Source organism: Campylobacter sp. IFREMER_LSEM_CL2151 (assembly GCF_025771725.1).
Classification (GTDB): Bacteria; Campylobacterota; Campylobacteria; order Campylobacterales; family Campylobacteraceae; genus Campylobacter_D; species Campylobacter_D lari_C.
In genome coordinates this window covers 173,015-230,685 of record NZ_JAKMQT010000001.1, presented here as the reverse complement: position 1 = coordinate 230,685, position 57,671 = coordinate 173,015, and the positions used below count along the sequence as shown (strand labels likewise).

General features: G+C 28.6%; 59 protein-coding genes, 1 tRNA gene and 3 pseudogenes (2 of these 63 running past the window's edge). 27 read left to right on the top strand and 36 right to left on the bottom strand.

The features are described from left to right. Positions 1-1,892: the 5' portion of an AsmA-like C-terminal domain-containing protein gene (locus L8V82_RS01210; protein WP_263723717.1), read on the bottom strand. 610 nt of this gene lie to the left of the window's left edge; the window shows 1,892 of its 2,502 coding nt (coding positions 1-1,892); the start codon lies at positions 1,890-1,892; the stop codon falls past the left edge of the window. Here L8V82_RS01210 and mltG point away from each other — a divergent pair. After that, the gene (gene mltG, locus L8V82_RS01205; protein ID WP_047208315.1) at positions 1,879-2,832 is read left to right on the top strand and encodes an endolytic transglycosylase MltG; all 954 of its coding nucleotides are present in this window, start codon (positions 1,879-1,881) and stop codon (positions 2,830-2,832) included. The genes L8V82_RS01210 and mltG overlap by 14 nt on opposite strands. Here the strand turns inward: mltG and L8V82_RS01200 are convergent. Both L8V82_RS01200 and flgL read right to left on the bottom strand, forming a co-directional pair. Continuing rightward, a pseudogene (locus tag L8V82_RS01200) lies at positions 2,833-4,761 on the bottom strand (DNA translocase FtsK); the annotation flags it as partial. 953 nt (positions 4,762-5,714) lie between these two features. Further along, entirely contained in the window at positions 5,715-7,949 is a 2,235-nt protein-coding gene (flgL, locus tag L8V82_RS01195) for a flagellar hook-associated protein FlgL (protein WP_263723715.1), read from the bottom strand. Between the two features lie 153 nt (positions 7,950-8,102). On the opposite strand from flgL, the gene L8V82_RS01190 reads away from it, so the two are divergent. Further along, a tRNA-Leu gene (locus tag L8V82_RS01190) sits at positions 8,103-8,189 on the top strand. Between the two features lie 173 nt (positions 8,190-8,362). Beyond that, positions 8,363-9,541, top strand: coding sequence for a tyrosine-type recombinase/integrase (locus L8V82_RS01185; RefSeq protein ID WP_047208317.1), 1,179 nt, complete (start codon positions 8,363-8,365; stop codon positions 9,539-9,541). Here the strand turns inward: L8V82_RS01185 and L8V82_RS01180 are convergent. The 9 genes from L8V82_RS01180 to L8V82_RS01140 all read right to left on the bottom strand — a co-directional run bounded on the left by L8V82_RS01180 (position 9,534) and on the right by L8V82_RS01140 (position 12,735). Beyond that, on the bottom strand, positions 9,534-9,719 hold the full coding sequence (locus L8V82_RS01180; protein WP_066008122.1) for a helix-turn-helix transcriptional regulator: 186 nt from the start codon (positions 9,717-9,719) through the stop codon (positions 9,534-9,536). The two genes, L8V82_RS01185 and L8V82_RS01180, sit on opposite strands and share 8 nt — an antisense overlap. Position 9,720: 1 nt before the next feature. After that, a complete protein-coding gene (locus tag L8V82_RS01175; protein ID WP_214136032.1) occupies positions 9,721-10,077 on the bottom strand; it encodes a hypothetical protein in 357 nt (118 codons plus the stop codon). Positions 10,078-10,092: 15 nt separating this feature from the next. Next, positions 10,093-10,299, bottom strand: a complete 207-nt coding sequence (locus L8V82_RS01170; RefSeq protein ID WP_263672589.1) for a hypothetical protein — start codon at positions 10,297-10,299, stop codon at positions 10,093-10,095. Continuing rightward, positions 10,283-10,657, bottom strand: a complete 375-nt coding sequence (locus tag L8V82_RS01165; RefSeq protein ID WP_047208322.1) for a hypothetical protein — start codon at positions 10,655-10,657, stop codon at positions 10,283-10,285. The genes L8V82_RS01170 and L8V82_RS01165 overlap by 17 nt, the downstream gene beginning before the upstream one ends. Beyond that, the gene (locus L8V82_RS01160) at positions 10,654-11,520 is read right to left on the bottom strand and encodes a hypothetical protein (protein ID WP_250325072.1); all 867 of its coding nucleotides are present in this window, start codon (positions 11,518-11,520) and stop codon (positions 10,654-10,656) included. Before L8V82_RS01160 ends, L8V82_RS01165 begins: the two co-directional genes overlap by 4 nt. A gap of 19 nt (positions 11,521-11,539) precedes the next feature. Then, positions 11,540-11,698, bottom strand: a complete 159-nt coding sequence (locus L8V82_RS01155; RefSeq protein WP_263723714.1) for a hypothetical protein — start codon at positions 11,696-11,698, stop codon at positions 11,540-11,542. A gap of 2 nt (positions 11,699-11,700) precedes the next feature. Next, on the bottom strand, positions 11,701-11,880 hold the full coding sequence (locus L8V82_RS01150) for a hypothetical protein (RefSeq protein ID WP_263723713.1): 180 nt from the start codon (positions 11,878-11,880) through the stop codon (positions 11,701-11,703). Between the two features lie 348 nt (positions 11,881-12,228). Then, complete coding sequence (locus tag L8V82_RS01145) at positions 12,229-12,528, bottom strand: hypothetical protein (RefSeq protein WP_214098769.1); 300 nt, start codon at positions 12,526-12,528, stop codon at positions 12,229-12,231. Next, positions 12,529-12,735 (bottom strand): hypothetical protein, encoded by a 207-nt coding sequence (locus L8V82_RS01140; RefSeq protein WP_041570280.1) that lies wholly within the window; start codon positions 12,733-12,735, stop codon positions 12,529-12,531. Between the two features lie 230 nt (positions 12,736-12,965). Here L8V82_RS01140 and L8V82_RS01135 point away from each other — a divergent pair, with 230 nt between their 5' ends. The 4 genes and pseudogenes from L8V82_RS01135 to L8V82_RS01120 all read left to right on the top strand — a co-directional run bounded on the left by L8V82_RS01135 (position 12,966) and on the right by L8V82_RS01120 (position 15,351). After that, on the top strand, positions 12,966-13,340 hold the full coding sequence (locus tag L8V82_RS01135) for a helix-turn-helix domain containing protein (RefSeq protein WP_263723712.1): 375 nt from the start codon (positions 12,966-12,968) through the stop codon (positions 13,338-13,340). A gap of 12 nt (positions 13,341-13,352) precedes the next feature. Further along, positions 13,353-13,610 (top strand): annotated as a pseudogene (locus L8V82_RS01130) (S24 family peptidase); the annotation flags it as partial. 80 nt (positions 13,611-13,690) lie between these two features. After that, a complete protein-coding gene (locus L8V82_RS01125; protein WP_263723711.1) occupies positions 13,691-14,902 on the top strand; it encodes an ATP-binding protein in 1,212 nt (403 codons plus the stop codon). A 2-nt stretch (positions 14,903-14,904) separates the two neighbouring features. Beyond that, on the top strand, positions 14,905-15,351 hold the full coding sequence (locus L8V82_RS01120) for a hypothetical protein (RefSeq protein ID WP_263723710.1): 447 nt from the start codon (positions 14,905-14,907) through the stop codon (positions 15,349-15,351). A 137-nt stretch (positions 15,352-15,488) separates the two neighbouring features. On the opposite strand, the gene L8V82_RS01115 is transcribed toward L8V82_RS01120, so the two are convergent. Beyond that, on the bottom strand, positions 15,489-15,878 hold the full coding sequence (locus L8V82_RS01115; protein WP_263723709.1) for a hypothetical protein: 390 nt from the start codon (positions 15,876-15,878) through the stop codon (positions 15,489-15,491). A gap of 529 nt (positions 15,879-16,407) precedes the next feature. On the opposite strand from L8V82_RS01115, the gene L8V82_RS01110 reads away from it, so the two are divergent. Then, the gene (locus tag L8V82_RS01110) at positions 16,408-17,328 is read left to right on the top strand and encodes a helix-turn-helix transcriptional regulator (RefSeq protein ID WP_263723708.1); all 921 of its coding nucleotides are present in this window, start codon (positions 16,408-16,410) and stop codon (positions 17,326-17,328) included. A 66-nt stretch (positions 17,329-17,394) separates the two neighbouring features. Here L8V82_RS01110 and L8V82_RS01105 read toward each other — a convergent pair. After that, positions 17,395-17,838, bottom strand: a pseudogene (locus tag L8V82_RS01105) (PD-(D/E)XK nuclease family protein); the annotation flags it as partial. 106 nt (positions 17,839-17,944) lie between these two features. Between L8V82_RS01105 and L8V82_RS01100 the strand changes: the two are divergent. From L8V82_RS01100 to L8V82_RS01080, 5 genes are all read left to right on the top strand, one after another. Then, positions 17,945-18,493 (top strand): hypothetical protein, encoded by a 549-nt coding sequence (locus L8V82_RS01100; protein ID WP_257938780.1) that lies wholly within the window; start codon positions 17,945-17,947, stop codon positions 18,491-18,493. Continuing rightward, positions 18,490-19,257 carry an agmatine deiminase family protein gene (locus L8V82_RS01095; RefSeq protein WP_263723706.1) on the top strand — a complete coding sequence of 256 codons (768 nt, stop codon included), beginning with the start codon at positions 18,490-18,492 and terminating at the stop codon, positions 19,255-19,257. Before L8V82_RS01100 ends, L8V82_RS01095 begins: the two co-directional genes overlap by 4 nt. Before the next feature lie 24 nt (positions 19,258-19,281). After that, entirely contained in the window at positions 19,282-19,941 is a 660-nt protein-coding gene (locus L8V82_RS01090; RefSeq protein ID WP_263723705.1) for a hypothetical protein, read from the top strand. Between the two features lie 75 nt (positions 19,942-20,016). Continuing rightward, complete coding sequence (locus tag L8V82_RS01085; protein ID WP_263723703.1) at positions 20,017-21,939, top strand: AAA family ATPase; 1,923 nt, start codon at positions 20,017-20,019, stop codon at positions 21,937-21,939. 13 nt (positions 21,940-21,952) lie between these two features. Continuing rightward, positions 21,953-22,645: a hypothetical protein gene (locus L8V82_RS01080; protein ID WP_263723702.1), complete on the top strand. Its 693-nt coding sequence runs from the start codon at positions 21,953-21,955 to the stop codon at positions 22,643-22,645. Here L8V82_RS01080 and L8V82_RS01075 read toward each other — a convergent pair. Together L8V82_RS01075 and L8V82_RS01070 are read right to left on the bottom strand one after the other, a co-directional pair. Next, positions 22,637-23,977: an McrC family protein gene (locus tag L8V82_RS01075; protein ID WP_263723701.1), complete on the bottom strand. Its 1,341-nt coding sequence runs from the start codon at positions 23,975-23,977 to the stop codon at positions 22,637-22,639. The two genes, L8V82_RS01080 and L8V82_RS01075, sit on opposite strands and share 9 nt — an antisense overlap. Continuing rightward, positions 23,958-25,811: an McrB family protein gene (locus tag L8V82_RS01070; RefSeq protein ID WP_263723700.1), complete on the bottom strand. Its 1,854-nt coding sequence runs from the start codon at positions 25,809-25,811 to the stop codon at positions 23,958-23,960. Before L8V82_RS01070 ends, L8V82_RS01075 begins: the two co-directional genes overlap by 20 nt. A 218-nt stretch (positions 25,812-26,029) precedes the next feature. Between L8V82_RS01070 and L8V82_RS01065 the strand changes: the two genes are divergently transcribed. The 4 genes from L8V82_RS01065 (at position 26,030) to L8V82_RS07760 (ending at position 28,876) form a co-directional block, all read left to right on the top strand. Beyond that, positions 26,030-26,674: a hypothetical protein gene (locus tag L8V82_RS01065; protein WP_263723699.1), complete on the top strand. Its 645-nt coding sequence runs from the start codon at positions 26,030-26,032 to the stop codon at positions 26,672-26,674. Positions 26,675-26,737: 63 nt separating this feature from the next. Then, on the top strand, positions 26,738-28,207 hold the full coding sequence (locus L8V82_RS01060) for a DUF2779 domain-containing protein (RefSeq protein ID WP_263723698.1): 1,470 nt from the start codon (positions 26,738-26,740) through the stop codon (positions 28,205-28,207). A gap of 127 nt (positions 28,208-28,334) precedes the next feature. Beyond that, entirely contained in the window at positions 28,335-28,748 is a 414-nt protein-coding gene (locus L8V82_RS01055) for a WG repeat-containing protein (protein ID WP_263723697.1), read from the top strand. Positions 28,749-28,762: 14 nt separating this feature from the next. After that, positions 28,763-28,876 (top strand): DUF2779 domain-containing protein, encoded by a 114-nt coding sequence (locus L8V82_RS07760; RefSeq protein ID WP_263723696.1) that lies wholly within the window; start codon positions 28,763-28,765, stop codon positions 28,874-28,876. Positions 28,877-29,133: 257 nt separating this feature from the next. Here the strand turns inward: L8V82_RS07760 and L8V82_RS01045 are convergent, their stop codons facing one another. The 4 genes from L8V82_RS01045 to L8V82_RS01030 all read right to left on the bottom strand — a co-directional run bounded on the left by L8V82_RS01045 (position 29,134) and on the right by L8V82_RS01030 (position 32,667). After that, positions 29,134-29,466 (bottom strand): hypothetical protein, encoded by a 333-nt coding sequence (locus L8V82_RS01045; RefSeq protein ID WP_263723695.1) that lies wholly within the window; start codon positions 29,464-29,466, stop codon positions 29,134-29,136. Then, positions 29,453-30,655 (bottom strand): PD-(D/E)XK nuclease family protein, encoded by a 1,203-nt coding sequence (locus L8V82_RS01040; RefSeq protein WP_263723694.1) that lies wholly within the window; start codon positions 30,653-30,655, stop codon positions 29,453-29,455. Before L8V82_RS01040 ends, L8V82_RS01045 begins: the two co-directional genes overlap by 14 nt. 98 nt (positions 30,656-30,753) lie before the next feature. Next, complete coding sequence (locus L8V82_RS01035; protein ID WP_263723693.1) at positions 30,754-31,008, bottom strand: hypothetical protein; 255 nt, start codon at positions 31,006-31,008, stop codon at positions 30,754-30,756. A gap of 9 nt (positions 31,009-31,017) precedes the next feature. After that, complete coding sequence (locus L8V82_RS01030; protein ID WP_263723692.1) at positions 31,018-32,667, bottom strand: WG repeat-containing protein; 1,650 nt, start codon at positions 32,665-32,667, stop codon at positions 31,018-31,020. Between the two features lie 97 nt (positions 32,668-32,764). Here L8V82_RS01030 and L8V82_RS01025 point away from each other — a divergent pair, with 97 nt between their 5' ends. Next, positions 32,765-33,061, top strand: a complete 297-nt coding sequence (locus L8V82_RS01025) for a hypothetical protein (RefSeq protein WP_263723691.1) — start codon at positions 32,765-32,767, stop codon at positions 33,059-33,061. A gap of 42 nt (positions 33,062-33,103) precedes the next feature. On the opposite strand, the gene L8V82_RS01020 is transcribed toward L8V82_RS01025, so the two are convergent. The 4 genes from L8V82_RS01020 to dnaE form a co-directional block, all read right to left on the bottom strand. Continuing rightward, positions 33,104-33,280, bottom strand: coding sequence for a DUF262 domain-containing protein (locus tag L8V82_RS01020; RefSeq protein ID WP_263723690.1), 177 nt, complete (start codon positions 33,278-33,280; stop codon positions 33,104-33,106). Positions 33,281-33,307: 27 nt separating this feature from the next. After that, positions 33,308-34,135, bottom strand: a complete 828-nt coding sequence (locus tag L8V82_RS01015; RefSeq protein WP_263723689.1) for an SIR2 family NAD-dependent protein deacylase — start codon at positions 34,133-34,135, stop codon at positions 33,308-33,310. A gap of 9 nt (positions 34,136-34,144) precedes the next feature. Continuing rightward, positions 34,145-34,573 (bottom strand): hypothetical protein, encoded by a 429-nt coding sequence (locus tag L8V82_RS01010; RefSeq protein ID WP_263723688.1) that lies wholly within the window; start codon positions 34,571-34,573, stop codon positions 34,145-34,147. A gap of 67 nt (positions 34,574-34,640) precedes the next feature. Beyond that, positions 34,641-38,234, bottom strand: coding sequence for a DNA polymerase III subunit alpha (gene dnaE / locus L8V82_RS01005; RefSeq protein WP_263723687.1), 3,594 nt, complete (start codon positions 38,232-38,234; stop codon positions 34,641-34,643). 104 nt (positions 38,235-38,338) lie between these two features. On the opposite strand from dnaE, the gene L8V82_RS01000 reads away from it, so the two are divergent. Then, complete coding sequence (locus L8V82_RS01000) at positions 38,339-38,578, top strand: SelT/SelW/SelH family (seleno)protein (RefSeq protein ID WP_257396702.1); 240 nt, start codon at positions 38,339-38,341, stop codon at positions 38,576-38,578. A 23-nt stretch (positions 38,579-38,601) separates the two neighbouring features. Here L8V82_RS01000 and L8V82_RS00995 read toward each other — a convergent pair whose 3' ends face one another. From L8V82_RS00995 to L8V82_RS00980, 4 genes are read right to left on the bottom strand one after another with little or no spacing between them, the layout of a single operon-like run. After that, on the bottom strand, positions 38,602-39,168 hold the full coding sequence (locus L8V82_RS00995) for a DJ-1 family glyoxalase III (RefSeq protein ID WP_263723686.1): 567 nt from the start codon (positions 39,166-39,168) through the stop codon (positions 38,602-38,604). 11 nt (positions 39,169-39,179) lie between these two features. Beyond that, positions 39,180-40,052, bottom strand: coding sequence for an N-carbamoylputrescine amidohydrolase (locus L8V82_RS00990; protein WP_263723685.1), 873 nt, complete (start codon positions 40,050-40,052; stop codon positions 39,180-39,182). Further along, positions 40,021-40,935 (bottom strand): cation diffusion facilitator family transporter, encoded by a 915-nt coding sequence (locus L8V82_RS00985; RefSeq protein ID WP_263702029.1) that lies wholly within the window; start codon positions 40,933-40,935, stop codon positions 40,021-40,023. The genes L8V82_RS00990 and L8V82_RS00985 overlap by 32 nt, the downstream gene beginning before the upstream one ends. After that, complete coding sequence (locus L8V82_RS00980; protein WP_263723684.1) at positions 40,932-41,909, bottom strand: agmatine deiminase family protein; 978 nt, start codon at positions 41,907-41,909, stop codon at positions 40,932-40,934. The genes L8V82_RS00985 and L8V82_RS00980 overlap by 4 nt, the downstream gene beginning before the upstream one ends. Before the next feature lie 203 nt (positions 41,910-42,112). Here L8V82_RS00980 and L8V82_RS00975 point away from each other — a divergent pair, with 203 nt between their 5' ends. Next, positions 42,113-43,108 carry a c-type cytochrome gene (locus L8V82_RS00975; RefSeq protein ID WP_263723683.1) on the top strand — a complete coding sequence of 332 codons (996 nt, stop codon included), beginning with the start codon at positions 42,113-42,115 and terminating at the stop codon, positions 43,106-43,108. A gap of 23 nt (positions 43,109-43,131) precedes the next feature. On the opposite strand, the gene L8V82_RS00970 is transcribed toward L8V82_RS00975, so the two are convergent. Further along, a complete protein-coding gene (locus L8V82_RS00970) occupies positions 43,132-43,413 on the bottom strand; it encodes a hypothetical protein (RefSeq protein ID WP_133318838.1) in 282 nt (93 codons plus the stop codon). Further along, positions 43,413-44,012, bottom strand: coding sequence for an MBL fold metallo-hydrolase (locus L8V82_RS00965; protein WP_263723682.1), 600 nt, complete (start codon positions 44,010-44,012; stop codon positions 43,413-43,415). The genes L8V82_RS00970 and L8V82_RS00965 overlap by 1 nt, the downstream gene beginning before the upstream one ends. A 61-nt stretch (positions 44,013-44,073) precedes the next feature. Between L8V82_RS00965 and L8V82_RS00960 the strand changes: the two genes are divergently transcribed. Genes L8V82_RS00960 through L8V82_RS00940 form a run of 5 tightly spaced genes read left to right on the top strand, consistent with a single transcriptional unit; the run spans position 44,074 to position 48,606 of the window. Continuing rightward, positions 44,074-44,814, top strand: a complete 741-nt coding sequence (locus tag L8V82_RS00960) for an NAD+ synthase (RefSeq protein WP_263723681.1) — start codon at positions 44,074-44,076, stop codon at positions 44,812-44,814. Then, entirely contained in the window at positions 44,801-45,739 is a 939-nt protein-coding gene (locus tag L8V82_RS00955; RefSeq protein ID WP_263723680.1) for a tetraacyldisaccharide 4'-kinase, read from the top strand. The genes L8V82_RS00960 and L8V82_RS00955 overlap by 14 nt, the downstream gene beginning before the upstream one ends. Further along, positions 45,714-47,123 carry a threonine synthase gene (thrC, locus tag L8V82_RS00950; protein WP_263723679.1) on the top strand — a complete coding sequence of 470 codons (1,410 nt, stop codon included), beginning with the start codon at positions 45,714-45,716 and terminating at the stop codon, positions 47,121-47,123. The genes L8V82_RS00955 and thrC overlap by 26 nt, the downstream gene beginning before the upstream one ends. Beyond that, entirely contained in the window at positions 47,120-47,845 is a 726-nt protein-coding gene (kdsB, locus tag L8V82_RS00945) for a 3-deoxy-manno-octulosonate cytidylyltransferase (protein WP_263723678.1), read from the top strand. Before thrC ends, kdsB begins: the two co-directional genes overlap by 4 nt. After that, the gene (locus L8V82_RS00940) at positions 47,842-48,606 is read left to right on the top strand and encodes a transporter substrate-binding domain-containing protein (RefSeq protein WP_263723677.1); all 765 of its coding nucleotides are present in this window, start codon (positions 47,842-47,844) and stop codon (positions 48,604-48,606) included. The genes kdsB and L8V82_RS00940 overlap by 4 nt, the downstream gene beginning before the upstream one ends. Here L8V82_RS00940 and L8V82_RS00935 read toward each other — a convergent pair. Both L8V82_RS00935 and ppk2 read right to left on the bottom strand, forming a co-directional pair. Continuing rightward, positions 48,603-49,385 carry an amino acid ABC transporter permease gene (locus L8V82_RS00935; RefSeq protein ID WP_263723676.1) on the bottom strand — a complete coding sequence of 261 codons (783 nt, stop codon included), beginning with the start codon at positions 49,383-49,385 and terminating at the stop codon, positions 48,603-48,605. The genes L8V82_RS00940 and L8V82_RS00935 overlap by 4 nt on opposite strands. A gap of 9 nt (positions 49,386-49,394) precedes the next feature. Further along, positions 49,395-50,222 carry a polyphosphate kinase 2 gene (gene ppk2, locus L8V82_RS00930; RefSeq protein WP_263674532.1) on the bottom strand — a complete coding sequence of 276 codons (828 nt, stop codon included), beginning with the start codon at positions 50,220-50,222 and terminating at the stop codon, positions 49,395-49,397. Between the two features lie 92 nt (positions 50,223-50,314). On the opposite strand from ppk2, the gene dsbD reads away from it, so the two are divergent. Next, positions 50,315-52,006: a protein-disulfide reductase DsbD gene (gene dsbD / locus L8V82_RS00925; protein ID WP_263723675.1), complete on the top strand. Its 1,692-nt coding sequence runs from the start codon at positions 50,315-50,317 to the stop codon at positions 52,004-52,006. Positions 52,007-52,027: 21 nt separating this feature from the next. Here dsbD and L8V82_RS00920 read toward each other — a convergent pair whose 3' ends face one another. Next, a complete protein-coding gene (locus L8V82_RS00920) occupies positions 52,028-53,203 on the bottom strand; it encodes an NAD(P)/FAD-dependent oxidoreductase (protein WP_263723674.1) in 1,176 nt (391 codons plus the stop codon). A 102-nt stretch (positions 53,204-53,305) separates the two neighbouring features. Between L8V82_RS00920 and L8V82_RS00915 the strand changes: the two genes are divergently transcribed. Continuing rightward, the gene (locus L8V82_RS00915) at positions 53,306-54,670 is read left to right on the top strand and encodes a sodium-dependent transporter (RefSeq protein ID WP_263723673.1); all 1,365 of its coding nucleotides are present in this window, start codon (positions 53,306-53,308) and stop codon (positions 54,668-54,670) included. On the opposite strand, the gene L8V82_RS00910 is transcribed toward L8V82_RS00915, so the two are convergent. The 3 genes in view from L8V82_RS00910 to L8V82_RS00900 are tightly spaced (each overlapping or abutting the next) and all read right to left on the bottom strand, a layout consistent with a single transcriptional unit that may run on beyond the window. Beyond that, positions 54,641-55,525 carry a 1-aminocyclopropane-1-carboxylate deaminase/D-cysteine desulfhydrase gene (locus L8V82_RS00910; protein WP_263723672.1) on the bottom strand — a complete coding sequence of 295 codons (885 nt, stop codon included), beginning with the start codon at positions 55,523-55,525 and terminating at the stop codon, positions 54,641-54,643. The two genes, L8V82_RS00915 and L8V82_RS00910, sit on opposite strands and share 30 nt — an antisense overlap. Beyond that, positions 55,512-56,462 (bottom strand): OmpA family protein, encoded by a 951-nt coding sequence (locus L8V82_RS00905; protein WP_263672026.1) that lies wholly within the window; start codon positions 56,460-56,462, stop codon positions 55,512-55,514. Before L8V82_RS00905 ends, L8V82_RS00910 begins: the two co-directional genes overlap by 14 nt. Continuing rightward, positions 56,449-57,671, bottom strand: the 3' portion of a protein-coding gene (locus L8V82_RS00900; RefSeq protein ID WP_039626332.1) for a MotA/TolQ/ExbB proton channel family protein. It continues 109 nt past the right edge of the window; 1,223 of the gene's 1,332 nt are visible here — the last part of the coding sequence; the start codon falls outside the window, past its right edge; its stop codon occupies positions 56,449-56,451. The genes L8V82_RS00905 and L8V82_RS00900 overlap by 14 nt, the downstream gene beginning before the upstream one ends.

The window sequence follows — 57,671 nt, the reverse complement described above, 5'->3', positions numbered from 1 at the left end:
TTTTCTTTAAGCAAAAAATCAAATTTAGATTCATTTCTATTTGCCCAAGCTTTCACGTAATCTTTTTTAATTTTAGCGTCAAATTGATCAAAATCTAAGGTTTTATTAAAATCTTTCAAAATTAAATCTATATTTTTCCCGCTAATATTATAAGTTGAATTTTCAAGGGTATCTAAAGTATTTTCCGTATCTTGCTGAGAAATTAACAAATTAATATTATTTAAAGTAATATTCACATCATCATTATCTTTTTGTGCAAAAACACTACCACTTGCACTAGTTAAATTAAAATCATCACCTTTTATTTTTATGCTAAAACTATCATATTCATAAGGATTGTTATCTTTATAGAGTAAAAATGATTCAAAAGTAGTATTATTAATATCTACATTAAAATCTTGGAAATTTAAAGTGTTTAAAGATAATTCACCATCATGCACTTTATTTTTTTGCATTAATTTAGAATAATTTTTATATTTTGCAAGTTTTTCAACAAAAACAGACATACCTTTATCAAAATTTAAAGTTGTAGTAAATTCTTTATTATATAAACTAATATTTTTGTCAAAATCAAGGCTTAAATCAAGAATTTTATTTTCCATTTTTAAGCTCTCTTGTGGTAATTCTAAGTTTGTTATAAAGGTTTTAAAATCACCTTTTTTCTGTTTTAAATTAACACTTGCATTAAAATCACCGTTAATCATACTACTTTGCACACTTGCATTTTGTATATCTAGCTTATCTTTTTTTAAAGTAAGATTTGCTTGAGCTATCTTAAAATCACTTATATTTATATTTGAATTAATAATATTAAAACTACCATTATAAGTAGTTTTCTCAGGATGATCAAAAGGAATTTTCAGTGTTAAATCAGTCTTTGTGACACCATTATTTTGTAAAAATGGTAATTTTATATCGTATAAAAGCAAAATTTTATTAACCCTATAATCAGCTCTAGCATTATCACTTTTAATGCGTATATAAATTCCTGCTTTTTCATTTAGCATATTATCTATATAAATTTGACTTTGAGCTAAATCATAATTATTAAAACGCAATTCATCGTAAATAAAATCAAGTCTTTGTTTTGCAAATTCAAGTCTTACAAAAGGACTTACGATAGGATCTATTCCTTTATCTAAAACTACTTTTAAATTATTTACATAACCTTTAGCATTGATATCATTTAAATAATATCTATGTTTTCCAAAATCTGCAAAACCGGTTAATTTTTCTATAAAATAAAAATCAGCCTTTACCTTACCACCCACCCAAAGAGCAAGATTAGAAGGTAAATCCACTCCATTTTCTACTAAAATATCAAAAATTTGTGAAATGTTATTTGAGCTTATATTTTCTAATTCATAAGCAATCTCTTCTCTTTTGAGTGAAAATTTAACATCACTTCTTAAAAAATCACTATCAATTTTACCTTTAAAAGTATAAAATTTTGTCTTAGGATTGATAAGCAAGGAGCCGACTATACTAAGGTTATGATCTTTTAAAAGAAAATTATCAATATTAGCTTGTATATTTTTATCACTAATTTTTAAATTCACTTTTACTAAAAGATTTTTACTATTTACAAAGAATAGATTATTTTTATAAATTAACTCCACAGGATAGTTATTAACAAGTATTTCATCGATATTGATTTCTTGAAAAAACCAATAAATATATTTTACATCTTTGATAAGCTGCACAGCTTTACTTGCGCTAGTTTCATTTTGAGTACTTTGACTTTGAGAATTTACTACGACTTTTTTAGCATTTAAAATGAGTTTTTTATCTAATTTAATATATAATTTCTCCAAATTAATAGAAGAAAATTCTAATTTTTCTATGTAAATTCCATTTTTGAGGTAAATAAACAAAGCAATGAAAAGTATCATAGGTAATGCTAAAAATTTAAGAATTTTTTTAATATGTTGTGATTTGATTTTAATTTTTCTTTTATCCATTTTTTATTATCTACTTTTACCTATAAAAACAAACTCTGTAGTTTTTATACCACAAGGTTCTGTTAGCAAGATTATAACGCAATTAGATAAAAATAACTATAAAATGAGCAGTATTGATAAATATACTTTATATTTTTTGGGCCATCCGCAATCTGGCTGGATAAATATAGGCACAAAAGAATTAAATAGAGTTGAATTTTTACATAAGCTTACCGTTGCTAAAGCAGCGCTTGAAACTATTACTTTAATTCCTGGAGAAACGACTGAAATTTTCTTTGAAGAATTAGCACCAAAATTAAATTTAAATGCCAAGACTTTAATGCAAGAATTTTACAAACAAAGTCCTTTTAAAGAAGGTATGCTTTTTCCTGAAACTTATAAAATTCCAAAAGGTATCACAGAAGAGCTTTTGGTAAAATATCTTTTAGCTTATTCTACAAATGAATTTAAAAAACTTTCTTATAAAATTTTTAGAGAATATAATGAAAAAAAATGGCATGAGTATATCATTATAGCGTCCATTATACAAAAAGAAGCAGCGAGCAATGAAGAAATGCCTATAGTTTCATCTGTGATTAGAAATCGTTTAAGAAAAGGTATGAAGCTTCAAATGGATGGAACATTAAATTATGGAAAATACTCTCATGAAAAAATTACTCCACAAAGAATAAGATCAGATAATAGTTCTTATAATACTTATAAATTTAATGGCATACCAAAAGAAGCTGTGTGTAATGTTTCATTTGAAGCTATTAAGGCAGCCATTTTTCCTGCTAAAACAGAATATTTATACTTTGTAAGAGATAAAAAAACCAATAAGCATATTTTTACCTCTACTTTAAAAGATCATAATAAGGCAATAAGAAATTGATTATAAAATTTCTCTTTGCCCTTTTGCATCAGGTTCACTTAAAACACCTGTTTGTGAAAGTTGTTCTATGATATTTGCTGCGCGGTTGTAACCTATTTTTAAGCGTCTTTGCAAATAAGAAATACTAGTTTTTCTATCTTCTAAGATCACAGCCTTTGCCTCTTCATAAAGCTCATCTAAATCCCCATCATCAAATTCACTTCTTTTATAAGCTCCATCTTGGCTATCATCTTTTAAAAAACTCTCATCATATTCCACTACTTGTTGAGCTTTTAAAAACTCTACTATATTCTCTATTTCATTTTCACTTGCAAAAGGTGCATGTAAACGCACTAAACCACTCATACCAGGAGGGGTAAATAAACAATCTCCACGCCCTAGTAGGCTTTCAGCGCCCATAGAATCTAAAATAACCTTAGAATCTATCTTTTGCCCTACTTTATAAGAAATTCTACTTGGTAAATTTGCTTTTACAACACCAGTAACAACATCTACTGAAGGGCGTTGCGTAGCTACAATTAAGTGAATTCCACTTGCTCTTGCCATTTGCGCTAAACGACCTATATAAAACTCTACATCCTTACCCGCAGTCATCATTAAATCAGCCAACTCATCAATAATCACTACGATAAATGGTAAGATTTCGCCACCTTGTTCTTTGATTTTTTCATTGTAATTTTCTATATTTTTAGTTTTTGCTTCAGCCATCAAACGATACCTGCGCTCCATTTCAGCTACCATATTCGATAAAGCATTTACCGCCTTTTTAGGATCAGTAATTACCGGTGTAAGTAAATGTGGTATATCATTATAAATACTAAATTCAAGCATTTTGGGATCTATCATCATAAGTCTTAAAGTTTTTGGTGAATTTCTATAAAGCAAAGATAAAAGCATAGAGTTAATTCCCACACTTTTACCGCTTCCTGTAGTTCCTGCTATTAAAAGATGAGGAAGCTTTTTAAGATCTGTGATGAAAGGATCGCCTACTATATCTTTACCCAAAGCTATGGTTAAAGGTGAGCTAGAATTTTTAAATACCTCACTTTCTAAAATTTCTCTTAAGTAAATCGTATCAATTTTTTCATTTGGAACTTCAATTCCCACTACATCTTTACCTGGAATTGGAGCTTGAATTCTTATAGTTTGAGCTTTTAAAGCCATAGCTAAATCATCTTGTAAAGATAAAATTTTACTTACTTTAACATCTGCTGCTGGACGAAATTCAAAAGTAGTTACAACAGGACCTGTGTAAGTTCTAACTACATCGCCACCTATTTTAAAACGTCTTAATTTTTCAAGTAAATCATAAATTTTTCTATCGATTTCTTCTTCATTGATTTCACTTTTGCCTTCTTTTGGCATAGTTAAAAAATCTAAAGGTGGCAAAGAAAAATCTTTTGGTTTTTCAAAATTTCCAAAGTCAAGATCTTTTAATAAAGCTTTATTTTCACTCACTTCATTAGCGATAGAATGGTGTGTTTTATTTTCTACTACTTCTACTATAGGCTCTTGAGTAATTTCAAATGGAACTTTTTCTTCTTTAACTTCATTTTGCACTTCTTCTACTACAAAAGGACTTTCATAGTTTCTTTTACCTCTTAGTTCTTCTATACTAACAGGCTTAGTAAAATCATCTTCACTAAAATCAAGTTCTTTTACTTCATTTTGCGGGATAAAATCCTCATCTTTAAAATCTTTTACCCCTAAAAAGCTAGTTTTATTTTGAATTTTTTTAAACTCAGCTTCTTTTTGTGCTTCTATAGCATTTAATTCTTCAATTTTTTTAAAATCCTCATTAAGTTCTTCTAAAATTTTTTCTTTTTGTAAAGCTTTATACTCTTCTAGTAATTTAGCTTTTTGCAGCATTTGCTCACGCTCTTTAAGCTCTTTGGCAAATAAAGAATTTTCTTCTATCACTTCTTCTTTGTTTTCATTTAAGTCCATATTACGTCTTTTATAACTTGGCTCATCTAAATTTTTACTTTTTAAAGTTTGAGTATAAATATCTTCACTATTATTTTTATATTTTGACAAATACTCTTCAGGGGTCATTTCATCTTCCTTTATATTTATTTGACTAGCTTTTTGAGCAAAACTTGCGATAGGCTCTGAAAGCTCATGAATATAACTTGAGCTTAATTTTTTATCCTCTTCGCTAATTATCACTTCTTCTAATTCTTGGTTTTTCAAATCTTCAAGATTGAATTTTTTATTTTCTTGAGTCTCTTGTTTTGATAGATCTTCCTTTTTAATGGGCTCTTCTTTTTTCTCTTTGATTAAAAGCTCTTGCTTAAGTTTTTCTTGCTCTTCTTTGGTTTCATTTTCATACTTATCACCACCAAAAAAGCCAAAAATTTTATTTTTAATTAAAGTTTCAAGTTTTAAATAAAAATCAAAATCAAGATCTATTTTAAACACTTCTTTGATAATTTGCGGAAAAGAAATACTAAAAGCAAAAGTTAAAAGCAAAATCACCAAGATTAAGCTACCTATTTTTCCAAAAAGTCCATCTAAAATCACAAACATAGCAGAAGCTATATAACCTTTATCTTGCAAAAATGCTGAAGCAAAAATAAGCGAAGCAAAAATGCAAGTAAAGATAGCTACACTAAATCTACGCTCAATAAGTTCAAAGTTATAATCATTTTTATATAAAAGATAATTAAACCAAAAAAAGACAAAAGGATAAAATTTAGTCAATGAGCCAAATAAAAAATAGCTAAGTTTTGCTAAAGAGTATCCTATAATACTTACTAAAGCTTGATCAGGTATCAAAGCACTTAAACAAAAATAAAAAATAAAAACATTAGAAATGATAAAAATAGCTTCTTTTTTTATAACACATCCTTTTATAAAGAAAAAAGCTATTATATCAAAAATTATAAGTAGTTTAATAAACTCATTTGAGAAATTTTAGAAGTAGCTGAAAGCATAGCTTGATAAGAAACCATAGTTTGCATAAACATCATATATGTTTGCCCATAATCAGCATCAGTCACTCCACTTTTTATAGAAGCAACATTAACATTTAAAAAAGTCATTCTTTTGTTTGTTTCTTCTATATTGTTAGTATAAGCTCCTATGGTTGTTTGCATTTTTCTAACATGATCTTGTAAATGATCAATCCTTTCTAATGCTCCTTGTAAACCTGTATTTCTAGGATCACTTCCTTCTGAATCAGCCCTCATATTACCATTTAAAACTGCATCTATCATCTCATCTAAATCTTTAATCAAATCAATATTTGGATCATCGATAGTTAAAGAATTATTTGCACTAAATACAAAACCTGAACCATTGCTTACTTCTCCTGCTGGGGGAAAGCCGCTATTTGAATTTGAATCTTTAATAGTAAGACCTATATTTGTATTAGTTGAAAATTTATCAGTAATACTTATACGACCTTTATAATCCATACTAACTTCAACAAAACCCTTAGAATCAGCTATGTCTTGCTGAATAGTTTGAAAATCATTATTGTTAATAGTTCCGTTTGCATTTGGAGTAATAGTTGCTGTAGGAACATTATCGCTTGCAAACATACCTATAATATCATTTAACTGACCATAAGTAATATCTTCAGGTCTTGTTTGCATACCCACTGAGGTTCCAGTTGCTTCATTATATTGAGAATGAGTAATAGGAAAACTTATGGTTTGACCCGGATTATTTGGATCAGGATAACTTACAGTAGAATTTTCTAAATCAATAGTTACATTATATTTTTGACCGCTTCTAGAAGTGATTTCCATTTGAAGTTGTTGGCCATCCATACTGCCATTAGCATTTGCAACGACTTCACTTAATTTTGTACTATCGGTAGCATACTCACTAGTGCCTTTAATCACTTGAGAAACATTTCCAAAAACAGTATTGCCATCTTTTTCAAAAGGCACATCAAAATCAGCTCCATTGGTTTTATTACCATTGATATTGCTTTTTATAAAGTCTGTTTTGTGTATATCTACAGTAAATTGCTCGCCATTTACTTCAATGGTAACTGGACTTTTAGTATTATTTAAATCTCCACCATGTGCTGCTTGCATGATACGATTAGTCACTTCATCCATGCTGATACCCTCAGCAGCAGCGGCAGCACTTAAAGCTTTGATTTGATCTGCATCCTGAAGTTGTGGTGTCATAGCAACTGCATGAAAATCTAAAGAACTATTGCCTTCTTGTAAATTTTTAATTTCTATTTGGCCGCTATCATTCATAGTCACTTCGACAACTTTATTTGCATCCGTGTTACCATATAATTTACCAATATTTTCTAAAACATCACCTATTTTATCTTCAGGCCCTACATTGATAGTTGCTTTAAAGCTTGTTCCATCAGGTCTGACACCTTGAATATACATTGATGAACTTGGGAAAGGCAATTTACTATCTGCATAATCAAAATCTTTATCAGGATCAAGTCCGCCATTTTGTACATAATTTTGACCTATAAGATAGGAAAATTTAGATTCTTCATTTAGATATTTTTTTTGCTCAGGATTAGAATTAACATCATATCTACCATCTATCATTGACACATTTGTAGAGATAATCTTATTAATATTCGAATCAGGTTTAAAAAATAAATCCCAACCAGGTATGTTATAAGGAATTTGAGTACCAGCGCCACTTACTACGAAAATATTATCTTTATTACCAGTATAATTTCCAAATTTATCAAAAGGCTTTGTAGCTGTATTAGATCCTGCAAATAAATATTGTCCATTAATACTAGTATTTGCGATATTTACAATAGAATCTCTTACAAGTTTAAGTTCTTTTGCTATAGCCTCTCTTGAAGTTTGAGAATTTCCATCACTAGAAGCTTTTACTAAAAGCGTTTTAAATTTTTCCAAAAGTTCGGTGATATTTTTTAAAGCCGTATCAGTATTTTTTGCCATTTCTTGTGCTGCTTGGGTTCCTTGAATAATCTGACCTATATTTGCCATCTCATATTCTAATCTTGAACCATTAATATAAACATTTGCATTTTCCCAAGAATGCTGAATAAGCTGACCTGTTTGTAATTGCAAATTATATTTATTCAACAAAGATTGCCCATCTGTATAGTTTTGTATGGAAGTATAGTAGTTATACTGATTACTAATTCTCATTGTTTTGCTCCGCAAATAAATTTTAAATATTACAAGCAAAAAAAGTTCCAAACTTTAAAGATATTTTCATTTGTTATATAAATATTTTATATTGTTTTAATTTTTTTTTAGTATAATCTCACATTCTATATTTTTAATTTAAAATCTTAAAAAGCCCGAGTGGTGAAACTGGTAGACGCGCCAGACTCAAAATCTGGTAAGGGCAACCTTGTGTCGGTTCGAGTCCGACCTCGGGCACCATTTGTTTTTTACTCCCAAGTGTTATTTTTCAATAAATTATCTTTAAAATCCTATATTTAAGGGATTATATAAATATTCTTTTTTATTCTATTTTGTTATTTTTTGTGTTAAAATATTGCAAAAAAAGTGGGTTACTAAATGGGTTACTTTTTACAATAATACAAAGAATAAAAATGGCAAAAATTAATAAACTTACAGATAGTTTCTTAAAAAGCGTAAAATGCGATAATGGTAAAAAATTTATAAAATTTAGTGATCCCAGTATAAAAGGATTATATGTTTTTGTTTATCCTAGTGGTAGAAAACTATTTAAAACAAGACAAGCTAATGATACTTATATAACACTTGGGGAATACCCCTTGCTTTCCCTAGCAGAGCTTAGAGAAATAGCTATAAATTCGCACAAACTAAAAGCCAAGGGTCAAAACATAAGTAATGCAAAAAGATTGAAATTTGGCGTATTATATGATGAAGTATTAGAAAATGCAAGAAAGAGTAATTTAGCAGCAAAAACAATCCAAAGAGGACTAAGCTACAAAGAAGGTATTTTTAAATCTTTAGAATATAAAAATATTAATGATATAAAAAGAGTAGATATTGTTAATATTTTAAAGACCATAGAGCATAAAAGCGCTACGCTTCAAAAAGCAAAGATATGGATAAATAAAGTATTTGAATATGCTTTGCAACTTGAGATCATAGAAAACAATCCCGTAGCTTCTATCAAAAATAATATTGTATTTAAAAAACCAAATCAGGTTATACACCAACCTACCCTATTAGATGAATCTGATATTAAAGAATATATAAATACTCTAATACATTCAGATATCAAACAAAGTCATAAAAATTTAATGCTTTTTGTGCTTTTAACAGCCCAAAGACCTGGCAATGTTATAAAAGCTACTTGGGATGAGATAGACTTTAAAAATGAAATTTGGACTATATCAGCTCAAAAAATGAAAATGCGTAAAGAGCATAATATAGCATTAAGCAAACAAGCCATAAGTATATTAAAAAATCAATATGCGATTAAAGTCAATGATTATGTTTTTGCTGGTTCTTCTAAAAAAGGATGTAATAGTGAAAATATCACATGCAATACCAATAAACGCTTAGGATATAAAGGAATTCAAAGCGCGCATGGATTTCGTGCTATGTTTAGAAGCATTGCAAACGAAAAGCAATTGGAACATGGAGTAAGTATGGATATAGCAGAGCAATGCTTAGCTCATGAGCAAAAAAATGCAATATTGAAAGCTTACAATAGAAGTAAAAATATAGAATTAAAAAGAAGATTAATGCAGTGGTGGGGAGATTATATAGAAAAACTTGCAGGAAAGCTTAGCTAACCTTGCAATATTTTATCCAATCATCGATTTCTTTCTTTTCATACATTAAAACTTTTCCTACTCTAACACCCTTTGGAAAGTTATAAATGGCTTGATTTTTTCTCATTCTCATTTTTCTTATCTTATCAACGCTAAAACCCAAATACTGTGCAACTTCTTTTGTACTTAATAATTTCATATCAATCCTTTTTAATGTTTGTTTCTAAATTGAGTGATTTTATAATGGCTTTTTGCTCTTCATAACTTAAAGTATGCGCTAATAATACTTTGACATTCTCAAAATCAAAACTATTATAAGAAACTCTTGTATCTATAAGCTTTATACATATTCTTTTAAGCTCTACATCAAGCCAAGCCTCTATCTTCCAATAATGTCTAATTTCTTCTTCTAAAGAGTTACATCCATTAGAAAACGAAAGATCATTTCTTATAGAAAGAAATTCTTTAAGCATTTTTGATAATTGTTGTTTTATTTCTTCTAAGTGTTTTTCTATCAAATTTCTTTGTTCTAAAAAATCTTTCATCATTTGCAGCATGTAATATCCTTTTGTTTATTCCTCTTTATTTTCTTGATTAAAAAGATTAGGTTCTTTCATTTGCTCAAGCTCTCTTATGGTTGTTTTTAAATCTTCTTTATATTCTTTAATGGCTGAATTTAAAGCACTTCTTTCATACTCTGCGTGCTCTATAGCTTTATGTAAAGATACAATTTTCATAGATAGCTCTTTTAGATTATTTTGATTATCTATGTTTTCCATTTTTACTCCTTTTTATAATATTTTCCAGCATATCTATACCCCTTTGAAGTATTTGTTTTTCTTCTGTTGTTCTTGATTTAAGCTCATTAGTGTTTTTTGAGCAAATATCGTAAAATACAAAATCAATGCGTTTATAAAGTTTGATTTTTTTCTTGTATTCACATCTTAAGTCATTTTTGATACTTTCTTTGTTTCTTTCAAACAAATCTATAGCAAAAGGATTATCAAAATAAAAACACAACATTCTTTCATTTGCACTATTGATAATCCTTGCTTCTTTCAAACTATATTTTAAGTCATTTTTTAAACATGCACGAGCTATTTCATTAGCTTCAATTATATGTGTTATGATACTCATGCAACATCCTTTAATGCGTATGGTTTTATATCTTTTGTCCATCTTGGATTGATTAAATATTTTGTTTGTTTAATAAGTAATAATTCTTTTGTAAAGCTATATGTTTTACCTAGTAAAGCTATAAAATCATATATAAAATCTAAAGCATCATGAATGTGTTTATGCTGTATGTATTTTAAAAATTTATAGTTTAGTTTGAAAGTTAATTCTAATCTTTTCCAGTCTTTAAATTCTTCTTTAATTTTTTCTTTGTGATAACTAGTCTGCTTTTCATACTTATCATAAATCAAAATTCTATCAAGATCAAAAAACTTACTATGCACCCCATTTACATAAAGAGATTTTTTATAAAAAACCATTTCGCCTTTGATTTTTTTATTTAAAGACAACTCATGCAAATGTTCTTCATATTTTCTCATAGAAGCACTTTCATCACAAAAATCACAAGCTATATCAAAACTATAAGCCTTAAACCTCTTAACCATTTTACTTAACACCTTATACACATCAGCTACCACACTTTTGCTAGGCTGAAAAAGACCGTTAAACTGTACTTCTACATAAAAGTCTTTTTTCTTTTTATTTTTTCTAGCAACTTCATGGGTGTCTTTTGAATTTTCTATCACTATTATGGTATTTGATAAACTTTTATTTCTAGGTTTGATGTTTATATACCTAACCTTAAACTCATAAAACTTATCTTTTGTTTTGATATTTTTAAACTTCTCTTTTGTGTATTTTTCTATAGCTTTATTGCGGTTTGTTTTTCTAAGCTTTGTATATAAATCATGTTTTTTAAGAAATTTATAAAATGCAAATTTTGGGATTACAAATTTGATACTATCATAGCCTATGTTTTGCATTTTATTCCTTTCTTTTTTGTTATTTTGCTACCTTATCAAAACCTTTTTTCATAACTAAAGATTTTAAATTTGCCTTTGTAAGTTTAAATCCCTTTGAGCTAAGCTCACTTATTAAACTTTCTATTTCTCTTGCTTTTTTAAATGCATCATTTTCTTTTTGTATGGGCTTAAAATTCATTACTATCCTTTCAATAATTCTTTTGCTTTTATCAAGAGTTTTTTTAAGTCATCTAGATTAGATCTTAAATCATCCTCATCACACTCTTCCTTGTAGTCAATTAAATCTAAGCATTCTTTGTTAATTAAAGCCAAAGCTCTTGCGTGTTCTATGGCTGTGTTAATTTTTTCTTTAAAAGACATTTTCTTCCTTTTTATAGTGCATAAATGGAAGTTAAAAACCACCATAAAGGTGGTTACTCAAAATAAAGAAAGCTAATATGGCTTATAAGGGAGTTTAACTCCCATTTAAACACTACTTATGTCAAAACATAGAGCCTGCATTCAAAGTTATTTAAACTTTTGGTATTTTGACCATTTAACAAAGCTTTTTAAAAAAGCTCACTTTCCCACCCGTCGCCGTGGAGTGTGATAAATAAAGAACACGCTAGCTTGATCACCAAGCTAGCTATAAGGAAATTCACTTAAAACCTAGTTTCAAGCTTTTAAAAACCTTTTAAGCACACTTAGAAAATGTGCTTAATGAGGTTTTCAAGCTACCTCATCAATTTCTTTTAAAAGTTCAGAAATCTCCTGTATAGTTTTTGTTTTTTCTTCTACCAAAGCTGTAAATTTTTTATGCTTTAGTTTTAAATCTTTCAATCTCTTAGATAATCTCAAATCCTCATTCAAAAAACCAAGTCTTAAAAGTGCTTTTTCTACTTTAGAATTTGTTTTGCTTTTATTGCTAAGCCAAACCTTTAAAGTTTGATTTTTCAAATTGAGTTTTCTTTCCATTTCATCAAAAGTTTTTAACCCTAACTTTTCTTGAATTTTCTCTTTAATGCACATTCAATTACCCTCATAATGAACTATGATGGTTTCAAATAAACCATCACTAATAGCTTCTAGTTTTACAAAATTATGATCAAGTAAAAAATTCAAAGCTTCATTAAATTCGCTTTCTTTTATGTTCATTCTTTTAAAAAGTGTGTCTTTTTTTATAGATTTTTCATTGCTGAGTATATTTGATATGGTGTTTGCGTATGCTCTTATCATTTTGTTTCCTTTATCTTTATGATTACAAACATAATCGATAAGATAGCTATAATCACGCCAGCTATAATCCAATCTTGCATTATGTATCCTTTTTTATACTTAAGCAAAAAGTTGGTATTCTTTTTGCTAAAAAATAATTATTTTTATGTTTTAAAATTAATTATTTTGTGAAATTATAAAAAATATACTCATTTGTCAAGTTATATTTTACATTTGAAAGGTATCTTTTTATGGAAGTAAAAGAAATATTGAAAAAATGGATGCTAGAACAAAATTTGAAAACCTATAAGGAACTAGCAGATTACCTAGGTGTTGCCGCAAATACCATAGATATTTGGAAACAAAGAGGTTATATACCTGAAAAAAATACACTTAAATATACTCAAATGAATATAAATAACACAAACGATATAGAAAATATAATTAAAATCAGATATTTTCCTAATGTTTACGCTAGTGCAGGTTTTGGAAACGATAACAGCGATGAAAACTTTCAAACTATATATCTTGATAAAAATTTTTTAGTAGAAATATTAGGTATTCCTTACAAAACACAATATGATATGATAAAAATATTTGGCGACAGTATGGAACCTTTTATATAAAATGGAAGTTTTGTTATAGTTGATACTAGTAAAAATTCGCTCGATAAGATCAAAAATGCTGATGTGGCTATTTTTAGATACGATGGTGAATTATTTTGCAAACGCATAAGAAAAAATGTCCTTGATGATGAAATTATCATAAGTAGTGATAATATAGGTTTTGAAGACAAAAAAATTAAAAAATCTGCATTAAAAGACTATGTATTTTTAGGTGTTGTAATTTGCTCGTGTAACACTAAAATATTCTTAAATCAAATAGAAAGGGTTTAAAAGGCGGATAAATTTAAGCATAAAAAATATAAATTTAATTGTGTTACAATATATAACTTAAAATAATAAAGGTATTATAAATGCAAAAAGTAATAATTAAAAATTTAGGACCTATACAAGAAGCGGAAATAATTTTAAAACCATTTGTAGTAATTATAGGAAAAAGTGGAAGCGGAAAAAGTATCATCTTAAGAACCATTAGCTTATTAAAATGGTTGTATAAGCAAGAACAAATAAAATCTTTTCATGAACCAAAGTTATTTAACAATATAGATCAAAAAGAATTTATGGATTATCTTAAAGAATCTATGCTAGATATTTATATTAACCACAACACAGAGATTACGCTTATAGATGATAAACCTTTAATAGAAATAAAAGGTAAAAATATAACTTTATATCAAGAACACATAAAAACAGAGCAGTTGATTGGAAAAATAGTATTTATAAATGATGTTAGAGTTTTTTTACCTGAACTATTCGCAACTCCTAAACAAAGAGACATTAAAGCATCTTATCATACAAATGATATGATAGCAAATTTTATAGAAAGCATTAACGAAGTAAAATATTTTCAACTAAAGACTATGGAAAATACGATTTTTACGGCTGAAAATGAAGCTGGATTTACCAAATGCTATTTAAATCATAATGATTTAAAAATACCTTTTGAACAATCAAGTTCTGGAGAAAAAAGCACTAGTATAATGGAAATAATTAGCAATTATTTTGCATATGTATATGATATTAAGAATAAAAGTTTAGAAAAAATCACTATTGAAAATCTAATATCCGATCTTAAAAAATCAATAGACACTAAACGCAAACTCATTGAAAATAAAGTAATAGAAAGAATTAAACTTATTGAAACTTTATTATCTGAAAAAAACAAACCGACTTTAGATATTTTTATAGAAGAACCAGAATCAAATTTATTTCCAATTAATCAAATGAATATGGCTTATTATCTCGCAAGTCTTAGGAATGCAAAAAATAATCCAAATATTATGTTTTCAACTCATAGTCCTTATATACTAACAGCATTAAATAATATTCTTTATGCTTCAATAATTAAAGCAAAATTACGCAACGATGAGCAAAATAATATTTATGAAATAATCAACAAAGGAAACATTTTTAACCATAAAGACTTTATAGCTTACAAGCTAGAAAATGGAAAATCTTATTCAATTATAGATAAAGAAACAATGTTAATTGATGCTGAATATATAGATACCGCCTCAAGTGAAATCATGGATGATTTTTATAAAATAGCGGAGTTAGATAAATAATATTGGAGCAATTTATAGATAAAAATGAGTGCTACGATAAAACATTAGTATGTGAAGATAAAGTAAAATTAACACTTAAATGCAATGGAAGAGAATTTTATAAAATTTTAATTGATACAAAAGATACTAGTAAATTAAAAAATGAGATCACAAGATGTGATTATGTTATTGCCACAACTAATTTAGAAGGCATAATAATATATGTAGAATTAAAAGGTGGTGATCTACAAAAAGCATTTAATCAAATATCAAATATACATAATTTTCTTAATGAAAAATTCAGTAAACGATATATTGCCATAGCATATACTGGAACACCGGAAGCAAGTAGTATATTGCAACGCAATGCAATATCATTTAAAAAGAAAAATTTTCAGTTACCTTTTTTTACTTCAACTAAAGCTTTAACACTAAAATATGATTTAGAAACCCAAGAAATTAGCAGATAAAATCACTCATTCAACTCCTTAATTTTATCTATATTGATCTCACATTGCTTATAGTGATAAAAAAGCTCACTATAAGCTTTTATATATCTTTTTCATCTTGCACTATAGGTTTATGCGCTCTATCAAATTCCAAAAGCTCATTTGGTATTTGCACTTTTTGAATTTGTATTTTGGTTAGTACTTGTGTTTTGCTCCCACAGCCTATCAAGCATAGCATTAAAAAGCTTAGTGGTATTAGTTTCATTGCTTTTGGATATATAGTTTTTAACATCATCAACCCTTGTTTTGATTTGATTTTTTTGAGCATTTGCATAAAAGAGTGCTTTTAGCTCTTGCTCGTGTCTTATTTTCAACTCCTGAGTAATTTTTGTGAGTTCATTATTTACACCCAAAGCTAAATTTAAATCACTTTGACTTTTTTCTAATTTTACATTTGTGCTATCTAGCTTAAGATATAAAAATACATTAAGCATAAGCATTAGAGCTAAAGCAATATAAAGCTTTGCATTGTTAAATAAAAATGACATATTATTTGTAGTTTAAAGTAGGTTTTTGTATAATACTTTCAAGGGTTAGCCGTAGGTCTGACCCCCTATGGCTTAATCTAACCCTAGAAAGTAGGTGATTAAATTTGAGCTATATAATCCACATAATCTTTATAATTATACTACTAAGTATGATTATAGTCAAGGCTTATTAACCTTGTCCCCTTTTTTAGGGGGATTATGTGGTAACCTACTCTAAACTTACTCCTTTCTAAAATTTATTCGTGATTTCTAATTTTATATTTGATAAATCTTGCTGAAATAGCAAATCATATAATTTTTTACAAGCTTGTCTGCTTTGACCGACACTTTCATCACTCTTAGTTAAACCTAGTAAAATACAACCTTTTGTATTTTAATAATTACATATTTATCATCTTTTACTCTCAAACATTGTTTTCTAAATAAACTTTCATTTCCAAACTATAAGTTTTGTAGCGTTTATAAACTAGACTTTATTTGTTTATAAAGCAATTGTTGTTAATATTTTGAAAAAATTTAGAGAAAAATCATGAAAGATCTTAAAAAATACATTGCAAATTCCAAACTAACACGCCTTGAAGTTTTATATGAAAAATTAGTAAAGTCTGAAAATGGCATAACCATAAAAGAACTAGCCCAAGAACTCAATGTAAGCGCTAAAACCATAAAAAGAGACATGCAAGGGGTTTTTGAGTCTATGGGGCTTATTAAAAATGGAAGAAAATGGCGCATTGATACAAGCAAAGATATACAAGAGCAAGATGATGAAAAAATAATCCTTGAAGTGCTTGATACCATGGCAAAAAGCGCTGGAAATAGCTTTTATGCTAAGGCTCACCCCCTACTTTCTAAACTTTCTCAAAACATTTCTAATCCCATCCATACTAGCCTAGATGCAGAAAAGCTAGAGGAAAAAGATTTAAGCAATTTTCAAATTCTTGAACAAGCCATCAACACCAAAACACAAATTGTCTTTAAATATGAAAATAAACTTTTCCAAGTAAAACCTTTAAAACTAGCTTTTTTTAGTGGCTTTTGGTATTTGCTTGCTTTTGATATGAAAAAACGTGATATTTTCAAAAAATTTTATTTAAAAAATATCCAAAACATCACCCTAACCCAAGAGCATTTTCAAACCGATGAGAGTTTAGAAGTAAAACTTCAAAGAGTAAATTCTATATGGTTTAGTCTTGATAAACCTTTTACGGTAAGGCTTTTAGTAGAAGAACCGATACGAAAATACTTTGAAAGAAAACCTCTAAATTCGCAAATCATCACTGGTAAAGACAAAGATGGCTCCATAGAAATAGAGCTTGAGATAACTCATGAAATGGAAATTTTACCTTTAGTGTATTATTACATACCTTATGTAAAGGTTTTAGAACCTGATTTTATAGCAAATAAAGTCAAAGAAGTAGTTGAAGAATACCTTGATCAAATAAGCAAATGATTGCTTATTTGTCAGGATTTTAATACTTTCTTAGCTTTATTTAAAGCTTTTTCAATCGTGTCATTTTCTATAAATTTTTTCAATTTCATTGTTTTTAACTTTTTCTTTTATGTGTTTTATGTAGTCTTTGAGTTGATCTGGTTGATCTTTTGCATAAAGTTTATTTTCTATGATGATATATCTTTTATCTTTTAAACTTATGAGTATATCGATCCTTCTATTATCTTTAGCACAAGCTTCTGTTTCTACGCTTTCTATGTCATGAGCTGTAAGATTTTTAAATTTCTTAGCTTTTGTGTATCTTCCAAGCTTTTTTAAAAACTCATTTGCAAAAAGCTCTTGATAATGATCACTATGCGGATCGATCAAATAAGCTATAAATTTAGAATGATAGTTTTCTTTATACTCAACTCCCAAAGCTTCGAAAATATTTATATCACTCATGCCTTTTTTGGTATTTTCTTCAAATTTATCATTAACCCTTAATAATTCTTCAATAAAATTTTTCATTCACAATGCCTTTAAATATTTTTCACAATTATACTACAAAAATATAGACTACCATTGTCTGCTTTTTTTAGCTATGATTTTTCAAATCATTCAAAAAGGATTAAAAATGCTTCAAACCATGAAACACATCCTAACTCACACCGATGAGACTTTGCTTGCAAAGAAATTTGGTTATAACAATGTAGAAAAATTTACCAAAACAAAAACTTTGTTTTTAGAATGCGAAAGCATACAAGAATGGCTTTTAAAAGGACATTATGATATGGTAAATTCCTCTTTGGAATTTATGCAAAAATTTGATTTTATCTTAGATAAAGAAATTTTAAATTCAATTTTAGAACAAAATGTTTTATTAAAAGATAAACACATAAAATTACAAGAAGCAAAAGCCATCATAAAAACAAATTTTAAACGTAAAAGCGAGCCTTTGCATACTTTGATGTTTTTATCTCACTTACGCGTGCTTAAATTTACTATTAGCAATGATATGCTCTATCTTGATAAAACGCAAATCATGCAAAAGCTCAAAGAACTAGCTATAAAGCATTATGAAAATTCACAAGGCAAATTAAAGCTTTGGGGAGATATCTTACAATATGACATTATTTATGATGATGAGTTGTTAGTTTTAAGCATGCAAAAGAGCGATGAATGATAGCCATTTCTACACTTTTATCATCAAAACATAAAAGAATTTATCAAAATCTTGTGCAAAATTTTGCTAAATTTAACATCGCTTTTAAAGAAATACCAAGTAATGATATATGGTTAAGAGATTTCATGCCTTTAGTGTATGAAAATACAGCGACAAGCTATATTTATGATCCTGATTATCTTAGAAATTATCCACATTTAAAAACCACTATAAAACCTCTAAAAAATCACTTAAATTTAATCCTTGATGGAGGTAATTTCATAAGAAAACATGATATTGCCTTTATGTGTGAGAAAATTTTTAGCCAAAATCCAACACTTAGCAAGGAAAGCATTATCCATACTTTAAAACAAAATCTAAATTTAAAACACATAGTCTTTTTACCAAGACTAGCTTATGATAGATATGCGCATAGCGATAGTATGGTAAGATTTATAAATAAAGATCATGTGCTAATCAATGATTTTTCTTTAGAAAATGTGCAATTTTTTGAGAAATTAAACACCGCTTTAAAAGATTTTAAGGTTACAAAAATGAGCTATTCTAAAGAATTTATGCAAAAATACAAATGGGGTGCGTATTTAAATTTTTTAGAGTTTGATAAGGTGATTTTTGTGCCAACTTATGATATAGATGAGGATGAGAGGGTTTTAAGCTTTTTACAAAATATCTATAAAGACAAACAAATCATAGGTGTATATCTAAAGCCTATTATCAAAAAAGGTGGTGCATTGCATTGTATTAGTACTAATATTTTACAATGATTAAATTTATTTAAAGGAATAAAAATGGAAAATCAAGAAAGAGTTGAATTTATCAATCAATTAAACGATGATATTAAAAAGAAATTTCTAAAGCTTTATTTAAAAGGTGTTTTTGGAAGTAAGGAAATTACAAAAAAACTAATCAAGGCAAAATCATACAATCTTAACATTGAAGAAATAGTAAGGGAAGAGTTAGAGCCAAAATCAAATGATAAAAACTATGTGGAAAATTTAAAAAATCACTATGAAGTGGTAAGAAAGAAGTATAGAATCAACAAAAAATGGAAAGATGAAAATGAAAAATTTAGTGCAATCGATAAAATGGTTGAAGAAAAATTTGAAGATATGAAAAAATTTGCTATGTGGTATGAAGAAGCGTATTTAAAAATCGATGAAGAAAATCGAACATGCCACTACTGTGGTATCAAAGAAAATATTTTAAAAAATAATTTATTTGGAGATGATAAACCTATAAATTCCAAAAAGCGTGCCTTCAATGGTAAATTGCAAATTGAAAGGCTAGATCCAGATAAAGGCTACAATGAAGAAAATTGTGTTCTAGCCTGCTGTATTTGCAATAATACAAAAAGCGATATGATAAGTGCTAGTGATTTTGAAAAATATTTTAGTAATAGTGTTAAAAATTTCTATGAAAACTTGTTAAAAAACATAAAACCCAAATAATTCTCATAACTAGACAACTAAAGTCTAGTTATTTTGTTTATAATTGCATTATACATCTTAGTTTAAAGGTTTATAATGCAAACAAATATTTCTACTCTTACTCACATTGCGGATTTTGATTATTACTCACATAATGTAAAAGTCATCTCACTACACGCACAAATGCTCTCAAATAGCAAACAAATCAAAAAAGATTTTTACAGCGAATTTGAAGATATGCTAGAAAAAGATAGTAAAATCCCTAGTTTTATCTACAAACAATACTCCAAATTTATCTATTCTAGCTTTTTAAAGAAAAATCTAAGTTATCTTAAAAAATACTTAAATTTTACTCAAGCAGAATGTGATGTGTTTGCGTTTTTTTACTATGCAAATAAAGGTAGATTTGCCCTACACCAAGGTTATAGCACTGCTTTGGGCAAAAAGATCATAGAAAAAATTTTCAACCACACTTCAAAAGATGTCAATAAAGCTTTAAGTGATGATTCTATGCTTTTTAAACTAGATGCCTTGTGTTATTATGATAGCGATGCCTTTGGTATAGATATAAATAATTTTGATAGCATTTTCACTCAAGATATTAGCAAAACTACACTTATGGGTGAGTTTTCGTATTTTTTACCTAAAACTAGACTAAATTTGAGTGATTTTGACTATATACAAGAAGAATTAAATACTATCATTACTTTTTTAAAAAAACGCCAAAAAGGAAATATTTTTATATATGGAAAAGCAGGCGTAGGCAAAAACGAGCTTAGCGCACTCATAGCTAAAGAGCTTGATAAAGAAGCATTATGTGTTAAAGATTGCGAAGATGTAAAAAAATCAAGTAGAATTTCAAATTTTTATGCACTTAAAAAAATACTCAATCCAAAAAAACAAATGATAGTCTTTGATGAGTGTGAAGATAGTCTTTGCTATGATTCTTTAAAAGAGAAATTAAAAATCAATAAAATCTTAGATGAAGAAAATGGTATTTGTGTATTTTTATCAAATTCTAAAGACATGGATGAGGCGTATTTGAGGCGTTTTGATGTGATTTTAGAGCTTGAAAGTATGCCTAAAGAAAAGAAAATTCAAAATATAAAAAAGTTATTTAATAAGAAAAATATAAAAATAGATGAAGCCATTATAGAAAATATAGCTTCTCATCCTGAACTTTCTCAAGGGGTTATTTTAAAATGTGCAAACAATGCTAAGATCTTTAAAAGCAAAAGCCAAGAAGTATTTGTAAGATTGATCAATGAAAATTTAAAAGCAAGATCACTTCAGGGCATTTCAATGCCAAAAAAAGACAAAAAATACGATTTAAGCTTGATAGAATGTGATTTAAATTTACAAGAACTAATAAACAATATCGATAAAAATTCAAGTTTGAGAATTTTAAGCTATGGCATAGCAGGTAGTGGAAAAAGCGAGTTTGGCAAAGAACTAGCTAATGTTTTAAACAAAACTTTACATTCTTATAAACTTAGTGATATTTTAGATCCTTTTGTGGGCAATAATGAAAAAAATATCGCAAACATTTTCAAAAAAGCTTCTAATGATAATGCTATCTTACAGCTTGATGAAATCGATGCGTTAATTTATAGTAGAGATGAAGCAAATAAAAGCTGGGAAAAAAGCTTAGTCAATGAAATGCTTATGCAAATGGAAAATTTTGAAGGTATTTTCATAGCTTCTACAAACTACCTACAAAACCTTGATAAAGCTAGCATAAGAAGATTTGATCTAAAGATAGAATTTCAAGCATTAAAGCAAGAAAAACTTTTAAAGGCTTTTGAATTTTTTGCTAAAGAATTAAATTTAAGCTTTGATAAAAAGCAAATTGCAAAAAGACTCTTAAGGCTTCAAAATATTTGTTTGGGCGATTTTGCGCTAATTCTTAGACAAAATAAAATTTTTAAAATCAAAAACGCCGATGAGTTTTTAGAAAAATTAGAAAAAGAATCAAAACTCAAATCAGATGATGAAAAAATCAACATGGGATTTTTATAAAAAGGATAAAACTATGAACATAACACTTCAAGGAACAATACACAAAAGCTTTGTGTTTGGATTTAATGATATAAAAGCAAAAGAACACATTAATGCATTATATGAAACAAACAATGATGAGTTTAATTTCCAAACACAAATTCAAAACACAGAAAATATACAACTACTAAGCCAAAGTTATCATTTAGAAAATGGATATTTTTTAGATGTAAATACTCAAAGCAAACTTTTGTCTTTTGAAAATTTTTTAAGTCAAAATTATGCGGATTTTAAACATTTTTGTGTTGTTGATTTTATAAAACATAATGCAAAAATACACTATAAATTAAAAAAAACAAACACAAAAGGCAAACTCTATCATCTTGCAAGTGCATATGCCTTTCCTAAAAATGGCTGGATAGATAAAAAAGTACTAAACATCAACGACATCTCACCTTATCAAAACATGCTTATAGAAGGGTTATTTTATATTAAAGAGCAAGAATTGCTAGAAATTATAAAACAAAATGAAAATTTGATAAGAAATAATTTTTATTTGAAAGATTATGATTTTTCAAAAGGTTTAAAAAAACTTTTAGATGTGAGTTTGGATATTTTATTTGCTAATATTAGCACGAAAAATTTTAAACCCTATAAACTAGAAATAAACTCTATCACTCACGAGGATATAGAAAGAAAAATTTCTTTTGTTAAGCTACTAAAATGATTGTTTTAGTAGCTCTTTGATCCTTTCTATAAATTGCGTTTCTTTTTGGGTAATATACTCAAGAGTAATTTCTTTATCTTGACTATCTTCAAGAAAAATTCCATCAACTATAAATTTATACTCATCTGAAAGGATAGAATTTTCACTATAACATTTTGCTTTTTCAAATTCTTGCATAGGATATAAAAGTCCACCTAAAAGCACTTTGCCTATCTTTTGATAATACCCCATATAAGTATGAATTTGAAATAAATCGTTTCTGTCTAAATCTCCCATGCCATTTTGGCTTCTACCTTCCATTTTCATTCTTTTATATTTAGTATCAAAAACAATGTATGTATCATCTTTAGACAAAACAATATCAGGTATTATATAGCGTTTATAAAAGCTATTTTTATAAATTTCAAGCTTTGGAGAATCAACCATATATTCTTCAAAATTATTTCTTAAAAGCTTACTTATATAAATTTCAAAAAGCTCTGCTATATTAACGATAAAACCATAACTTTTTTGATCATTTTTATTTTTACTAGTGAAATTTTGACTTTCTATGATCATTTTTGCATATTTTAAAAGCTCTTTGTAGTTTTGATAGTTTTGATTTCTCAAGGCTTTACTAGAAAAGGCTTTGTTTAAACTTTCTTTTATAAAACAATGCTCGCTTTTATTTTGCACTAAATAGGTTTTTATATGCTTTACATTTTTTAAAAAGCTTGAATTTTTCTTTTCTATGACTTCTAATGCTTTGTATAATACATTAATAATATGCACATCTTCTATTTGCTCTCTTGTTTTTGTAGCAACCTTTGCTTTTAAAGGGATATTGTGTTTTATAAATTCAACCATATCGATATTTCCCTTAAAACGCAAATCATTGTATTTTTTACTTTGATAATTTTTAGGCAAACCTATCAAAAAACTTTTTTCAAGTTTTTGCACAAAGATATAAAAAAGTATAAACTCACTTATATTGCTTTCCTTTTTTACATCTTGATAAATACTCACATCATCAACAAATACATCATTAGCAAAATTTAGCATTCTTTCTAAAAACTTCTTGCCAAACCTGGAATTTATCTCAACTTCCAAACCATTATAAGAAATTTTTCCTATATAATTTCCACTAGCAATTTGCCTTTTATTTTCTTCAATCGTTCGCAATGAAATGATAGGATTTTTAGCATTTTTGCTTAAAATTTTTTCATCATCATTGAAAAAAGAAAAGAAATTTCCATTTTTTATAAAATCTTCAAAATACAGATCAAAATCTTGTATTCTTGAAGATTTTTGATCTATTTCTATAAAGCTATTATCATTTATTTTTATCATCATTTTTTTCTATAACAAAAAGTTTTTTTAAATCATCCAAGTGTTTTTGTATTTCTTTTTCATTATATTCGCTTCTTAAATACTCTTTTAAAAGCGCTTCAAAGCGGTTGCTAAAAAGTTTTTTCATATCACTATCTTTAATCTCATCATTTTTAAATTCAATTTTTAGAAAATAAGAATGTCCAAGTTGATATTTTTCACCTATATCTTTACTAATTTTATCGTTTAATTTTTTACAAGCTTGTGCGTATTCTTCAATATTATTTGCATAAATTTCATCTCTTATTACATCATAATCACACTCCATTTCTTGCCATATAAAGCGTCTTCTAAGCGCTAAGTCAAAACTATCTATACTTTTATCTAAATCATTCATAGTTCCTAGTAAAAACATATTTTCAGGTACATAAAAATCCTCATCATCTCTCATAGAGGCATATTGTGTTTTTATCTTGCCTTTTTCTCCTCTATACTCAAGTGCATAAAGTAATTCTCCAAAAACCCTAGATAATTCCGCACGGTTAATCTCATCAGCTATGAAAAAATACCCATGATCACTTAGAGCTTCATTAAAATTTCCTTTTTCTAGTTTTTCTAAAAACCCTTTTTCTTCTTTTTTTGCTTTATCACAAAATTCTCTAAAAATTCCATTTTTAAGTTCAAGTTTTAATTGTCCATTTTCAATCCCTGCAGGTTTAATACCTTCTATAAAATCTTCATAAGAAAAACTTGGGTGAAATTGAGTGATAAGCATTTGCTCTTCATTGCTAATAAGATTTTTTATATTATTAACCATAGTATAAGTTTTTCCTGTTCCAGGAATTCCATGAAAAATGATATTTTTATGTGTTCTTAAAAGCTCCAAAAAACCTTTTAAATTACTACTTTTAATATCTGCCTTGCCACATAAATTTGCAAAGCTATAGGCTACCTCGTAAAGTTTATAATACACACTTTGATTTTTATCATTTTCAGCTAATTTTTCTTTTGTAATTAAAGCAAAATCAGACTTTTTTATCTTATCAATCAAATTTAAAAATTGATCTAAAATATAATATCTTGGAAGATTATTTGTTTTTTTTACTTCAAGTTTTTCCAAAACAAAATCAAAATATACTTCTTCTTTGCATTCATTATCAAAATTATATTCTTTTGGATTTTCATTTAATATCTCAAAGATATACTTAGCGGTATTTACAGAAGCATCATTTGCAAGTGGAAATTTATCATCTTTAAATTGTAAAAAATATGCTAATTCTCTAGCAGTAGCTTTCATGCCTTCCACTTTATCAAGTGCTACTAATAATTCTGTTAAATTGCTGCTATTACTTACTGCATCATTTATTATTTTAAGATTATCAACTAATTTTTTTTCATCTTTTAATAAATTCGTAGCATTGCCTTGCATTTTAGCACTATTTATACTTTTATCCCACCATTTTTCAAAAATATCTTTTTTAAAATTACCCTGATTGAAATCTATCTCGTCTATTTTTTCTTTACCAAATGTTTCGCTAAAATTATCCACAATTTTGCTTTTTGTTTTTAAAAATTCACCATTTTCATCAAATTTAATATGTATAGTACTTTTATTACTATAATCGTTTAAATATTCCTCAAAAGCACCTTTTAATTTATCAAATACCTCACTATTATCTTCATAAATTTTCTTGGTTAATTCTTTAAACCTTAATTCAATATCATCATTTTCTAAAATTACACTATTTCTTTCTCTACCAAATTTAGTATGATAAATATAACATTTTCCATCTTTATCAAAAAAATAAGCAAAATTTTTATTTTTATTTTCGTTTAATCTAGTTTTTAAATCACTCATTGTTTTCCTTAGTTTTGATTTTTATAATTATAACTTAATTTTTGCATTGTTAATTATACCAAAATAAAAAAATAAAAAATAGACAAACACCGTCCGTTAAAATAACATATAATTACAACAAAATTAAAAACTATTGTAAATCTATAACACAAGGAGGTATTAAAAAATAAAAATGAACATAAAAATTTAAAATAACAAATCAAAAACAAAGGAATAAAATGAAAAAACTATTTTTAATTTTAAGCATATTAATGTGTATATGCTTTACTTTTACTAATGCTGAAGTAAATTATACAACAGCACAACAAGATATAACAATAGAAAAAACCATAGATAACAATACAAGCACAAAAATAGCTCAAGAAGATTATACCAATACAATAATCATCACCATAGCTATCTTAATATATATCATCATAGCCGCAGTGCTTGTGTATTATGGATTAAAAGGTAAGGTGGTTATATATAGAAATACAATAGATCTTAGCTTGTGTGTTGGATTATTTGCTGTATTGCCTTTAGCCTTTATAATCTTTATGACATTATTTCTAATGCGAATAGAAAGAGATACTGCGCTAATGATTATGGGTGTCATTGCTTTTATATGGGCATGCGTTGTATTATATATAGCATACACAACACTAAGAGATAATCGTAATAATCCATTACTAATGATTTTAATACTACCTTTAAAAATAACATTAGGATTATGGTATGGACTTAGTATTTTTGCAGTTTTGAGAAAAAGCAATCTTAAAACCGTAGCGCAAAGAAGAGAAGAAAAACAAAATGCGTTAGCACGTTTTACTTTTTCAAGCGGACTAATTTATGCTCTAATGCGAGATAAACCTTTGAAAAAATAATACTCTAGCCTATTTTAATAAAATAGGCTAAAATTCAAACAAAACAACAAAGAAAGGTAAATAATGTTTTTTTCAAAATCAAGATACACAAGAGGCGCACAATGTGCTAAATCTCTTTGGTTAAATACTTACAACAAAGATGTTTTAAATTCATCTAACAAATCAACAAAAACTGACATAGGTAATAAAGTAGGCGAGCTAGCTTGTGAGCTTTTTCCAAATGGAGTAAAGATAGAGTTTGAAGGTAGTTCTTTTGATGAAAAATGCGAACAAACTAGAAAACTATTAGAAAATAACCAAGAAGTGATTTACGAAGCTACTTTTTGCTACGATGGTATTTTGATCATGATAGATATTTTGCAAAATACCAAAGACGGTTTGATCATAAATGAAGTAAAAAGCTCTACATCTTTAAAAGATGTTTATATAGATGATTGTGCTTTGCAGTATTATGTTTTATCAAATTTAAATTATAAAATCAAACAAGTTAACCTGATACATTTAAACAATGAATACTATAGAGGTGATTTTCTTGATATAAATCAACTTTTTAAGATCAATGATATCACAAAAGAAGTTTTATTAAATCAAAACCAAGTTAAAGAAAATTTAAAATACTTTGAAGAAATTTTAAGCAAAAAAGAAGAGCCAGATATAGACATAGGAACACATTGCTTTGATCCTTATGAGTGCGATGGATATGAGTATTGCTGGATTAAACAAAGAAATTTATGTGAAAAAGAAAATGTTTTTAATATACCAAAATTTAAAAAAAGTTTTGAATTTTATTATCAAAATACTTATAATTTTGAAGATTTAGATGATCTATCTATCTTTACCAAAAACCAACAAATTCAAATCAAAGCTTCACTTAATAAAGAAATCTATATAAACAAAGAAAACATCAAAAAATTTTTAGATACTCTAACCTATCCTATATATCATCTAGATTTTGAAACATTTATGCAAGCTATACCTGAATATAAAGGTATAAGACCTTATATGCAAATTCCTTTTCAATACTCTTTACATATAGACCATAAAGACAAGTTAGAACATAAGGAATTTTTGAGCGAATGTGGGATCGATCCAAGATATGAACTTGCAAAAAATTTGATCAATGATATACCAAAAGATGTTTGCGTGCTTGCTTATAATGCAAGTTTTGAAAAATGTGTAATAAGGAATTTAGCACTTGCTTTTCCTGAATTTAGCGAACATTTGTTAAATATAGAAAAAAATATCAAAGATCTTATGATACCTTTTCAAAATAAAGATTATTATCATTATAAAATGCAAGGGAGTTATTCTATAAAAAAAGTCTTACCAGCTCTAATCCCTGATATGGAACAAGCTTATAAAAATTTAAATTTAATCCACAATGGAAGCGAAGCTATGCAAAGTTTTGAAGCTATGCAAAATATGAGCGAAAACGAAAGAAAAGCTTACCGCCAAGCCTTACTAGAATACTGCAAACTTGATACTTTAGCCATGGTAAAAATTTTAAAACATTTAGAAGAGCTTGTAAAATAATAACTATATTAAAAGTTACTGCTTAGAGTTTTTATATCAATCTCTAAGCAAAAATTATCAAACTAGACAGCAGTAGTCTATAAAAATACATTATAATAATAACTATATCAATTAAAAAGGAAAACACATGAAAACAACACTTTTAAAACTAGATAAAAAACTTGCTAACAAAAAAATAACAAATTGTGGTGTTATAAAAAAAGATGAAATGTATTATGCAAGTTTTTTAGAAGATTCGATCTTATTTGACATCAATGGAAATATATTAAAAAAAATCGCTGGTAAGATTTATCACTTAAATGATGATTTATATGGATTTTGTAGCACAAAAACAAAATATGGCTTTATAGATAAACAAGGAAATTTGGTTATAGAAACAGAGTATGATGTTGTCTTGGATCTTATTAAGGGTGTTGGATATGATTACATAGGTTTTGAAGATGTAGATGAAAATTGTTGTTATAGTGAGATATTAAAATTTGATACGAATTTATTTTTACTTAAAAAAGGCGAAGAATTAAAACTAAAAAACCTAAATTAATTTAAAATGTTTGTGTGCTTGCTTATAATGCAAGCTTTGAAAAAGGTGTTATAAGAAATTTAGCACTTGCTTTTCCTAAATTTTGCGAGCATTTGTTAAATATAGAAAAAATGCCAAAGATCTTATGATACCTTTTTTAATAAAAATCATTATAAAATGCAAGGAAGTTTTATAAAAAAGTTTTACTAGCTTTAATCCCTGATATAAAGCAAGCTTATAAAAATTTAAATTTAATCCATAACAAAAGCGAAGCTATGCAAAGTTTTGAAGCTATGCAAAATATAAGTGAAAATAAAAAAAGCTCTCCGTCAAGCCTTACTAAAATGCTGTAAATTTAACCATGATAAAAATTTTAAAAGCTTAATCCATAGCTTAAAGCTATGGATTAAAATTCGATTTTTAAAACCTCATACACATTTGCCTCATTTGTATAAAAGACATCATAATAACATCCTGTGTATTTATTGTTTTTTAAAAACTGATTGATTATTTTTAGTTTTCTATCATCACTGAGCTTAAAACTTAAAATATGAATTTTAGCTTGCGGATTTAGCACTATCTCTTCATCTAAGGTTTTTACTTCACAATGATAATTTTCACTTTCTTTTAAAGCTTCTATTACATTGTAATTGTTAAAAACTTCATGATGGATAAATTCTCTACATAAGTTTTTATGAAAATCATTCCATTTTTCTAGTAAAATATCACGAGTTTTCATTATTTTTTACTCCGTTTAATTTTTCATTTAATTCTTTGATTTTTTCTTTATTTTTTTTAATAAAATCTCGTATTGTTTCTGCTGTAGATTTTTCATCAAAAACTATATAATCAGATAAAGTGTATCCATTAAATTTATCATCTTTCTTCTTTGCTTCTTCTTGAATTTTTTCTCTATCTTCTTTTGATATATCACCTATAAGTCTGATTCCAAAATTTTTCCAATTTTTAGAATTTGTGGTATCAAACCAAGCAAAAGCAAAATACACATCATTATTACTTACACTCTTTGGTTTGAGTATAAATTGAATATAGCTTGAGCCATTATCAATGCTAAAATCATTAAAATCTTTGCAAGTTTCTTCTAAAAACTTATTGATAATATAATCTCTTTCATACATTGATATTTTTGGCAATAATTTTGATTCTTTACTAATTAAATCTTGAAATAATAATTCAAATAATTCAAGTAATTTAGAGTCAAAATTTTTACTTTTTTCTTTTAAAAAGCTTATTATATCACTACCATTACCTATGACATTATTTATAGCATCTTTGTAAAATTCTATAGCTTGACTTAAACTGCATAAATTTTTAACCTTTTCTTGGGAACTTTCTAGCCAAGGTAAAATTTCATTCTTATAGGAAATTTGTCTATATAGCACTTTATCGTCGCCATCGTCGCCTTTTTTTAAGAATAATTCATTTTCAGTATTTTCTATCTTCCATTTACCTAAACTCTCATTGCTAGGTTGTCTATCCTTACTAAGAGTAAGATAAATCACAGCGATATTTTCGATATTTTCGATATCTTTATAAGAAACATTTTCTTCTTTATTTAATATCTCTATATACCTAGCAATTTGTTGATGTTGATCTTTCGCCCAAATTTTATTTTCTAGTATAATGTGTTTGGTGCCATTATGTATATAAATATCTATATTTTTATATTCTTTTAAGACTTTTACATCATCACTTTTTTCAAACCATTCTTTTAATCCTATCTTTTCTAAAAATAAATCTAAAAATAACCTTCCTTGTTCATGATTTTCACTAGGATCAAGTAAAGATTTTAAAATTCCACTATGCAAATTCACCTCATCATGAGCAGGCAAAACCTTTAATAAAGGATTGTAGTTTGATTTGTTTTTTTCCTTAAATTCCTTAAATTGTTCTAAAAAATTTTCCATATTTATTTCCTTTCCATATATAAACTAATAATTTTTATTTTAGCGTAATTTTCATCATCACAAAGCCAAAATTTCATGTGTTCTCCAACTCTATTTTTCTATAAAGTTTCTAAAATTTTAATAGCGTGTTTTGCTAAATCATTTTTAGGTAAAAATATCACAGCAAAATAACACATCAAATCATACTCTCTATCAACTATTTTCTCATCATAACAAAAAAATCCTCCTTTATTTAAAATTTCACTTGCATACAACAAATCATCATCATCCAGTCTAAACACATCACTATCTCCATAAATAGACATGTATTTATCATAAATTCTTATCATTTCATTAAGATTATTTCCTCGCATGCTTTTCCTTTACTCTTTTGACTCTAGCAACCTTAAAATTCTCCAGCCTATATCCTTGCTTATACATGCAATTTGTCTTTGAGAAAAAGGATTAAGGGTTATTTTTCCGTTGTATTCTAAGTAAAATTTATGTCCATTTTTACTAAGCTCGTAAATTCCATTACCCAAATCATTTACATTTTCAAACTGCAAATCAAGCACAAATTCTCCATTTGTATTAATAAAACCCCATTGATTATCTATACAAACTTGTGCTAAACCTTCTTTAAAATCAAACGCCTCATCAAAATGCTCTTTTATAACAATATTTGCATTTTTATCCACATAAATAAAACCATCACTTGTTAAAACTAATGCCAAACCACAGCTAAAACAGGACATATACTCATACTCATGCTCACAAAGTATCTCATCATTTTGATTGATCAAAAAATATCTATTGTCTTTTTTTACACTTGCTATGCCTTCGCTAAAGCTATTTATCTCATCGTATTTTGCTTCTATGATGATTTTTCCTTTTTTATTAATATAGCCGTATTTACCATCTTTTTTTACTACAGCTAAACCTTCGCTAAAATTATTTACATCATCGTATTTTGCTTCTATGATGGTTTTTCCTTTTGTATTGATAAAACCCCATTTTCCTGCTACACAAAAGGCTGCTAAATTCTCACTAAAAAACCTAAGCTCATCATACATCACATCGATGATGATTTTGGCATTTTTATCTATAAAGCCGTATTTATTAGCTATCTTTACGCAAGCTAATCCACCAACAAATTCTCCAACTTCATCAAATTTAGCTTCACAAATTAACATCCCATTTTGATCCATGAAACCAAATTTAGAATTTTCTAAAAACAAAACAAGCTCATCATCAATAATCTTCATAAAATCAAAACTATTCTTACTAAGCTCATTTTTGTTTTTATCTACCAAAGTATATTTAGTCCCTACCCTGACTTTGATCATATCTTTGGCTATAAATTTCACATCCTTATACATAGGTTCAAAAATGCAATTTAAATTTACATCAAACAAACCATACAAAAACCCATCAAACACTAGCAAATACTCATCATTTATCAAGCTAATATCATCAAATTTAGCCTCTAAAACAAGCTTTGCAAATTCATTCAAAACTCCACATTTAAACTTGCCATTGATCTTTTGCTTGTATAAAAATAATCTTTCATTTAGTCTTTTTATACTTAAAAACTCAAAATCACTTAAAAAATTTCCATTCTGATCAATCAATGCAAACACATCGCCTTTTTTGATCTTAAAAAGCTTATCGCTAAGTCTTATAATGCCATCATATTCAGTCTTTAAAATGATATTTGCTTGAGTATCTATGATGATATTTTCATTTCCTTGTCGCAAAAGCGCATAATCATTTACAAAACTACAAACATCATCATATATAAGATCCACCACCACTTTAGCCTTAGTATCTATAAAACCCCATTTATCATTTATCATAACACCTGCTAAATTTTGACTAAAATTTAAAACCTCATCATATAAAAAATCACAAATTAATTCTCCACTGCTATTTATAAAGCTATACTTACCAGCTTTTTTTACCGCCGCAAAGCCATTACAAAAATCTCTTACATGATCAAATTCATCATCAATAACAATCCTAACTTCTTTCATCACTTTCCTTTGTAAAATGAAATTATATTAGAATTTTATAGACTAATATTGTCTATATTTTATGCTAGAATATCATTTTAAAAATATGGAGGAAAATATGAAAAAGAAAAAAATACCAAGTCAGGTTCCGTTTAGTTTTGAAGATTCTCCCTTTGAAAGCAAAGAAGAGTATCTAGAATTTATCAAAAACATGCCTAAGATAGCTACTTTAGATAAGGCTTTGATAAAAAAATCAAGAGAGGAAAATTTAGCAAATAAAGCCATTTCTTACATACAAAGAAAAACTAATCTAAGCTACAACAATGCTAAAATTTTAAAAGATATCTTATCAAAAGAGTATTTTCATAAGATAAGAAGCAAAAACAAAGTCTTTGCTAAATTTATGAAAAGATAAGGCCTTAGGCTTTATCTTTGATTACTTCAAGAGAATTTTAACTTACTCTCTATCCCAAGCATAAGGGCGTTGATAATCAGGTATGTTTAAAGAAAAATTATTTTCTGAAAATATCTTTGATTTTTCCTTATTTTGATCATTTTTACCATCTACTTTACCACGCACCAACTCTTTCAGACTTACAACGCAAGATTTTACTTCGTTTTCTTTTTCACTCATTTATAGCCTTTCTAAATTTTAAGCTTATTATATCAAGCTATCTATCATTTCCAAAGCTTCCAAAGCTTTCATCTTAAGCCCTATGCCATTTCTAAAAAACTTTGGAAAATCACACTCATTTGGATTGATCCTTAAAAGTGTTCTAGCTTTGCTTTTTTTACAAAAATCCTCGCCAAACATACGCATACTAGGCACAGCCTTACCAGCTCCAAGCTCTATAAGCAAGATGTTTTTATCCTCTAAGGGTTTAAGCCAGTTTTTATAACTTTGCTTTTGTAAAAAATAACGGCTATCATTAAAACTACTATCATTAAACATCAAGATATTTGGCCTTGCCAAGCCTTGACATCTAGGACATTTTGGCAAAGATAAAGCTTTGAAATTTTCCATATCTATATCTAATTCTTCTTGCATTTGCCAGATCAAATCACCACATGCATAATTAAAACATTGTAAATAATTTATATTTCCATGAAATTCATAAATTTTATTCTCATCAAAACCAGCCTTTTTAAAATGTCCATCTACATTAGTCGTAACGACATAATAATCTTGTTTGCTTTTTGCAAGTTTTAAAAGTATCTCATAACCTTTATGTGGCTTAGTATCTTTGTATAATTTAAATCTATGTCCATAAAAAGCCCAAGCAAGCTGTGCGTTTGTATAAAAATTTGTAGGATTAGCCATGCGTTCAAAGTCTATGCCTAGTTTTTGCAAATGCGGATAAGCTCTCCAAAAACCTTCTTTTCCTCTAAAATCAGGCAAACCACTATCTACCCCCATGCCAGCTCCAGCTGTGATGATGATTACCTCTGCTTTGTCTAAAGCTTCTTTTATATAAGTTTGTGTTTGCATTTTTTACCTTTAAAAATTATCATAATCAAATTTCCTAGCCTCATGTAGCTCTTTAGCTACTTCAAGGCTCATTTCCCAAAAAACTGCATTCATGGATTTTGGCATGCAATTTTCATCTTCGTATTTTTTATTTATAGCCTTATAAACCTCATCATTTTCCTCACAATCAACAGCAAGACTACCCAAATAAGGATACAACAAATACCCCACCGGAGCTGTATCAAATACCATAGTTAGTTTTGTTTTTGGAAAATTTTCTTTCATAAAAGCTAAAAATTCATCTCTAGCTTTATAATCTGTCTTGTCTTTGTCAAACAAATCACTATGTTTTGTTTTATTGACATGAAAATCATTGTTTGGAGTGTTAAAACACATCCAAAAAGATTTTTTACCTTTTTGGATGGTATAATCTTGAATAGTTTCAACCGCTAAAGCCATTTTTCATCCTTTTTATATTGTATTGATATAATTATACTATATAAAATGGACTTTTAGTGTCTATATTTTAACCTTTACATTTTTGAGCTATCACGTCCATAGCTTCTTGTGAGAGAACAAAATTTGTATGATAAAGCAAGCAACTACCCATATCAAACACTTTTAGCACAAGCTTTTTGTTATTAGTATCTTTTGGGTTATGTCTTGTATTAGCTAGATCATAAATTTCATACACCATATCTTTACTAAGCTTATTAATATCAAGTTCTATGATATTTTCTTCAAATTTCATAGGCTCTTGGGTAAATTCTTCTTTATTTTCTTTTTTTGCAAAGCTTTTTTTCTTACTAAAAGATTTTAACTCATTTTCCTTTGCTTCTTCTAGGGTATAAATTTCATTTAGACTAAAACTTAAATCATTGTCATTGTTTTTATATCTTAGTAAAAAGGCAAAGGCTTCATCTTTGCTTTCTTTAAAAAGCGCTTCAACTTTTTCTACTTGAGCTTCAAAGATAATCATATCAAAAGTAGAATAAAAGTCTAAAACCACAGCCTTAGCATATCTTTTACCGCTTTTACTCATCATCGATTTAAAATCTTCGATCTTCCCTACAACCAAAAGCTCACCTTCGCCTTTGAGTGTTTCAAAATCCATACTTTTAAAATACTCTATGCCTTCTATTTGGCTTGCAAATTTATCTAAAGGGTGGCCTGATACATAAATTCCTAAGATTTCTTTTTCATAGCCTAGTTTTTCCATTAGTTCAAATTCAATTTTACTATCATGAAGCCCTACTTTGATATCTGCAGCTATTTCTTCTTCTCCAAAAAGTGAAGCAGTAGAATTTCTTTTAACTTCAGCGATTTTCCTACTTGTTTCTGAAATAAGCTCAAGATTATCCACTAAACATTTTCTAGTATAGCCAAACTCATCAAAAGCGCCTGATTTGGCTAAATTTTCTATGGTTTTTTTATTAATCTTAGTTGGATCAATCGAGCTTATAAAATCATCAAAATCACTAAAGCCCTCTTCCTTACGAATTGCCATGATATTTTCTATCGCAGGAATTCCCACACTTTTAATCGCTCCAAGCCCATAAATAATAGCTTCAGAACCATCTTCAAGCTTAGTTGCACTAAATTCTCTTTGGGCTTTGTTAATACTTGGTGGCAAAAGTTTGATGTTCATTCTTTTCATCTCTTCAATGTATTTTGCGACCTTATCTACATTGCTTTCTTCACTTGTTAAAAGCGCAGCCATAAACTCACTTGGATAATAAGTCTTTAAATACGCTGTTTGAAAGGTTATAAGTGCGTAAGCAGCTGAGTGAGATTTATTAAAACCATATTCAGCAAATTTCAAAATAAGCTCAAATAAATCATCAGCCTTTTTCTCATCATAGCCTTGTTTTTTAGCGCCTTCTAAATACTCTGCTTTAAGATTATCCAAAATTTCTCTTTTTTTCTTACCCATAGCACGGCGTACATTATCAGCCCCACCTAAAGAAAAACCACCGATTTTTTGCACTATTTGCATAACTTGTTCTTGATAAACTATAACCCCATAAGTGTTTTCAAGTATAGGTTTTAAATCTTCAAATGCATAAGTAGCAGCCTTTCTACCATGCTTGATATCGATAAAATCATCCACCATCCCACTATCAAGTGGCCCTGGTCTATATAAAGCCAAAACAGCGATTAAATCCTCGAATCTTTCAGGCTTTAACCTAGCATTTAAACTTTGCATACCGCCTGATTCTATTTGGAAAATGCCCAAGGTATTACCACTTTGTATGGTTTTATAAACCTTAGGATCATTCATATCAATCTTTTCCCAAATTACATCTTTACCATAGCGCTTTTTCACTAGCTTAATCGCATTATCAATCACCGTAAGGGTTTTTAAACCCAAAAAGTCAAATTTGATTAAATCCACATCTTCAAGATATTCTTTAGAATACTGCGTAACTAAATGACGCTCATCATTTTTGCTTTGTCTAAAAAGCGGAGCTTTATTCCACAAAGCTTCATTAGATATCACAACTCCGGCTGCGTGCATACCTGCGTTTCTATTTAAACCCTCTAGTGCTTTAGCAAAATCCCAAACTTGACGTCCTTTTGGATGAGAATTTACAAATTCAGCGATTTTTGGTTCTTGCTCATAGGCTTTTTCTAAAGTGATTTTTAGCTCTTCAGGAACTAATTTTGCCAAAGCATCTGCATCAGGTATGCTCATATCACAAACCCTAGCCACATCACGGATTACTCCCTTTGCTAAAAGCTTACCAAAGGTAATGACTTGTGCAACCTTTTCAGCTCCGTATTTATCAATAACATAATCAATCACTTCCCCTCTTCTATCTTGACAAAAATCCACATCAATATCGGGCATTGATACACGCTCAGGGTTTAAAAATCTCTCAAAAAGAAGATTATAAGGTATAGGATCTAAATCTGTAATTTTTAAACAATACGAAACCAAACTCCCTGCAGCACTCCCACGCCCTGGGCCAACTGGTATATCTTTTTCCTTAGCTGCGGCGATAAAATCATGAACGATTAACATATAACCTGAAAATTTCATATTTTTAATAATACTAATTTCTAAATCAAGTCTATCTTTATACTCTTGGTGCTTATTCTCATCAATAAATTGAAGTCTTTCTTCTAAGCCCTTTTTACAAAGATACTCAAAAACTATATCATCATTATCAAAGCTAAATTCTTGATCTTCTTGACTTAAACTTAAGCCATATTTTTTCGCATATTCACGGGTAAATTTAAAATTTGGTGGTGTTGGATCGCCTAGTTTTAATTCTAAATTGCATTTATTAGCTATTTCTTGAGTATTTTCAATAGCTTCAGGAATATCAGCAAAAAGCTCGCTCATTTGTTCTGGTGTTTTTACATAAAACTCATGCACTTCGTGTCTTAAACGCCCTGGATCATCAAGCTTAACCCCCATAGCTATACACATAAATACTTCATGTGCAGCTGCTCTTTCTTTAAAAGTATAATGTGTATCATTCGTTGCGATGATTTTTATATCAAGCTCTTTAGCAAGTTTGATGATAGAATCATCGATAAATTTTTGATCATCAATGCCATGACGCATAATCTCAAGGTAAAAATCATCTCCAAAAACCTTTTTATACCAAAGCGCAGCCTCTTTTGCGCCTTCATAACCTTTTGCGCCAAATTTTAAATTTCTTTCATTTTTGGTATTTAAATGCCAATTAACCTCACCTTGCAAACACGCAGAAGAACAAATCAAACCCTCACTATGTGCTTCTAATAGCTTTTTATTAATCCTTGGGTAATAATACAAACCATGTATATAACTTTGCGAGCTTAAATACATCAAATTTTTATAGCCAATTTCATTTTTAGCAAACAAACAAATATGAAAGCGTTGTCTTGAGCTTTTATCACTCAAATCATCATGATTATGTAAATATGCTTCAAGCCCTATAATAGGTTTAATCCCTTCAGCTCTCATTGTTTTATAAAAATCAATAGCCCCAAACATATTTCCATGATCAGTCATAGCAACACTTGTTGCACCTTGAGCTTTTAGCGTTTTGGCAAGCTCTTTGAGTTTATTTGCTCCATCAAGTAAAGAATATTCTGTGTGTAAATGTAAATGTGTAAATTGGCTCATATTTTCCCTTGTATTTTTTTATTATTATAAAAAAAAACCTTAAATTTAAAACTTACAAGCATAAAAAATGTATAATAGCTTACTTTCAAAAAAAGGAGTAAAAAATGGAAGTAAAAATTTATTATTGTAATCTTTGAAATTACAAACCACAAGCTGCAAGGGTTGCAGAAGAAATACAAAATGAATTCAAAGATGCGCAAATTTCTACCATAGAAAAAGGTGGTGGTCATTTTATAGTAGAAGTAGATGGCAAAATCATTTACTCTAAAAAAGACTTGTTTAACTGCGAAGTAGATAGATTTCCTCATGAGGGTGAAATCACCAAGCTTATGAAACAAATGTAAGCTAAACCCTCATTAGCGAGGGTTTATTTTGTTAAAGGAACAAGCATACCTTCATAAAGTTTTTGATAAATTTCTTCTGAGCATAAATGCTTAGCAAGCTCTAAACCAAACAAAATAGCCGTAGCAGGCCCAGCTGCTGTGATGACATTTTCATTTACTACAACTGCTTTATTTACTCTTACACCTTCAATACCCACTTCACAACCAGGATAGCAAGAAAACTCTCCATTAATCACCCCTGCTTTAGCTAATACCATAGGCGAAGCACAAATAGCTGCTACAATTTTTTTCTTAGCATGTAAATCTTGTATGATTTTTATGATAATTGAATTGTTTTTTAAATTCATCATACCTTCAAATCCACCTGCTAAAGCAATTGCGTCTAAATTTTCTTGATCAACACTAGATAAACTTATATCAGCCCTTATACAAATTCCATTAGCTCCTTGTACTAAAAGCTCATCATCTAGCGAAGCAATAATTACTTCTAAATTTCCACTAGCTTCTCCTGCTCTTTTTAAAACATCAGCTATACCTATAAATTCAGCTTCTTCAAAACCTTTTGCCAAAGGCACTAAAACTTTTTTCATTTTTCCTCCTTTTAGTCAATAAATCTTTTATTTAATTCATGAAAATACTCTATGCGTCTATCGCGTAAAAATGGCCACCATCTACGCACATTTTCACATCTTTGCATATCAATTTCAATGATTTTACAAAGCTCTTGTTTATCATCGGCTCTAAAAAGCTCTTCGCCTTGAGCCCCAAAGACAAAAGAATTTCCCCAAAATCTTATGCCATCTTCCACACCGCTTTCATCTTTTTCAAAACCCACTCTATTAATAGCTACCACAGGTAAGCCATTAGCTATAGCATGGCCTCTTTGCACACCCATCCAAGCTTCAAGTTGTCTTTGCTTTTCTTCTTTTTCATCTTTATCAAACCAACCTATAGCAGTAGGATAAATCAAAATTTGTGCTCCTTTTAAAGCCATTAATCTAGCAGCTTCAGGATACCATTGATCCCAACATATTAAAACACCAAGTTTTCCAACACTTGTTTGTATAGGTTCAAAACCCAAATCACCTGGAGTAAAATAAAATTTTTCATAAAAACAAGGATCATCAGGTATATGCATTTTACGGTATTTACCTGCTATGGAGCCATCTTTTTCAAATACCACACTAGTATTATGATAAAGCCCTGCGCTTCTTTTTTCAAATAAAGAAGTTACCAAAACAACATTATTTTCCCTAGCTACATTAGACCAAAATTTAACATCTTCTTCATAGTCATTTGCCAAATCAAAAAAGTCTGTATTTTCACTTTGACAAAAATACTGCGTTTGATGAAGCTCTTGCAAGCATACAAGTTCAGCTTTTTCTTTTGCTGCTTGTTTGATAAGTTCGCATGTTTTTTCTATAGTTTTTTCTTTATTTTGTTTAAATTCTTGCTGTATGAGTGCTAATTTCATTTTTACTCCTTTCTTCTTCTGAATCATCATAAGGGTCTAAGTGTATATGGATATTCCAAAAATCATCTTTAAAATGCTCCCTTATACTATCTTCAATCTCATCACCGATTTTATGAGCTTTTAAAAGTGATATTGTAGGTTCAAAAACTAAATGCACACTAACATAAAGTATATCAGGGCTTTTTCTAGTTTTTAAATGATGAAAGCTTTTGACTTCTTTATTTGCGCTTATAATTTGCTTAATCACTTCAACTTGTTCTTTATCAATTGCCACATCTAACAAAATTTTAGAACTTTCTTTGATGATTTTAAAAGCTGAAAAAATCGTATATAAACTTATAGCTATACCAAATAATCCATCAATAAAATGATAATTTGTAAAAGCTATAATCACAAGTGCTAAAAGCGTTAGAGCATTAGTTAAAAAGTCTATTTTATAGTGCAAGCTATCAGCTTTTATAATCAAGCTTTTTGTTTTTTTGGCAACATAATTTAAAAAAACCACCAAACACAAAGTAACAGCCATGGCAAAAGCCATGACAAAAATTCCAAGATCAAGTTTTTCTACACTTTCTTGATTGTGAATTTTCAAAACACTCTCATAAAAAATATAAACCCCAATCCCACTAATAACAAGACCTTCAAAAAGTCCCATTAAGGCTTCAATTTTACTAAGGCCAAAATTATATTCTTTACTAGAGCCTTGAGAGCTTTTTTTCAAAGCTAGAAAATTTAATCCTGAAATCACGCAATCAAGTAAAGAATCAATCGCACTAGAAAGCACCGCAACAGAACCTGAAGCTAAACCTACTATAAATTTAACAATAGCTAAAAAAATAGCACATACACTTGCGATAATGGTTGCGCTTTTTTGCAAATTCATCTTTGACCTTCATAACGGTTTTGACAAGAACAATGCAAAGAACCATTTTGTCTTAAAAACACTCTTGCATCAACCCCTACTACTTTTCTATCTTTGCATGCTTTTTGTAAATTTTCTAATACCAAAGCATCGTTTTCATCATTATAAGTTGGCACTATCAAGCCACCATTAACAAAAACAAAATTTGCATAAGTAGCGCCAAGTCTTTTACCTTCAAAATACAAAGGCTTAGGTAAAGGAAGTTCTAATAAATCAAATCCTGTTTTTTTAAGCTCCTCTTCCATAGCTTTTAAGGGCTTATAATGCTCATCATTTTCATCTTTGCACACGCAATAAGCAATGGTTTTTTCATTGATAAATCTTGCTAGAGTATCAATATGATGATCAGTATCATCGCCTTTAATATAACCATGATTTAACCATATAATTTGATTTAAGCCAAAAATTTCTTTTAACTTGGCTTCAATTTGCTCTTTATTTAAATGTGAATTTCTATTTTCATTTAACAAACAAGCACTCGTTGTGAGCATTACTCCTTGCCCATTAAAATCAATACTCCCACCTTCTAAAATAAAATCAATTTTTTCTAATTTTCCAGATAATTTTTGTGCAAAAAGTTTTGAATTTACCGCATTATCTAAAGTGCTTTGAAATTTATCACCCCAAGCATTAAAAGTAAAATCAAGCCCTATGAGTTTATCATCTTCACACACATCAATTGCGCCAAAATCTCTAATCCAAGTATCATTAGTATCACATTTAAAAAAATCAACGTTTTTTATATGTTTAAATCTTTGAAAATCTTTTTCACTTGGTGCTATAAGTAAAACTTTTTGAAAATTTGCCACAGCTTTAACAAATTCTTCATAGCTTTGCAAAATCTCTTCTAAATAAGGCTTCCAATCGCTATTTTCATGAGGTAAGGAAAGTAAAAGTAGCTCTTGTTTTTGCCATTCTGCTATGCTTTTTCTCATTAATATCTTTTAACTCCTTTTTTTTAAATATTGTATAAAAAAGTAACATTAATTACATATTATATAAAAATACAAATCATACTATTTTTATCTTTAAAAATTGCATAGTAGTATTTTAAAGCTATTTTTACAATAAAAACATTTAATATTTTTTTAAATTTCAAGTTATAAGATGAAAATAAGACAAGTTCAAGGAGGGAAAAATGAATAAAATTGTATGTTCTGTCTTATCTTTATCTTTTTTAATAAGTTCTGCTTTTGCTATTGATCAAGCAAAACTTCAAGCAAAAAAGCAAACAGGTATCCATTTACAAAGCGCACAATGGAAAGTTCCTAATACTATAGAAGATGGTATTATCATTGAAGATAAACTTCCAAATTCGCCTTATACTCAAGCAGTTGTTTTGGGTAATAAAATTTTAAATTACACCACAAACTACATAGGACCTCAGGCAAAAGATCCTAAAAACCGCTATGCAGGTAATAATCTTTCTTGCTCAAGTTGTCATGCTAATGCTGGAACTATAAAAAATCAATCAGGTTTTGTAGGAATTTACGCACGCTTTCCACAATATAATGCAAGAGCGGATAAAATAATCACTTTAGAAGATAGGATTAATGGCTGTATGGAAAGATCTATGAATGGTAAAAAACTTCCAAACAACTCCCCGCAAATGAAAGCTATGCTTGCTTATATGCACTATATTTCTCAGGGTATAGAAGTAGGAGCAAAAACACAAGGACAAGGATTACCTAAAATAGCCTTTTTAAAAAGAGCTGCTGATCCTAAAAAAGGCAAAGAAGTTTATCAAGATAGATGTATGATTTGTCATGGAGAAAATGGAGAAGGGATAAAAAGTGATGATCCTAGCATGAGTTATTATATTTATCCTGCTTTATGGGGAAATGATAGCTACAATACAGGAGCTGGTATGTATAGACTTATCAAAGCTACAAGTTATATCAAAGCAAATATGCCAAAAGGCGATGCGACTTTGAGTTTAGAGCAAGCTTATGATGTAGCAGCTTATATAAATTCTCAACCAAGACCTATTAAAAAGAATAGAGATGAGGATTTTCCAGATAGAGATATCAAGCCTGCAGATATGGACGTAAAGCCTTATGCTAAACATGATAAATTTAGTATAGAGCAACATCGCTATGGTCCTTTTGAACCTTTATATATCAATACAAAATAATTTTTAAGAATAGCTAATTCTAGCTATTCTTTTTTTAAAACCCAAGCAAAATACCATATCGCAAAAGATAAAAGTAAAATCATAAAAAGTTTTTTATCATACACTCCAAAACCAATATAAAGCACAGAATACATAAAACCAAAACTTCCTGCATAAATACAAATTCTACTCATTAAACCATTTTCCACCGCTCTAAAACATGGACATTTGTGAAAAAATTTCTTTTTTGTTTCTTTGGGTTTAAAAAAACTCAAAATCGCACTTAAAATCAGTAAAAAACTTAAAAAATATAAAACCTTATCCATTAATGAAAATACCTTAACCAAGCAGGAATTGCATTTTGTTCTTCTTTTAAAGTGCTTTCCTCTCCATGTCCTGGAAGCAATCTAAAATCTTTTTCATAAGCTAAAACTTTAAGCAAACTCTCTTTCATCTTGGCTGCATCTGAGTAAGGAAAGTCCCATCTACCAATACTACGATAAAATAAAAAATCCCCACTAAAAAGCACATCTTCACCCAAAAGTTCTATCATACAACACCCTGGAGTATGCCCTGGAAAATGATGAAATTTAAACTTAAACTCATCTATACTAAGTTCATTTTCATTTTCTATCAACACATTAGCATCTGAATGCTCAAAACCATAATTAAAAGGATCTTTTAGCATAAAAGCATCATCTTTATGGATAAAAAGTGGAATTTCATAAGCCTTTTTAACTTTAGCATTATCATAAACATGATCATAATGACCATGGGTATTTAAAATAGCTAAAGGTTTGCTTACATTTTCTTTAATAAACTCATAAGCATTTTCACCTGGATCGATGATGATTTGCTTGTTATTATGATCTATAATATAACAATTTGTTTCATACATTCCGCATGGTTGTTTTAAAATACGCATATAAACTTCCTTTTAACTAAATCAAATATAATTTTAAAAAATTAATATTTAAAGATTTTTTATGAATTATACAAAATTACAAGAACTATTGATCAATTTTATAAAAGAACAAGCAAGAGATAAAAATCTCATCTTAGGTTTAAGCGGTGGGATAGATTCAGCTTTAGTAGCTCATCTTTGCAAAAAAGCAGTAGGTGAAAAACTTTTTGTGCTTTTAATGCCTACAAAACATTCTAAAAAAGAAAATTTAGATGATGCATTAATGCTTTGTAAAGATTTACAAATTCATCATAAGATTATTTATATTGATGAAGTACTTTGTGCTTGTGAAAAAATTTGTCAAGACTTAAACCCTTTACGCTTTGGAAATTTAGCTGCAAGAGTGCGTATGAGTTTGCTTTATGATTATTCAGCCTTGCATAATGCTTTAGTAGTAGGCACTTCTAATAAAAGCGAACTTATGCTTGGTTATGGGACTATTTATGGGGATTTAGCTTGTGCTTTTAATCCTTTGGCTACGCTTTATAAAAGTGAAGTTTTTGAGCTTGCTAAATTTATAGGTGTGCATGAAAATTTCATACAAAAAGCTCCTAGCGCTGATCTTTGGCCAAATCAAAGCGATGAAAAAGATCTTGGCTATAAATATGAAGTTTTAGATGAAGTTTTAAAAGCTTTAGAAAATAATCAAAGCTTGGAAAATTTTGATGAGAATTTAAAAAATCTAGTCTTAGAGCGTGTGCAAAATAATGCTTTTAAAAGAAAACTTCCAACAACATTAAAGAATACATATGACTTGGCTTGATCGCTATTTTTTTAAACCTAATTTTTTGCAAAAAATTCTAGCCTTTTTGCTTTTGCCTTTTAGCTTTTTATATATGATTATAGCTATTTTAAATACTAAATTTAAAAAAGAACTTGATTTTAAATTACCCATTATAAGCATAGGTAATCTAACCCTAGGAGGCAATGGAAAAACTCCCATTTGTAAAGCCATAGCAACTGAGTTTGAAAATTGTTTTATCATCTTAAGAGGCTATAAAAGACAAAGTAAAGGCTTAATCATCGTTAAGCATAAAGATGAAATTTTATGCGATATTAAAGAAAGTGGCGATGAAGCTATGGAATATGCACTTACAAAGCACATTAGTGGAGTGATAGTAAGTGAAGATAGGGTTAAAGGCATACAAAAAGCTATCGAGCTTGGAGCAAAGATTATACTTTTAGATGATGCTTTTTCTAAATTTCACATTAAAAAACTTAATATTTTATTGCAAAGTAAAGATGAGCCATTTTTTGGTTTTACCTTACCTAGTGGGGCTTATCGTTTGCCAAAATCTTTTGCTAAAAGGGCTGATTTTATAGCTAAAGAAAATGAAGATTTTGTGCGTTATTCTCATGTAAAAGAAAATCAAAAAGCAGTTTTAATAAGCTCTATTGCAAAGCCTTTTAGATTATATGAGCATTTTATCAAAGCTAGGGCTTGTTATTTTTTTGCCGATCATTATACTTTCAAAAAAGAAGAATTAGAAAAACTTTTAAAAAAACACAATTGTGATACCTTAATGCTAACCTTTAAAGACTATGTCAAGGTAAAAGATTTTGGCTTTAAAACAGAACTTATTCATCTTGATATTGTTTTAAAAGATAGTTTTAAGCAAGTTTTGCAAGATTATATTTATAAATTTAACAAAAAGGAAGAAAATGTTGCTACACTCAACCCAAGATAAAAACCATCAAGTAAGCTTTTCAAAAGCCTTGCTTAGCCCTAGTGCACCTAATAATGCTTTATACGCACCACTTAATCTACCAAAGCTTGATAATGAAGCTTTGAAAAATTTAAACTACAAAGAATTAGCCTTAAAAATCATCGCAGCTTTTGATTTTGATTTAGAGCTTGAAGTTTTTGAAAAAGCTTTGAAAACTTATGAGAGTTTTGATGATAAAACCTGCCCTATTAATTTGAAAAAAATCAATGATAAGCTTTATATTAATGAATTATTCCATGGACCAACAAGAGCTTTTAAAGATATGGCTTTACAACCTTTTGGCGTGCTTTTAGAACACTTAAAAAAAGATGATGATTTTTTAATCATGTGCGCTACAAGTGGCGATACAGGGCCTGCTACATTAAAAAGCTTTGAAAATAAAAAAGGCATAAAAGTAGTTTGTATTTACCCAAATAAAGGCACAAGTAAAACTCAAGCTTTACAAATGACACATTCAAATGCAAACAATTTAAAATCCATAGCCATTGAAGGTAATTTTGATGATGCGCAAAATGCTCTAAAAGCACTTTTAAATGATGAGGATTTTAAAAATACCTTAAAAGAAGAAAAGTTAAGTCTAAGTGCTGCAAATTCAGTTAATTTCGGAAGAATACTCTTTCAAATCATCTATCATTATTATGCTAGTTTAAAAATCGATAAAACAATAGACATTATTGTGCCGAGTGGAAATTTTGGTGATGCTTTGGGGGCTTATTATGCTAAAAAAATGGGAGCAAATATAGGTAAAATTAAAATTGCTTCCAATTCAAACAATATCTTAAGTGAGTTTTTTAATACAGGCAAATATGATTTAAGAAATAAAAGCTTGCAAAAGACTATTTCTCCTGCTATGGATATACTTATATCATCAAATATAGAACGCTTGCTTTTTGATAAATTTAAAGATGAACGCACCAAAGAGTTAATGCAAGCTTTAAAGAATGAAAAATATTATGAGCTTAGCCAAAAAGAGCTAGAGCTTTTACAAGAAGACTTTGAAGCTGATTTTTGCAATGATGATGAGTGTATGCAATATATCAAACAATACAGCCACTTAGGACTTTTAGACCCTCACACTTGCACTTGCTTTAAAATGCTTGATTCTAACACCACTACGCTTATTACCTCCACAGCACAATGGAGTAAATTTACCCCAAGCATATATCAAGCAATTTATAATAAAGAATGCCAAGATGAACAAGCTTGCATGCAAGAACTTGCAAAAGAATTTAAGCAAGAAATCCATCCAAATATAGCAAGCTTATTTACAAGCACACAAAAGCAAAATCAAGTTTGCAAACTTGAAAATCTAAAACAAACTATTATAGAATGGATAAAACAATGATAATCATACCTGCAAGATTAAAATCAAGTCGTTTTGAAAATAAAATTTTATGTGAAATTGATAATTTACCTATGTTTATTTATACAGCTAAAAAAATGCAAGAAGTTGATGAAGTGTGTGTGGCACTTGATGATGAAGAGGTTTTAAAAATAGCGCAAAAACACAATATAAAAGCAGTTTTAACAAGTAAAAATCACGAAAGTGGCACTGATAGGATCAACGAAGCTTGTCAAATTTTAAAACTAAATAACAACGAGCTAATCATCAATGTCCAAGCTGATGAGCCTTTTATAGAAACACAAAATATTAAAGATTTTAAAGAATTTAGTCAAAAAGCTTTTGAAGATGAGCTTTGTTTTATGAGTAGTTGTTATAAAGAAGTAGATGCGAAAGCTTGCGATGATCCAAATTTGGTTAAAGTAGTTACTGATAGCAATGATTATGCTTTATATTTTTCAAGATCAAAAATTCCTTATGAAAGGGTAAATTATAAACAAAATTTCAAAGCTCACCTTGGAATTTATGCATACAGGGTTAAAAATTTACAAGAATTTTGTACTTTGAAAAATTCAGCTTTGGAAGAATGTGAAAAATTAGAACAATTAAGAGCCTTAGAAAATGGCAAAAAAATCAAAATGTTAAAAATACAAAGTCAAAGCATAGGTATAGATACAAAAGAAGATTATGAGAAAGCTTTGGCTAAATTTGGAGTTAAAAAATGAAAAAAATACTTTTTTTACTAAGCTTGTTTTTTACACTTCATGCAAAAGAATTAATCGTAGGTATGGAACTAGCCTACCCTCCTTTTGAAATGAGTGATACTAAAGGTAATCCAAGTGGTATTAGTGTAGAATTTTTACAAGCCTTTGCCAAAGAAAAAAACTATGATTTAAAAATTCAAAACATAGCTTGGGATGGACTTATACCTGCCTTAAGAACTCAAAAAATAGATCTCATCATGTCTTCTATGAGTATAAGCGAGCAAAGAAAAAAAGTAATAGATTTTACCTTGCCTTATGCTAAGGCAAATTTAGCAATATTAAGCGCTAAAAAATCAAATATTAATTCCATAGAAGATTTAAATCAAAAAGGAAAAATCCTTGCCTTAAAAAGAGGTTCAAGTGCGCATTTATATGCTCAAAAAAATCTTAAAAATGCAAAAATCCTAGTATTTGATAAAGAAAATGCAGCCATTTTAGAAGTCATTCAAGCAAAAGCTGATGCTTTTATTTATGATCAAATGAGCATTTATAAAGCATGGAAAAAACATCCTGAGCAAACAAAAGCTATTTTTACTCCTTTTGAAAAAGCACCTGAGCAATGGGCCATAGCTTTAAATAAAAACAATACCAAATTAAAAGAAGAGCTCAATGAGTTTATTTTAAAATCTAAAGAAAATGGTCTTTTTGATAAGCTAAGTCAAAAATACCTCAAAGATATGCAAGAAGTTTTCAAAGAACAAAAGCTTGAGTTTTTCTTTTAAGAAAAACTCTTTTCAAGCTTTCTTGAAAACATAGAAATAGGCAAAGTTAAAACCAAATAGCAAAGCGCTAAAGGAATGTAAATTTCTAAAGTTGAAAAAGTAAAAGCATTGATTTCTTGAGCATTTTGTGTTAATTCTGAAATAGCTATAACGCTTAAAAGAGAGCTATCTTTAATTAAATTACTAAGCTGTCCGCTTAGCGGTGCTAAGATATTTTTTAAAGCTTGAGGAAAAATAACGCTTTTATAAATTTCAAACTCACTCAAACCCAAAGCCTTAGCACTTTCATATTGCATTTTATCAACACTTAAAATCCCTGCTCTAAATATCTCACAAATATAAGCACTAGCAAATAAAGCTAAAATCAAAACTCCACAAACATAGCGATTATCAAGCCCCAAATTATCCGCAAAAATGTAATAAATCAATAAAATTTGCACTAGCAAAGGCGTGCCTCTAATAAGCTCTATAAAAACTCTTGCAAACATATTAAAAAGCACGATTTTACAAAGACTCATATAGCATAAAATCAAAGCAAAAATCACACCTACAATCAAAGACAAAACACTAATAAAAAAACTCGTAAAAAAACCTTGTATCATTTTGTCTTTATACTCATAAATTGCCCCAAAATCAAAATTATAACTAGCACTTAAAAAAGACAAATAAAAAAATAAAAACAATAAAAAAACCAACAAAAAAGCATTAACCACAAACACTTTTGGAGTGATTTTTTTATGTTCATTAAATTTACTACGTACTATAAAAAGATGATTCAATTCTATCCCTTATTTTTTATCAAATTTTTTAAGTTTTTCATCATTTAAACTAAGCTCCATTTTGCGAATTTCTTCTTCACCACTACGGACTAATTTTTTATCGTATTTAAAATACTTATTTTTAATTTTATTTGGATATTCTAAAACACTAAGTAAATACTTAAACAAATTAATTCTTGCTTTCTTTTTACTATCTGAATTAATAATCACCCAAGGACATTTTGGTGTATTAGAAGCTAAAAGCATAGAATATTTTGCTAGGGTGTATTTGTCCCATAATTCTTGGGATTTTTCATCAACCGGAGATAATTTGTATTGTTTTAGTGGATCTGTTCTTCTTTGCTCAAAACGTCTTTTTTGCTCTTGTTTGGAAACTGAAAAATAAAATTTAAAAAATAAAATTCCACTATCAAGCAACATCTCTTCAAAAGAAGCCACCTCGCGCAAGAATTTTTTATGCTCATTTGGAGTACAAAAGCCCATCACAGGCTCTACTCCTGCTCTATTATACCATGATCTATCAAAAATCACTATTTCTCCTGCTGCAGGCAAATGCGTCACATAACGTTGAAAATACCACTGAGTTCTTTCCACATCACTTGGCTTTTCAAGTGCCACCACACGACAACCTCTAGGGTTTAAATGCTCAATTAATCTCTTAATAGCACCACCTTTTCCTGCTGCATCGCGTCCTTCGATTAAAATCAAAACTTTTAATCCTTTATCTTTAACATGATTTTGAAATTTTAAAAGCTCAATTTGTAATCTTTTAAGCTCACTTTCATACTCAAGTGTTGATTTTTTTACCTTAATGAGAGTAAATTTGTCTTTGTCCATAACAGGCTCCTTAATTTAGGATAATTATTAACTTAAATTTACCACAAATAAGTAAAATAAAACAAATTTAATTTTCAATTTCAAGGAGAAAAATGCGTTTTTTAGTGGTATTTTTTATTTTTTTCAATTTAGCTTTTGCTAATAATGGAGTATTATCACTCAATGAAGCTTTTAAACTCAATACCCATAGCAACAATCAAGGAATTTTTTTAAAAATCAATCTTGCAGATAGAATTTATCTTTACAAAGATCAAATCAAAGTAGAATTAGACTCTAATGACATTACTTCTTTATTAAATTTCCCACAAACTCAAACTAGAGAAAACAAAGAAGTAATCTTTAGCCAACTTGAACTTTTTATACCTCAATTATTATTAGATGATTTTGTTAAAAATAACAAAGCAAAACTTTCCCTAGCTTATCAAGGTTGCTCAGAAGAAGGTTTATGCTATCGTCCTGTATATGTAAATTATGAACTTAATAAACAAAAAGGAATTTATACTATAAAATCTACTAAAGATCAATTTAAAAAGCAAAATGAAGATGAGCAAATTGCTAATGATTTAAGCACACAAAATATATTTATCACACTTTTAACTTTTTTTGGTTATGGCTTATTATTAGCACTTACTCCTTGTATTTTACCAATGATACCTATTCTTTCATCATTAATCGCAATGAAACTCAAAGATAAACCATCTAAAAAACATAGCTTTTATTTATCTTTTATCTATGTCTTTTTTATGTCTTTAGCTTATGCTATAGCAGGTGCTTTAGTAGGTCTTGCAGGAGCTAATGTACAAGGTTTATTGCAACAACCTTGGATTATCATTACTTTTGCGGGTATTTTTGTATTGCTCTCACTTTCTATGTTTGGCCTTTATGAATTACAACTGCCACTTAAATTTCAAAATTTTATCAATAAAAAAATAGAAGGCAAAAACGGAGTTTTTGGTATAGCTATTATGGGCTTTTTATCGGCTCTTATTGTAGGACCTTGCGTGGCTGCACCTTTAGCAGGGGCTTTGCTTTATATTACTAATAGTGGCGATGTATTTTTAGGAGGACTTTCTTTATTTGTGATGAGTTTTGGTATGGGCATGCCTTTACTTTTAATAGGACTTGGAGGAAGTTTTTTAAAAAGTGGAGCTTGGATGCTTAAAATAAAAATTTTCTTTGGCTTTATCATGCTCATCATGGCAGTTTGGATGCTAGAAAGAATACTTAGTGCAAACATCATTTTAATGCTTTATGGGGTTATAGGAGTATTTTTTGCTAGCTTTATGGGGCTATTTGATGAAGCAAAAACTAATTTTGATAAATTTAAAAAAGCAAGTATGATTTTAATTTTAGCTTATAGTTTAAGTCTAATTTTAGGCGGCTCAATGAGTTCAAAAAGCTTGCTAAAACCTCTTGAGTTTAATCTTGCTTCAAAAGAAAATAGCTCTAGTTTAAGTTTTAAAACCATTAAAAACTTAAAAGAACTTGAGCAAGAATTACAAAATTCTACCAAACCAGTCATGCTTGAATTTACAGCTACTTGGTGTGAAAACTGCAAACTTTTGGAAGAATATACTTTTACAGATACAAAAGTACAAAATTTGCTTGCTAATTACACACTTTTAAAAGCAGATGTAACACACAATAGCCAAGAAGATTTAGCTCTTATGAAAGAATTTGGAGTTTTTGGGCCTCCTGTGATGATATTTTTTAACAAAGGCGAGGAAAAAGGACGTATTATAGGCTATGTAGATGCGAATGAGTTTTTAAATAGAGTTCCTTAAAAACTCTATTTAAAATTAATTTTATTTCAAAAAACCCCTCAAACCTTCAAGTTGATACTGCCATAGTTTTTCTATAAAAATTTTAAGTTTTATTGCTAAAAAACCACTAATTGGCTTATGTAAAACCGTGCCAACTGCATAATCCTTTCCGATGGAACAAACGGTATTTCCACTTATAAAAGAAAATTCTTGCTTAAATTCTTTCTCATCAATCATAGCCATTAAAGCTTTGGCTACATAAGCTCCTTCTCTTAATGCAAGCTGGGCTGTTGGAGGATAAGGAGTGTTGGTTTTAGGATTTTTAAATAAACTATTATCGCCTATAAAAAAGTATTTTGACGCATTTTCAACATTTAATGGATGCATAAAAGCATCTACTTCTATACGCGATCTTGCACTTGGAAAATCTGAGCTATTTTCTATAACACTATTACCCCTAACCCCTGCAGTCCAAATGATAGTATTAGCTTTAACAAATTCTCCCCCATCAAGTCTTATACCATTTTTTTCACATTCTATAATTTTAGATTTTTCATATACTTTCACACCAAGTGCTTCTAGCCTTTGCTTTGCTTTTAAAGCCAAACTTTTATCAAACATAGGTAAAATTTGATCCATGGCTTCGATAATAGAAAGCTCTAATTTCTCATAAGCAATTTGCTCTTTTTGACAAAAGATTTTAAGCTCTTTAGCTAAAGAAGCTATAAATTCAACCCCGCTTAAGCCCCCACCACAAACTGTGATTTTTAAATCATCTTCATTTTGAGTGATTTTATAATTTTTTATTTTCTCATATATTATTTCATTAATTTTTAAAGCATTTTCATAATTATCTATACTCAAAGCATATTCTTGCATACCTTTAATACCAAAAGTTTCTTTAGCAAAACCAAGCCCACATACTAAAATATCAAAGTCAAATTCATTATTTTTAGTAAAAACTTTGTCTTTAGAAATTTTTAAAACTTCATCTTGGATAAAGTTGATTTTTGGATTTAATAAAGGCAAAAGATCATATTTTGAACTATAAATATCTTCATTGGAAGCTACTTTGTGTAGTAAAATAGTATGATAATGATAAGAATTGTTATTAATCAAACTCACTTGTGCTTTTTCAAAAAACTCATCAGGTAAGGCTTTTATAGCCGATAAAGTAGCATATCCTGCACCTAAAAACAAAATTTTCTTTTTTTGCATGGATTTTCCTTTAATTTGATAAAAAAATAAATAAAAATTTGGCATAATGGTATTATTTTTTATCTTAAAATATTTTTTATTTAAATTTAGCAAGGAAAAAGCATGCAAAGACAAACTTGGAGCAATACGCTAACTTATATCCTTACAGTAGCAGGAGCGACTATTGGTTTTGGAGCCACTTGGCGTTTTCCATACTTAGTAGGTGAAAATGGAGGCGGTGCTTATGTTTTAGCCTTTTGTATAGCTATGATTTTTATAGGAATTCCTGTGATTTTGGTTGAAAATGTTATAGGAAGACGTAGAATGCTAAATTCAGTCGATGCTTTTGGCGGAAAAACAAGTGATGGAGTTAAAATATCTAATTCTTGGCAAAGTGTTGGCTATATGGGACTTTTGGGAAGTTTTGGAATCATGGCTTATTATATGGTAATAGGTGGATGGGTTTTAGCTTATATTTTTAAAATCATCATAGGTGATTTTAATCTTTCAAGTCCCATTAATGCTCAATATACAAGCGAATTTTATAGCTCTACCATAGAAAACAATCCTTTATTAATAGGAATTTTTACTACTATATTTGTAATAATTAACTGGATTATCTTAAAAAAAGGTGTGATTGATGGCATAGAAAAGTCAGTAAAATACCTTATGCCGTTTTTATTTATCTGCCTTTTGGTTGTTGTTGCGCGTAATTTAACTCTTGAAGGAGCAAGCGAGGGTGTGAAATTTTACCTTACTCCTGATCTTTCCAAAATCACTCCTAAATTGTTTATAGATGTTTTAGGACAAGTATTTTTTGCCTTATCTTTGGGTTTTGGCGTAATGATAACCTTATCATCTCACCTTAAGAAGAATGAGAATTTAATCAAAACTTCTGTTTATACAGGAATTTTAAATACCCTCATAGCAGTACTTGCTGGATTTATGATTTTCCCTGCTTTATTTAGTGTAGGTTTAACCCCTGATAGTGGGCCATCTTTGGTTTTTAAAACCTTACCTGTTGCGTTTTCACATATACCTTTTGGAAGTATAATTTGCGTGTTTTTCTTTTTACTTTTAATCATCGCTGCACTTACCACAAGCTTGCCAATTTATCAAGTAATCATCAGTGTTTTGGAAGAAAAATTTAAACTAGCTAAAAATACTGCTATCAATCTAACACTTGGAAGCATTTTTGTCTTGGGAAATTTACCATGCATACTTACTTATGGTCCTTTAAGAGATATTACCGTCATCAAAGGAAAAAATATTTTTGATAGCTTTGATTTTATTAGTGGAAATATATTCTTTGTTTTAACCGCATTTTTTTGTTGTATTTATGTAGGTTGGGTGCTTAAAAAAGATGCTATTTATGAGCTTTCTAATCAAAATACCCTAAAAGGAAGTATTTTTAAATTATGGTATTATTATGTTAAATTTATTATACCTTTGATTATCTTAGTGATTTTTTATTTTGGAATTTTTTAATTTATACTCATAACGCTTTAACATGCTTATATTTCCTTCAAGGCCTCCTTGATGGATATATAAGATTTTTCCACCAAATTGCTCTTTATGAGCTAATAAAGTTTTAAAACCCACCATATCATAAAGCAAATCAAATTCCACTCCACATTCTTTTTTTAAATCTTGATAAAGATCATAAAATTCCAAATAAGGCTTAGCAAAATGATATTTTTTAGGTGGATTTAGTATGGTTAAATTATTAAAATCATAATTTGGTTCTAAGCTTAAAATTTGCTCTTTTAAATACGCACTATCGCCTACACAAGCACATGTAAAAACTTTAAATTTACTATGTTTAGCCAAAAAAGCCGCAGAAGTTCCTGTACCTGAGGGCAAAAAAATACTTACATTTTCACTTAACTGCTCACTAAGCTCTAAGGCTAGTTGTTGGTATCCAAATTCAGCTTCTTTTATAGCCACACCCTCTTCTATAAAAACATCATCATCTTTTTTTAAAGCTAAAGCTTGCAATCTTCTTGTAAGATAATTTATATTTTCTACCAACTCAACATTGTGTTTTAATGCAAATTCTAAATTTCCATGGGGATTTTCTTTTAAAAAAGAACTCATTTTTTCACAAACAAAAATAAGTGAAAAGTTATTTTCATAACAAAACTTAGCTAAAGCAACTAAAGCATTACTTTGAGAAGAACCAAAAGAAATAAATCTTTGTCCTTTTTTAAATAAATGTTTGTTTTTTTCAAAAAAGGCTAGTTTTCTAGCCTTATTTCCATTGATATAACCTAGTAAATCATCTCTTTTGAGTAAAAATTCAAAATCTTTGTATTTTAAAACATCAATTCTACTTGCTATCAAGGTATTTTTCAACCTTTTCTAAAGCATTATTTGTATTGATATTAAACTTAATCTCTATTCTACGGCTTGCTTCTTTATCTTCTTTACCATCTTTCATAATCACATCAGAATAAGACCTACCGCTTGCCATTAAAAGTTTTTGCAATCTTGGATCTTTGTAAAATGAGTGTATAAAACTCATCACAGCATAAGCTCTTTTTTGTGATAAATCAAGATTGTATATATAAGAGCCAGCGCTATCTGTATGACCTTCTATGACTATATTTTCTATGCTATTTAAGATATTTTCATCTTTTAAAATATTGTCAAAATACTGCGTTAAAATCGCTTTCAAATTTTCTTTTGCATGCGCTTTTAGCGTAAAAGAATTTGTATCAAAAAGCACTTCAGAAGGTAAAACTATCGCCCCTGTATTAGAATCTAGAGTAATATTAGTATCAAATTTTGCTTGAAGATTTTTAATGGTATTTTCTTTGATTAAACCTAATTCTTTGATTTTACTTTTTGCCTCATCAAAATTACGCTCTAATTCTTTGATTTCTTCATCTTTTTTGTTTAATCTCTCAAGTAAAGCAAAAATTTGCTGATCTTTTTCATCCAAACTTGAATTTAAATCTTGATTGAGTTTAGTAATATTAGCCTCTAAAGCTTGTTTTTGTTTATTAACATCATCAAGCGTACTTGAAGTATTATTTAGTTTTTGGCTAAGATTTTTTAAAATATCTTCTTTTTGATTTAATTCTTCTTTGTTCTCTCTTAAGCGCTCTTCTTGTTTTTGTAGATTTTCTTTTATGATTTGCAAATCACTTTGAGTTAAAACATACTTAACAACTATAGCTCCAATAAGCAAAATAAATATAAAAAGCAAGCCCGCCATTAAATCTGCATAAGCTATCCAAAAATTATTTTCTTCATTGTTAGAATTATTTTTTATCATCTATTTTTTCATCTTCTTTTTGATTTTCAAGCTTTGCAATAACTTGTGTGGTTTGCTCGTCTAATTCTTTACTTTCTTCTTTAAATTCTTGCATTAGTGAAATTTTTTCATCGATATTTTTTTCATCTTCATAAGCTTCTTTAAAAGTGTGCATACCTTCTATAATACTTGCTCTAAAGCCCTCGAAAAGTTTAGTTTGATTATCAAGCATAAGATTTTGATATTTTTCAATATTATTTGAAAAATTATTCACCTTTTCATCTAAAGCACTCACACTTTTATCTAGATGGACAATCTTATCAGAACTCACATCTAAAAGTCTATTGTATTGTTCTGAAATTCTTAAAGTTAAATCCTTTATGTTTGAATTTAACATATTTACCGCATTTGCGATTTCGCTGTAAGTTTTAACTATATCTTTTTGCTCTCTTTGGGTTTTAGATAAATCACTCATAGTTTGTTTTACATGCTCACTGCTTAATCTTACAGCTTTTTCCTCAGCATTTACAAGCTCTTGAAAAACTTTGAATTTTCTATCTATTGTATTATCTAGTTCTTTAAAAAATTCCTCATTGCTCACATGCTCAAAAATCGTGCCTATTTTTTCAAAATGTTGCAAACTTTCTTGAAGATATTTTCTATCAATTTCTTCTTTAGACCAGAAAAAATCGCTTGTTGCATTTTTTTGACGATTTAGAAGTTTTTGGAATTTACTACTACCGTATTTTTCAAAAAATATCCACCAAAGTGCTAAGAAAATTCCATAAATTGATACATAAAAGGCTGTTCCTACTCCATTTAATAAAACTGAAATTTCTTGTTCTAAACCTGCTGTGTCACTTGAATTAAAATTTGGCATAGACATGGCTATACTTATAAAAGTTCCTAAAATACCAAGCATAGGAAAAATAGCTGCACCCACAGAAGCAAAATTTTCATTTCTTAAATCTTTTACATAAGCATAAGCAAAATCATCAAAACTAGCATTTGACTTTGTTTCTTTACCTATAACTAAAAAATGCTTCATAATATAGCGTTTTAATATAAGCTTAAACTCATCTTTTTGTTGCTCAAAAATACTTGAAGCATAATCAGCACTATGTCTAGCAAAGATCAAAGCCACTAAAAAGATAATCCCTATCATTACAACACTATGTAATTCTACTTTAAAATCAATCTTTCCAAAATATCCTAAAAGCACTAAAATAT

Coding starts and splice junctions, on each gene's coding strand:
- mltG (WP_047208315.1), top strand. CDS start 1,879: ATGAAAAGTATCATAGGTAATGCTAAAAATTTAAGAATTTTTTTAATA.
- flgL (WP_263723715.1), bottom strand. CDS start 7,949: ATGAGAATTAGTAATCAGTATAACTACTATACTTCCATACAAAACTAT.
- L8V82_RS01185 (WP_047208317.1), top strand. CDS start 8,363: ATGGCAAAAATTAATAAACTTACAGATAGTTTCTTAAAAAGCGTAAAA.
- L8V82_RS01180 (WP_066008122.1), bottom strand. CDS start 9,719: ATGAAATTATTAAGTACAAAAGAAGTTGCACAGTATTTGGGTTTTAGC.
- L8V82_RS01175 (WP_214136032.1), bottom strand. CDS start 10,077: ATGCTGCAAATGATGAAAGATTTTTTAGAACAAAGAAATTTGATAGAA.
- L8V82_RS01170 (WP_263672589.1), bottom strand. CDS start 10,299: ATGGAAAACATAGATAATCAAAATAATCTAAAAGAGCTATCTATGAAA.
- L8V82_RS01165 (WP_047208322.1), bottom strand. CDS start 10,657: ATGAGTATCATAACACATATAATTGAAGCTAATGAAATAGCTCGTGCA.
- L8V82_RS01160 (WP_250325072.1), bottom strand. CDS start 11,520: ATGCAAAACATAGGCTATGATAGTATCAAATTTGTAATCCCAAAATTT.
- L8V82_RS01155 (WP_263723714.1), bottom strand. CDS start 11,698: ATGAATTTTAAGCCCATACAAAAAGAAAATGATGCATTTAAAAAAGCA.
- L8V82_RS01150 (WP_263723713.1), bottom strand. CDS start 11,880: ATGTCTTTTAAAGAAAAAATTAACACAGCCATAGAACACGCAAGAGCT.
- L8V82_RS01145 (WP_214098769.1), bottom strand. CDS start 12,528: ATGTGCATTAAAGAGAAAATTCAAGAAAAGTTAGGGTTAAAAACTTTT.
- L8V82_RS01140 (WP_041570280.1), bottom strand. CDS start 12,735: ATGATAAGAGCATACGCAAACACCATATCAAATATACTCAGCAATGAA.
- L8V82_RS01135 (WP_263723712.1), top strand. CDS start 12,966: ATGGAAGTAAAAGAAATATTGAAAAAATGGATGCTAGAACAAAATTTG.
- L8V82_RS01125 (WP_263723711.1), top strand. CDS start 13,691: ATGCAAAAAGTAATAATTAAAAATTTAGGACCTATACAAGAAGCGGAA.
- L8V82_RS01115 (WP_263723709.1), bottom strand. CDS start 15,878: ATGTCATTTTTATTTAACAATGCAAAGCTTTATATTGCTTTAGCTCTA.
- L8V82_RS01110 (WP_263723708.1), top strand. CDS start 16,408: ATGAAAGATCTTAAAAAATACATTGCAAATTCCAAACTAACACGCCTT.
- L8V82_RS01100 (WP_257938780.1), top strand. CDS start 17,945: ATGCTTCAAACCATGAAACACATCCTAACTCACACCGATGAGACTTTG.
- L8V82_RS01095 (WP_263723706.1), top strand. CDS start 18,490: ATGATAGCCATTTCTACACTTTTATCATCAAAACATAAAAGAATTTAT.
- L8V82_RS01090 (WP_263723705.1), top strand. CDS start 19,282: ATGGAAAATCAAGAAAGAGTTGAATTTATCAATCAATTAAACGATGAT.
- L8V82_RS01085 (WP_263723703.1), top strand. CDS start 20,017: ATGCAAACAAATATTTCTACTCTTACTCACATTGCGGATTTTGATTAT.
- L8V82_RS01080 (WP_263723702.1), top strand. CDS start 21,953: ATGAACATAACACTTCAAGGAACAATACACAAAAGCTTTGTGTTTGGA.
- L8V82_RS01075 (WP_263723701.1), bottom strand. CDS start 23,977: ATGATGATAAAAATAAATGATAATAGCTTTATAGAAATAGATCAAAAA.
- L8V82_RS01070 (WP_263723700.1), bottom strand. CDS start 25,811: ATGAGTGATTTAAAAACTAGATTAAACGAAAATAAAAATAAAAATTTT.
- L8V82_RS01065 (WP_263723699.1), top strand. CDS start 26,030: ATGAAAAAACTATTTTTAATTTTAAGCATATTAATGTGTATATGCTTT.
- L8V82_RS01060 (WP_263723698.1), top strand. CDS start 26,738: ATGTTTTTTTCAAAATCAAGATACACAAGAGGCGCACAATGTGCTAAA.
- L8V82_RS01055 (WP_263723697.1), top strand. CDS start 28,335: ATGAAAACAACACTTTTAAAACTAGATAAAAAACTTGCTAACAAAAAA.
- L8V82_RS01045 (WP_263723695.1), bottom strand. CDS start 29,466: ATGAAAACTCGTGATATTTTACTAGAAAAATGGAATGATTTTCATAAA.
- L8V82_RS01040 (WP_263723694.1), bottom strand. CDS start 30,655: ATGGAAAATTTTTTAGAACAATTTAAGGAATTTAAGGAAAAAAACAAA.
- L8V82_RS01035 (WP_263723693.1), bottom strand. CDS start 31,008: ATGCGAGGAAATAATCTTAATGAAATGATAAGAATTTATGATAAATAC.
- L8V82_RS01030 (WP_263723692.1), bottom strand. CDS start 32,667: ATGAAAGAAGTTAGGATTGTTATTGATGATGAATTTGATCATGTAAGA.
- L8V82_RS01025 (WP_263723691.1), top strand. CDS start 32,765: ATGAAAAAGAAAAAAATACCAAGTCAGGTTCCGTTTAGTTTTGAAGAT.
- L8V82_RS01020 (WP_263723690.1), bottom strand. CDS start 33,280: ATGAGTGAAAAAGAAAACGAAGTAAAATCTTGCGTTGTAAGTCTGAAA.
- L8V82_RS01015 (WP_263723689.1), bottom strand. CDS start 34,135: ATGCAAACACAAACTTATATAAAAGAAGCTTTAGACAAAGCAGAGGTA.
- L8V82_RS01010 (WP_263723688.1), bottom strand. CDS start 34,573: ATGGCTTTAGCGGTTGAAACTATTCAAGATTATACCATCCAAAAAGGT.
- dnaE (WP_263723687.1), bottom strand. CDS start 38,234: ATGAGCCAATTTACACATTTACATTTACACACAGAATATTCTTTACTT.
- L8V82_RS00995 (WP_263723686.1), bottom strand. CDS start 39,168: ATGAAAAAAGTTTTAGTGCCTTTGGCAAAAGGTTTTGAAGAAGCTGAA.
- L8V82_RS00990 (WP_263723685.1), bottom strand. CDS start 40,052: ATGAAATTAGCACTCATACAGCAAGAATTTAAACAAAATAAAGAAAAA.
- L8V82_RS00985 (WP_263702029.1), bottom strand. CDS start 40,935: ATGAATTTGCAAAAAAGCGCAACCATTATCGCAAGTGTATGTGCTATT.
- L8V82_RS00980 (WP_263723684.1), bottom strand. CDS start 41,909: ATGAGAAAAAGCATAGCAGAATGGCAAAAACAAGAGCTACTTTTACTT.
- L8V82_RS00975 (WP_263723683.1), top strand. CDS start 42,113: ATGAATAAAATTGTATGTTCTGTCTTATCTTTATCTTTTTTAATAAGT.
- L8V82_RS00970 (WP_133318838.1), bottom strand. CDS start 43,413: ATGGATAAGGTTTTATATTTTTTAAGTTTTTTACTGATTTTAAGTGCG.
- L8V82_RS00965 (WP_263723682.1), bottom strand. CDS start 44,012: ATGCGTATTTTAAAACAACCATGCGGAATGTATGAAACAAATTGTTAT.
- L8V82_RS00960 (WP_263723681.1), top strand. CDS start 44,074: ATGAATTATACAAAATTACAAGAACTATTGATCAATTTTATAAAAGAA.
- L8V82_RS00955 (WP_263723680.1), top strand. CDS start 44,801: ATGACTTGGCTTGATCGCTATTTTTTTAAACCTAATTTTTTGCAAAAA.
- thrC (WP_263723679.1), top strand. CDS start 45,714: ATGTTGCTACACTCAACCCAAGATAAAAACCATCAAGTAAGCTTTTCA.
- kdsB (WP_263723678.1), top strand. CDS start 47,120: ATGATAATCATACCTGCAAGATTAAAATCAAGTCGTTTTGAAAATAAA.
- L8V82_RS00940 (WP_263723677.1), top strand. CDS start 47,842: ATGAAAAAAATACTTTTTTTACTAAGCTTGTTTTTTACACTTCATGCA.
- ppk2 (WP_263674532.1), bottom strand. CDS start 50,222: ATGGACAAAGACAAATTTACTCTCATTAAGGTAAAAAAATCAACACTT.
- dsbD (WP_263723675.1), top strand. CDS start 50,315: ATGCGTTTTTTAGTGGTATTTTTTATTTTTTTCAATTTAGCTTTTGCT.
- L8V82_RS00920 (WP_263723674.1), bottom strand. CDS start 53,203: ATGCAAAAAAAGAAAATTTTGTTTTTAGGTGCAGGATATGCTACTTTA.
- L8V82_RS00915 (WP_263723673.1), top strand. CDS start 53,306: ATGCAAAGACAAACTTGGAGCAATACGCTAACTTATATCCTTACAGTA.
- L8V82_RS00905 (WP_263672026.1), bottom strand. CDS start 56,462: ATGATAAAAAATAATTCTAACAATGAAGAAAATAATTTTTGGATAGCT.